Source organism: Streptomyces sp. TRM49041, assembly GCF_008271805.1.
In the GTDB taxonomy this organism is placed as follows: domain Bacteria; phylum Actinomycetota; class Actinomycetes; order Streptomycetales; family Streptomycetaceae; genus Streptomyces.
Map to the genome: position 1 here is coordinate 170,247 of NZ_VSRY01000147.1, position 56,061 is coordinate 226,307.

At 73.5% G+C, this 56,061-nt stretch carries 53 protein-coding genes (2 of these 53 running past the window's edge); 27 read left to right on the forward strand and 26 right to left on the reverse strand.

Features of this window, described 5'->3' with window-relative positions:
- The 4 genes from FVS66_RS21730 to FVS66_RS21745 form a co-directional block, all read left to right on the forward strand.
- Positions 1-214, forward strand: the 3' portion of a protein-coding gene (locus FVS66_RS21730) for a hypothetical protein (RefSeq protein ID WP_149182854.1). It extends 107 nt beyond the left edge of the window; the window shows 214 of its 321 coding nt (coding positions 108-321); the start codon falls outside the window, past its left edge; it ends in the stop codon at positions 212-214.
- Positions 215-389: 175 nt separating this feature from the next.
- Entirely contained in the window at positions 390-944 is a 555-nt protein-coding gene (locus FVS66_RS21735; RefSeq protein WP_399226063.1) for an ATP-binding protein, read from the forward strand.
- A 202-nt stretch (positions 945-1,146) separates the two neighbouring features.
- Positions 1,147-1,740, forward strand: coding sequence for a TetR/AcrR family transcriptional regulator (locus FVS66_RS21740; RefSeq protein WP_149182856.1), 594 nt, complete (start codon positions 1,147-1,149; stop codon positions 1,738-1,740).
- Positions 1,740-2,321, forward strand: a complete 582-nt coding sequence (locus FVS66_RS21745) for a DUF4865 family protein (protein ID WP_149182857.1) — start codon at positions 1,740-1,742, stop codon at positions 2,319-2,321. The genes FVS66_RS21740 and FVS66_RS21745 overlap by 1 nt, the downstream gene beginning before the upstream one ends.
- 7 nt (positions 2,322-2,328) lie before the next feature.
- Here FVS66_RS21745 and FVS66_RS21750 read toward each other — a convergent pair whose 3' ends face one another.
- Both FVS66_RS21750 and FVS66_RS21755 read right to left on the reverse strand, forming a co-directional pair.
- Positions 2,329-3,093, reverse strand: a complete 765-nt coding sequence (locus tag FVS66_RS21750; protein ID WP_149182858.1) for a class I SAM-dependent methyltransferase — start codon at positions 3,091-3,093, stop codon at positions 2,329-2,331.
- Between the two features lie 149 nt (positions 3,094-3,242).
- Positions 3,243-4,469, reverse strand: coding sequence for an ROK family protein (locus FVS66_RS21755; protein ID WP_149182859.1), 1,227 nt, complete (start codon positions 4,467-4,469; stop codon positions 3,243-3,245).
- A 179-nt stretch (positions 4,470-4,648) separates the two neighbouring features.
- Here FVS66_RS21755 and FVS66_RS21760 point away from each other — a divergent pair, with 179 nt between their 5' ends.
- The 4 genes from FVS66_RS21760 (at position 4,649) to FVS66_RS21775 (ending at position 7,864) form a co-directional block, all read left to right on the forward strand.
- Positions 4,649-5,317, forward strand: a complete 669-nt coding sequence (locus tag FVS66_RS21760) for an endonuclease (protein WP_149182860.1) — start codon at positions 4,649-4,651, stop codon at positions 5,315-5,317.
- A 37-nt stretch (positions 5,318-5,354) separates the two neighbouring features.
- The gene (locus FVS66_RS21765; protein WP_149182861.1) at positions 5,355-5,711 is read left to right on the forward strand and encodes a hypothetical protein; all 357 of its coding nucleotides are present in this window, start codon (positions 5,355-5,357) and stop codon (positions 5,709-5,711) included.
- Between the two features lie 62 nt (positions 5,712-5,773).
- Positions 5,774-7,006 carry an MFS transporter gene (locus tag FVS66_RS21770; RefSeq protein ID WP_149182862.1) on the forward strand — a complete coding sequence of 411 codons (1,233 nt, stop codon included), beginning with the start codon at positions 5,774-5,776 and terminating at the stop codon, positions 7,004-7,006.
- A gap of 105 nt (positions 7,007-7,111) precedes the next feature.
- A complete protein-coding gene (locus tag FVS66_RS21775) occupies positions 7,112-7,864 on the forward strand; it encodes a maleylpyruvate isomerase family mycothiol-dependent enzyme (RefSeq protein ID WP_149182863.1) in 753 nt (250 codons plus the stop codon).
- A gap of 256 nt (positions 7,865-8,120) precedes the next feature.
- Here FVS66_RS21775 and FVS66_RS21785 read toward each other — a convergent pair whose 3' ends face one another.
- On the reverse strand, positions 8,121-9,443 hold the full coding sequence (locus FVS66_RS21785; RefSeq protein WP_399226012.1) for a geranylgeranyl reductase family protein: 1,323 nt from the start codon (positions 9,441-9,443) through the stop codon (positions 8,121-8,123).
- 109 nt (positions 9,444-9,552) lie between these two features.
- Here FVS66_RS21785 and FVS66_RS21790 point away from each other — a divergent pair, with 109 nt between their 5' ends.
- Together FVS66_RS21790 and FVS66_RS21795 are read left to right on the forward strand one after the other, a co-directional pair.
- Positions 9,553-10,929, forward strand: coding sequence for a dipeptidase (locus FVS66_RS21790; protein WP_149182865.1), 1,377 nt, complete (start codon positions 9,553-9,555; stop codon positions 10,927-10,929).
- Positions 10,930-11,034: 105 nt separating this feature from the next.
- The gene (locus FVS66_RS21795) at positions 11,035-11,769 is read left to right on the forward strand and encodes an MBL fold metallo-hydrolase (protein WP_149183010.1); all 735 of its coding nucleotides are present in this window, start codon (positions 11,035-11,037) and stop codon (positions 11,767-11,769) included.
- A gap of 113 nt (positions 11,770-11,882) precedes the next feature.
- On the opposite strand, the gene FVS66_RS21800 is transcribed toward FVS66_RS21795, so the two are convergent.
- From FVS66_RS21800 to FVS66_RS21810, 3 genes are all read right to left on the reverse strand, one after another.
- Positions 11,883-12,923: an NUDIX domain-containing protein gene (locus tag FVS66_RS21800; RefSeq protein WP_149182866.1), complete on the reverse strand. Its 1,041-nt coding sequence runs from the start codon at positions 12,921-12,923 to the stop codon at positions 11,883-11,885.
- A 197-nt stretch (positions 12,924-13,120) separates the two neighbouring features.
- Positions 13,121-14,089, reverse strand: a complete 969-nt coding sequence (locus FVS66_RS21805) for a DUF3048 domain-containing protein (protein ID WP_149183011.1) — start codon at positions 14,087-14,089, stop codon at positions 13,121-13,123.
- A gap of 386 nt (positions 14,090-14,475) precedes the next feature.
- Positions 14,476-15,444: an ROK family protein gene (locus FVS66_RS21810; protein ID WP_149182867.1), complete on the reverse strand. Its 969-nt coding sequence runs from the start codon at positions 15,442-15,444 to the stop codon at positions 14,476-14,478.
- Positions 15,445-15,642: 198 nt separating this feature from the next.
- Between FVS66_RS21810 and FVS66_RS21815 the strand changes: the two genes are divergently transcribed.
- The gene (locus FVS66_RS21815; RefSeq protein ID WP_187645651.1) at positions 15,643-16,620 is read left to right on the forward strand and encodes a LacI family DNA-binding transcriptional regulator; all 978 of its coding nucleotides are present in this window, start codon (positions 15,643-15,645) and stop codon (positions 16,618-16,620) included.
- 478 nt (positions 16,621-17,098) lie between these two features.
- Here FVS66_RS21815 and FVS66_RS21820 read toward each other — a convergent pair whose 3' ends face one another.
- From FVS66_RS21820 to FVS66_RS21840, 6 genes are all read right to left on the reverse strand, one after another.
- A complete protein-coding gene (locus FVS66_RS21820) occupies positions 17,099-18,394 on the reverse strand; it encodes a DUF6986 family protein (protein WP_149182869.1) in 1,296 nt (431 codons plus the stop codon).
- 184 nt (positions 18,395-18,578) lie between these two features.
- A complete protein-coding gene (locus tag FVS66_RS21825; protein WP_149182870.1) occupies positions 18,579-19,553 on the reverse strand; it encodes an electron transfer flavoprotein subunit alpha/FixB family protein in 975 nt (324 codons plus the stop codon).
- Positions 19,554-19,642: 89 nt separating this feature from the next.
- Positions 19,643-20,428 (reverse strand): electron transfer flavoprotein subunit beta/FixA family protein, encoded by a 786-nt coding sequence (locus FVS66_RS21830; protein WP_149182871.1) that lies wholly within the window; start codon positions 20,426-20,428, stop codon positions 19,643-19,645.
- 191 nt (positions 20,429-20,619) lie between these two features.
- Positions 20,620-21,174 (reverse strand): flavin reductase family protein, encoded by a 555-nt coding sequence (locus FVS66_RS21835; protein ID WP_149182872.1) that lies wholly within the window; start codon positions 21,172-21,174, stop codon positions 20,620-20,622.
- Positions 21,175-21,226: 52 nt separating this feature from the next.
- Positions 21,227-21,307: a putative leader peptide gene (locus FVS66_RS36925; protein ID WP_399226066.1), complete on the reverse strand. Its 81-nt coding sequence runs from the start codon at positions 21,305-21,307 to the stop codon at positions 21,227-21,229.
- Between the two features lie 85 nt (positions 21,308-21,392).
- Positions 21,393-21,695 (reverse strand): thioredoxin family protein, encoded by a 303-nt coding sequence (locus FVS66_RS21840; protein ID WP_149183012.1) that lies wholly within the window; start codon positions 21,693-21,695, stop codon positions 21,393-21,395.
- Positions 21,696-21,926: 231 nt separating this feature from the next.
- Here FVS66_RS21840 and FVS66_RS21845 point away from each other — a divergent pair, with 231 nt between their 5' ends.
- Complete coding sequence (locus tag FVS66_RS21845) at positions 21,927-22,649, forward strand: lysophospholipid acyltransferase family protein (protein ID WP_149182873.1); 723 nt, start codon at positions 21,927-21,929, stop codon at positions 22,647-22,649.
- Positions 22,650-22,730: 81 nt separating this feature from the next.
- On the opposite strand, the gene FVS66_RS21850 is transcribed toward FVS66_RS21845, so the two are convergent.
- The 4 genes from FVS66_RS21850 to FVS66_RS21870 all read right to left on the reverse strand — a co-directional run bounded on the left by FVS66_RS21850 (position 22,731) and on the right by FVS66_RS21870 (position 27,103).
- On the reverse strand, positions 22,731-23,423 hold the full coding sequence (locus FVS66_RS21850) for a phenylalanine--tRNA ligase beta subunit-related protein (RefSeq protein WP_149182874.1): 693 nt from the start codon (positions 23,421-23,423) through the stop codon (positions 22,731-22,733).
- 388 nt (positions 23,424-23,811) lie between these two features.
- The gene (locus FVS66_RS21860) at positions 23,812-24,891 is read right to left on the reverse strand and encodes a low specificity L-threonine aldolase (RefSeq protein WP_149183013.1); all 1,080 of its coding nucleotides are present in this window, start codon (positions 24,889-24,891) and stop codon (positions 23,812-23,814) included.
- Positions 24,888-25,646, reverse strand: a complete 759-nt coding sequence (locus tag FVS66_RS21865; protein ID WP_149182875.1) for an SDR family NAD(P)-dependent oxidoreductase — start codon at positions 25,644-25,646, stop codon at positions 24,888-24,890. Before FVS66_RS21865 ends, FVS66_RS21860 begins: the two co-directional genes overlap by 4 nt.
- Before the next feature lie 59 nt (positions 25,647-25,705).
- Positions 25,706-27,103, reverse strand: coding sequence for a DUF6421 family protein (locus tag FVS66_RS21870; RefSeq protein ID WP_149182876.1), 1,398 nt, complete (start codon positions 27,101-27,103; stop codon positions 25,706-25,708).
- A 280-nt stretch (positions 27,104-27,383) separates the two neighbouring features.
- Between FVS66_RS21870 and FVS66_RS21875 the strand changes: the two genes are divergently transcribed.
- A complete protein-coding gene (locus FVS66_RS21875; RefSeq protein ID WP_149182877.1) occupies positions 27,384-28,067 on the forward strand; it encodes a glycerophosphodiester phosphodiesterase family protein in 684 nt (227 codons plus the stop codon).
- Between the two features lie 213 nt (positions 28,068-28,280).
- Positions 28,281-30,899, forward strand: a complete 2,619-nt coding sequence (locus FVS66_RS21880; protein WP_149182878.1) for an ATP-dependent Clp protease ATP-binding subunit — start codon at positions 28,281-28,283, stop codon at positions 30,897-30,899.
- On the opposite strand, the gene FVS66_RS21885 is transcribed toward FVS66_RS21880, so the two are convergent.
- A complete protein-coding gene (locus FVS66_RS21885; protein ID WP_149182879.1) occupies positions 30,883-31,431 on the reverse strand; it encodes a GNAT family N-acetyltransferase in 549 nt (182 codons plus the stop codon). The two genes, FVS66_RS21880 and FVS66_RS21885, sit on opposite strands and share 17 nt — an antisense overlap.
- A 157-nt stretch (positions 31,432-31,588) precedes the next feature.
- On the opposite strand from FVS66_RS21885, the gene FVS66_RS21890 reads away from it, so the two are divergent.
- The 9 genes from FVS66_RS21890 to FVS66_RS21930 all read left to right on the forward strand — a co-directional run bounded on the left by FVS66_RS21890 (position 31,589) and on the right by FVS66_RS21930 (position 40,510).
- Positions 31,589-32,167 (forward strand): DUF5134 domain-containing protein, encoded by a 579-nt coding sequence (locus FVS66_RS21890; protein ID WP_149182880.1) that lies wholly within the window; start codon positions 31,589-31,591, stop codon positions 32,165-32,167.
- Positions 32,168-32,278: 111 nt separating this feature from the next.
- Entirely contained in the window at positions 32,279-33,214 is a 936-nt protein-coding gene (locus tag FVS66_RS21895) for a M56 family metallopeptidase (protein ID WP_149182881.1), read from the forward strand.
- 139 nt (positions 33,215-33,353) lie between these two features.
- On the forward strand, positions 33,354-34,040 hold the full coding sequence (locus tag FVS66_RS21900) for a phosphatase PAP2 family protein (RefSeq protein ID WP_149182882.1): 687 nt from the start codon (positions 33,354-33,356) through the stop codon (positions 34,038-34,040).
- A 197-nt stretch (positions 34,041-34,237) separates the two neighbouring features.
- Positions 34,238-34,843, forward strand: a complete 606-nt coding sequence (locus FVS66_RS21905; RefSeq protein ID WP_149182883.1) for a TetR/AcrR family transcriptional regulator — start codon at positions 34,238-34,240, stop codon at positions 34,841-34,843.
- Positions 34,844-34,979: 136 nt separating this feature from the next.
- The gene (locus tag FVS66_RS21910) at positions 34,980-36,332 is read left to right on the forward strand and encodes an FAD-dependent oxidoreductase (protein WP_149182884.1); all 1,353 of its coding nucleotides are present in this window, start codon (positions 34,980-34,982) and stop codon (positions 36,330-36,332) included.
- Positions 36,333-36,524: 192 nt separating this feature from the next.
- Entirely contained in the window at positions 36,525-37,610 is a 1,086-nt protein-coding gene (locus FVS66_RS21915) for a sialidase family protein (RefSeq protein ID WP_149182885.1), read from the forward strand.
- 35 nt (positions 37,611-37,645) lie between these two features.
- Positions 37,646-38,323, forward strand: coding sequence for a uracil-DNA glycosylase (locus tag FVS66_RS21920; protein WP_149182886.1), 678 nt, complete (start codon positions 37,646-37,648; stop codon positions 38,321-38,323).
- Positions 38,320-39,504, forward strand: a complete 1,185-nt coding sequence (locus FVS66_RS21925) for a BadF/BadG/BcrA/BcrD ATPase family protein (protein WP_149182887.1) — start codon at positions 38,320-38,322, stop codon at positions 39,502-39,504. The genes FVS66_RS21920 and FVS66_RS21925 overlap by 4 nt, the downstream gene beginning before the upstream one ends.
- An 88-nt stretch (positions 39,505-39,592) precedes the next feature.
- Positions 39,593-40,510, forward strand: a complete 918-nt coding sequence (locus FVS66_RS21930; protein ID WP_149182888.1) for a hypothetical protein — start codon at positions 39,593-39,595, stop codon at positions 40,508-40,510.
- A 169-nt stretch (positions 40,511-40,679) separates the two neighbouring features.
- Here the strand turns inward: FVS66_RS21930 and FVS66_RS21935 are convergent, their stop codons facing one another.
- The 4 genes from FVS66_RS21935 to FVS66_RS21950 form a co-directional block, all read right to left on the reverse strand.
- Positions 40,680-41,693, reverse strand: coding sequence for a lactonase family protein (locus FVS66_RS21935; protein WP_262387148.1), 1,014 nt, complete (start codon positions 41,691-41,693; stop codon positions 40,680-40,682).
- Between the two features lie 220 nt (positions 41,694-41,913).
- Positions 41,914-43,461 (reverse strand): FUSC family protein, encoded by a 1,548-nt coding sequence (locus FVS66_RS21940; RefSeq protein WP_149182890.1) that lies wholly within the window; start codon positions 43,459-43,461, stop codon positions 41,914-41,916.
- A gap of 285 nt (positions 43,462-43,746) precedes the next feature.
- Entirely contained in the window at positions 43,747-44,844 is a 1,098-nt protein-coding gene (locus tag FVS66_RS21945) for an enolase C-terminal domain-like protein (protein ID WP_149182891.1), read from the reverse strand.
- Between the two features lie 44 nt (positions 44,845-44,888).
- Positions 44,889-46,115, reverse strand: a complete 1,227-nt coding sequence (locus FVS66_RS21950) for a hypothetical protein (protein ID WP_149182892.1) — start codon at positions 46,113-46,115, stop codon at positions 44,889-44,891.
- 211 nt (positions 46,116-46,326) lie between these two features.
- Here FVS66_RS21950 and FVS66_RS21955 point away from each other — a divergent pair, with 211 nt between their 5' ends.
- Positions 46,327-47,463 carry a DegT/DnrJ/EryC1/StrS family aminotransferase gene (locus tag FVS66_RS21955; RefSeq protein WP_187645645.1) on the forward strand — a complete coding sequence of 379 codons (1,137 nt, stop codon included), beginning with the start codon at positions 46,327-46,329 and terminating at the stop codon, positions 47,461-47,463.
- Between the two features lie 34 nt (positions 47,464-47,497).
- On the opposite strand, the gene FVS66_RS21960 is transcribed toward FVS66_RS21955, so the two are convergent.
- A complete protein-coding gene (locus tag FVS66_RS21960) occupies positions 47,498-48,475 on the reverse strand; it encodes a dihydrodipicolinate synthase family protein (protein ID WP_149182893.1) in 978 nt (325 codons plus the stop codon).
- A gap of 88 nt (positions 48,476-48,563) precedes the next feature.
- Here FVS66_RS21960 and FVS66_RS21965 point away from each other — a divergent pair, with 88 nt between their 5' ends.
- Complete coding sequence (locus tag FVS66_RS21965) at positions 48,564-49,580, forward strand: LLM class flavin-dependent oxidoreductase (protein WP_149182894.1); 1,017 nt, start codon at positions 48,564-48,566, stop codon at positions 49,578-49,580.
- Here the strand turns inward: FVS66_RS21965 and FVS66_RS21970 are convergent.
- The 4 genes from FVS66_RS21970 to FVS66_RS21985 form a co-directional block, all read right to left on the reverse strand.
- The gene (locus tag FVS66_RS21970) at positions 49,570-50,373 is read right to left on the reverse strand and encodes a carbohydrate ABC transporter permease (protein WP_149182895.1); all 804 of its coding nucleotides are present in this window, start codon (positions 50,371-50,373) and stop codon (positions 49,570-49,572) included. The two genes, FVS66_RS21965 and FVS66_RS21970, sit on opposite strands and share 11 nt — an antisense overlap.
- On the reverse strand, positions 50,373-51,275 hold the full coding sequence (locus FVS66_RS21975) for a carbohydrate ABC transporter permease (RefSeq protein WP_262387132.1): 903 nt from the start codon (positions 51,273-51,275) through the stop codon (positions 50,373-50,375). Before FVS66_RS21975 ends, FVS66_RS21970 begins: the two co-directional genes overlap by 1 nt.
- A gap of 50 nt (positions 51,276-51,325) precedes the next feature.
- Positions 51,326-52,588 (reverse strand): sugar ABC transporter substrate-binding protein, encoded by a 1,263-nt coding sequence (locus tag FVS66_RS21980; RefSeq protein ID WP_149182897.1) that lies wholly within the window; start codon positions 52,586-52,588, stop codon positions 51,326-51,328.
- A gap of 105 nt (positions 52,589-52,693) precedes the next feature.
- Positions 52,694-54,619 (reverse strand): hypothetical protein, encoded by a 1,926-nt coding sequence (locus tag FVS66_RS21985; protein WP_262387133.1) that lies wholly within the window; start codon positions 54,617-54,619, stop codon positions 52,694-52,696.
- A 513-nt stretch (positions 54,620-55,132) separates the two neighbouring features.
- On the opposite strand from FVS66_RS21985, the gene FVS66_RS21990 reads away from it, so the two are divergent.
- Together FVS66_RS21990 and FVS66_RS21995 are read left to right on the forward strand one after the other, a co-directional pair.
- Positions 55,133-55,639 (forward strand): Lrp/AsnC family transcriptional regulator, encoded by a 507-nt coding sequence (locus tag FVS66_RS21990; RefSeq protein ID WP_149182899.1) that lies wholly within the window; start codon positions 55,133-55,135, stop codon positions 55,637-55,639.
- Positions 55,636-56,061, forward strand: the 5' portion of a protein-coding gene (locus FVS66_RS21995) for an HAD family phosphatase (RefSeq protein WP_149182900.1). Its footprint extends 282 nt past the window's final position; the window shows 426 of its 708 coding nt (coding positions 1-426); its start codon is at positions 55,636-55,638; the stop codon falls past the right edge of the window. The genes FVS66_RS21990 and FVS66_RS21995 overlap by 4 nt, the downstream gene beginning before the upstream one ends.

A 56,061-nucleotide genomic window follows, 5' to 3' on the forward strand; every position in this document is an offset into this window, starting at 1 on the left:
GACAAGCAACGGCCGGGAGATCGACAGCGCACCGGTCGGCACGGTGCGGGCGGCCCGGCCCTGGTTCGCGGCACCGGGCTCCGCCGTCGCCAGGGTCAACGGAGCCCGCTACCGGCTGACCATGGGGCAGCGCGACCGGGGACCGGGCGCGGACCCCGCGCTGTCCCGCCGTTTCCTGGAGGCCGTCCGGAAGGCCGCTGGACAGCGGGGCTGACGGGTCATCGGTTGCCGCGAGTTGCGAAGTGGCCCCGACTGGTCCACGCTGGATTGACATCACTCAGGGTGAACCGACGGTGACGCTGCGATCCAGCCCGTCGGGCCAGAGCCAGCCACCTACCGGATCCGATCCTCGTCTTCTTCCGGACCTACTTCGGGGAGTCGCAGCCGTGATCAGCCAGGCAAGCAGCAGGCAGTGCACGGTAGAGCTCCAAGCCCTGCCGTCGCGGATCGGCCAGGTCCGCAGGATTGTGTCGGCGCAACTGCGCTACTGGAACCTCGATCCTCTGATCGAGAAGGCGGCGCTCGGTGTCACCGAGCTCCTGACGAACGTGCATCGGCACGCGCAGCCGGACAAGGTCTGCACGGTCGAGATCGAGCTGTTGCTCGACCGGCTGACGGTCTCCGTCCATGACCACGATCCCCGGCTCCCCACCGTCCAGTACGTGGCGGGCACGTCCGATCCGCTCGCCACCTCCGGGCGCGGTCTCGCACTGATAGAGGCGGTGAGCGAGAGTTGGGGCGCCCGACCGCAGGGCGAGTCGGGGAAGGTCGTGTGGTTCACGCTGCCGGCGCCTTCGGTCACACCGGTCGGCATCCCGGCGGTACCGGCGTACGGGGCGGTCGGCGGCGGCCCATTCACCGAGCCCGTGCCGTTCGGCGACGGCGCGGACGCGGCGGAGACGGTACGCGGACACGCCGCCGCACGGTCGGCCGTGGCGGGCTGACCGGACGGAGGGTCGGACGGGCGGGCGGGCTCGTCGGTCGGCCGGTTCAGGGCGCCGGGCGACCGCTCGGCGCCGGGCACGGTGCAGCGGACCCCGGCGGACCCTTCCTTCGCCTTCGGGACCGGCCCGGCGGGGCCGACCCCGTCGTCGTCAGCGACATCGCGCCTGCCCCGACGGGAGTACGACTTCTGTACCTACTGGTATGTACAGTGGCTCCATGACCACTACCCCCGAACGACTGATCGAGGCCACGCGCGGCCTGCTGTGGGAGCGTGGGTACGTGGGGACGAGTCCGAAGGCGATCCAGCAGCGGGCCGGGGCGGGCCAGGGCAGCATGTACCACCACTTCTCGGGGAAGCCCGGTCTCGCCCTGGCCGCCATCCGCCGCACCGCGGACGACATGCGCGCGACGGCCGAGCGCGTGCTGGCCGGGGAGGGCACGGACGGGACGGCGTACGGGCGCGTCGCGGCGTATCTGCGGCGGGAGCGGGACGTACTGCGCGGCTGCCCGGTCGGGCGGCTGTCGATGGACCCGGAGGTCATCGCCGACGACGAGCTGCGGGCGCCGGTGGACGAGACGCTGGGCTGGCTGCGGGGACGCCTCGCCGAGGTCTTCCAGGAGGGAATGGACGACGGCGAGTTCGACCCGTCGCTGGACCCGGGCCGTACGGCGGCGGCGGTCGTCGCGACCGTGCAGGGCGGGTACGTGCTGGCCCGATCGTCGGGTTCCACGGCCGCGTTCGAGTCGGCGGTCGAGGGGCTCCTGGGCCTGCTGGACGGGTGGAGGAGGGCCTGATGCACGCGATGCAGTACGAGATCACCCTGCCCGCGGACTACGACATGGGGGTCATCCGCCACCGCGTGGCCACCCGCGGCCACCTGCTGGACGACTTCCCCGGCCTCGGTCTCAAGGCGTACCTGATACGGGAGCGGGCCGACGGCGCGCCGGTCGGCCAGTACGCGCCGTTCTACCTGTGGGCGGCGCCCGAGGGCATGAACGCCTTCCTGTGGGGCGCCGGTTTCCAGGGGATCGTCGACGACTTCGGGCGGCCGGAGGTGCGGCACTGGAGCGGCGCCGCCTACGACGACGGGCCGGCGGCCGGGGCGGTGCCCCGTTACGCGGCGCGGCGCCGGGACCGTATCGGCGAGGGCGAGCGCCCCGCGAACGCGGTCGGACGGGCGGTCGCCGCCCATGCGCGGCTCGTGCGCGAGGACGGGGTGGTGGCGGCCGCCGTCGCGGTCGACCCGCGCCACTGGGAACTGGTCACCTTCAGCCTGTGGGCCGACGCGGCGCCGGAGGGGGCGGGGGACGTGTTCCAGGTGCTCCGTGTGTCACAGCCGCGCCGCGCGGCACTGCGGCGGGGCAGACACTGGTGAAGGAACGTCAGCCCACCGGGACCAGCGTCAGGTACGCCATGCCGAGGATGTCGCGGTAGCCGTTCAGCCAGGTGGCGCGCTGCCGGTCGACGCGGGCGCGGGTCTCGGGCGCGGCGGGGTGGTCGGGGTGGCTCGCGAGCCAGAGTTCGACGTCGTGGCGGTAGCCGGACTCGAACTCCTCCCACTCGTCCGCGTCCGCCGTCTCGATCCACGCGGGACGGAAGCCCGCCTCCACGGCCTCGTCCACGAGGGCGCCGAGGAGCAGGTGGTCGCCCTCGTGGGCGCCCGGCCACATGCCGGCCAGCTCCTCCGGCGTGGGCATCCGCTGCCAGAAGCCCTCGCCGAGCAGCACCCGGCCGCCCGGCGCCACCAGGCGCCGCAGCTCGCGGAGGACGGCGCCGACGTCGTGGGGCGCCTCCGGGTCGCAGAGCGCCTGGCTGGAGCCCATGCACAGGACGACGTCGGTGGGGTCGTGCGCGGTCCCGAGGGCGGACTCCTCGACGAACTCGGCGCGTTCGGCGAGGCCCCGCTCCTTCGCCAGGACCCGGCCGCGGGCCAGGTCCTCGGACTGGATGTCCAGCCCGGTGCCGGTCGCGCGGGGTGCGGCGTCGAGGACCCGCAGCAGGAACTCGCCCCAGCCGCAGCCTATGTCCAGGACCGTCGAGGGCCCGGTCGCGGCGAGCCGCGCCACGAGCCGCTCGGCCCGGGCCTCGGACAGCGGTCCGTGAAAGGTGAGCTGGGTGAGACGAGGAGGAAGATCGGTTCCGGTCATGGGCCCGAACCCTACTTCCGGCGGTGCTGGTTGGGGCGCGAATGACGCAGGAGGACGCACGCGCCGGGTCGGGCGACGCCGCCGGTGGCGCCAAGGCGCCCGAGCGGGCCGGCGCGCCCGCGCTGGGCCTACGGAGCCCGGCGGGCGTCCTACGCCGCCGGTCTGCCGAGGGCTGCCAGGGGGTCGTCGAGAACCGGCTGCCAGGCCAGTTCGGCGGCGCCCGCGAGGCTGTTGTGGTCGAGGGCGCAGCCGAGGATCGGGACGCCGCCGCTCCGGCCCCACAGGCTGCGGTCGGCGACGACGGCGCGGAGGCGCTCGGGGTCGGCGGCGAGGAGCTCACGGTGGAGGCCGCCCAGGATGATCCGGTCCGGGTTCAGGATGTTCACCAGACCCGCGAGGCCCAGGCCCAGCCGGTCGATGAGCTCCTCGGTGGCCGCCCGCACACCGCGCTCCCGGGCCTCGGTACGGAGCAGGTCGCGGGACTGCTGGAGCAGCGACACCTCGGGCCCCGGTGCGCGGCCGGCGGCGGTGAGGAAGGCCAGCGGGTCGGTCTCGACGTCCAGGCAGCCGCGGCTGCCGCAGTGGCAGGGGCGCCCCTCCGGGTTGACGGTGAGGTGGCCCACCTCCAGGGCGAGGCCGGAGCTGCCGGTGTGCAGCCGCCCGTCGAGGACGAGGGCGCCGCCGACGCCGCGGTGGCCGGTGGCCACGCACAGCAGATGCTGGGCGCCCCGGCCGGCGCCGTGCCGGTGCTCGGCGAGCGCGGCGAGGTTGACGTCGTTGCCGGTGAAGGCGGCTCCTTCGATACCGGCGGCGCGCACAAGGTCGGCGAAGATCGCACGGACGGGTGCCCCGGCGGGCCAGGCGAGGTGGAGCGGGTTGAGGGCGGTGCCCTCGGGCTCGGCGACGGCGGACGGTACGGCGAGGCCCGCGCCGACGCAGCGCCGCCCGCTCGCGCGCAGCAGCTCCGCGCCCGCCTCGACGACGGCCGCCAGCACCTGCGCCGGGTCGGCGGTGACCTCCACGCAGCCGGGCGCGGTCGCCACGATGCGCCCGCCGAGGCCGACGAGCGCGGCGCGGAAGCCGTCGGCGTGCACCTGGGCGGCGAGGGCGACGGGCCCGTGCTCGTCGACGGTGAGCCGGTGCGAGGGGCGGCCCTGGGAGCCGGCGCCGGCGCCGGGGCGCGCATCGACCCGGATGAGCCCGAGTGCCTCCAGCTCCGCCGCGACGGCGCCCGCGGTGGCGCGGGTGACGCCGAGCTCGGCGGTGAGGACGGCACGGGTGGGCGCCCGGCCGGTGTGCACCAGTTCCAGGGCCGGGCCGAGGGCGCTGCGGCCCCTGTCAAGCCGTGTCCGGGTCGTCGTCGCCTTGCCGTTCATGGTGGCGAGTGTCCCATGATCCGGCCCGTCGGCCGCTGCCGTGTGCTGTTTCGGCCGTCCCTCGGCGGGTACTGCGGGCAGCGGTGGCGAGAACGCGCGCGCAGGGCGCAGGAAGGCCCGCGTGAGTGCGGAGGCGTCAGGGAAGCGAGAGCGTCACGGAAGCGGGGTGCGGAGGCGTCATGTCACCCTCGGACGACGACCGGACGACGGTACGGGATCTGCTGGCCGAGCACGGCGGGACGTACGCCGACGACGCGGGGATCCGGCTCAAGGACACCCCGCAGCCGCTGTACCAGTTGCTGGTGCTGGCCCATCTGCTGAGCGCGCGGATCCGGGCGGACGTCGCGGTGGCGGCGGCGCGGGCGCTGTTCGACGCGGGCATGCGGGACCCCCGGCACATGAAGGACGCCACGTGGCAGCAGCGGGTGGACGCGCTCGGCGAGGGCGGCTACCGGCGCTACGACGAGCGGACGTCCACGCAGCTGGGCCGGGCCGCCGAGCTCCTGCTCGACGCGTACGGCGGCGATCTGCGGCGGATGCACAAGGAGGCCGGGGACGACCCCGGCCGGCTGCGGCAGCTGCTCCAGGAGGTGCCGGGCATCGGCCCGGCGGGCGCGGACATCTTCCTGCGCGAGGTGCAGGGGGTGTGGCGCGAGTGCGCGCCGTATCTGGACGACAAGACGCTCCAGGGGGCACGGCGGCTGGGGCTGCCGGCCGACGGCGAGAAGCTGGCCGGCCTGGTGAAGAGGGAGGAACTGCCGTCGCTGGCGGCCGCTCTGGTGCGCGCCGCGCTCGACCGCCACGTCGTGGAAGACGTCCAGGAGGCCCATGGCCGTCACGCCGCCTGAGCGGTGGGCGGCCAGTCACGTTCCAGGGAGGATCCGGATGACCCCCTCCGACCGCGGCGGACTTCCGCTGCCCGACTTCGACCATCTGCCCGTCGGCACGCTGGAGCACCGCATCCGGTCCTTGCGGTCCGACGAGCTCGACCGGCTGCTGCGGTACGAGCACGAGCACGCCGACCGCGCCCATGTCGTCCAGCTGCTGGCGTCCCGGAAGCGGCAGCTCGACGAGGGCGCCACGCCGTCCGGCGGCGACCCGTCGGCGTTCCGGCCGGAGCAGGCGGAGCGGACCAGGGGCGGCTCGCCGGTGTCGCCGGCGACGTCACCCGAGCCGTCGAGCCCGCCGCCGCACGGCACTCCGGACCAGCGGGGCAAGCCCAAGGGCGACCGGACGATCTGACACCGCGGCCCCGGGCGGGGGCGGGTTTGTGGACAGCGGCCGCGTGACCCTATTCTGAATTTGTGCCGCTACTAAACAAACTCGCGCCCGCCCCCCGGGGAGCAGTCGGCGGAGACCCCGCCGTCCCCTCCCTGTCCCGTCTCCGCACCGCCGTCACGCTCTTCTTCGCCCTCGACGGATTCCTCTTCGCCGGCTGGGTCGTCCGCATCCCCGCGATCAAGCAGCAGACCGGCTCGTCGGCGAGCGACCTCGGCCTGGCCCTCCTCGGCGTCTCGGCCGGCGCCGTCGTCACCATGACGCTGACCGGCCGCCTGTGCCGGCGCTACGGCAGCCACGCGGTCACGGTCGCCTCGGCCGTCCTGCTCTCGCTGAGCATCGCGCTCCCCGCGCTCACCCGCTCGACGCTCGCGCTCGGCCTCGTACTGCTCGTCTTCGGCACCGCGTACGGCGCCATCAACGTGGCGATGAACAGCGCCGCCGTCGATCTGGTCGCGGCGCTGCGGCGACCGGTGATGCCCGGCTTCCACGCCGCGTTCAGCCTCGGCGGCATGCTGGGCGCCGGGCTCGGCGGCCTGGTCGCGAGCGGCCTCTCCCCCGCCGCGCACCTGCTCGGTCTCACCGTCGTCGGTCTGCTCCTGACGGCCGCGGCCGGTCCCGTACTCCTGCGCCACCCCTCCCCGGCGCCGCCGGAGGCCCTGCCCGCCACCCCCCGGTCCGGCGGGCGGCGACGCCTGGACCGCCGGTCGCGGCGGCTGGTCACCGTCTTCGGCGTGATCGCCCTGTGCACCGCGTACGGGGAGGGCGCCCTCGCCGACTGGGGCGCCCTGCACCTGGCGCAGGACCTGCACGCGCACCCCGGCGTCGCGGCCGCCGGGTACTCCCTGTTCGCACTGACCATGACCGCCGGGCGCCTCTCCGGTACGGCGCTGCTGGAACGCCTCGGCCAGACCAGGACGCTCGTGGCGGGCGGCGCGACGGCCGCCGTCGGCATGCTGCTGGGCGCGCTCGCGCCGAGCGTGTGGCTCGCGCTGCTCGGCTTCGCGGTCACGGGCCTCGGGCTGGCGAACATCTTCCCGGTGGCGGTGGCCAGGGCGGGCGCGCTGGCGGGGCCCGCCGGGGTGGCGGCCGCGTCCACGCTCGGCTACGGCGGCATGCTGCTGGGCCCGCCCGTGATCGGCTTCCTCGCGGACTGGTTCTCGCTGCCGGTCGCGCTGACGACGGTCGCGGCGCTCGCCGCGGGCGCCGCGGTGATCGCCCACCGCGCTCGGAACGCGGCGGCGCCCAGGGCGGTCTGAGTCCCCGGCGATAGGCGCACCGGCCCCACCGGTGACCGGCACGACGCGCGACGATCCACGCACGCGCAGCGGTTGATACGCGGGGCGCAATGGCAGAATTCCGGCATGGAGACTGCCGAGCACATCAAGTACCTCGTCCGCGAGGGCCAGTTGCTGGCCGACGCCGCCGACCAGGCGGGCCCCGACGCCGAGGTCCCCACCTGCCCCGGCTGGCGGGTGCGGGACCTGCTGCGTCACACCGGCATGGTGCACCGCTGGGCGACCGCGTTCGTCGCGGAGGGCCACACCTCGTACCGTCGCGGCGCAGGCGAGCCCGACCTCGACGGCGACGCGCTGCTGGACTGGTACCGGGAGGGGCACGGTCTGCTGGTCACCGCGCTGACCGAGGCCCCCGAGTCCCTGGAGTGCTGGGCGTTCCTGCCGGCGCCGTCCCCGCTGGCCTTCTGGGCGCGCCGCCAGGCCCACGAGACGACCGTGCACCGCGTCGACGCGGAGTCCGCGCTGGGCCTGGTGGCCGGCCGGTCGCCGGTCGAGCCCGAACTGGCCGCCGACGGCATCGACGAGCTGCTGTGCGGATTCCACGGCAGGGAGAAGAGCCGCGTGCGTACGGACCGGCCGGGCACCCTGCGCGTACGGGCCAAGGACACCGACGACGTGTGGACCGTACGGATGTCCACGGAAGCGCCATGCACCACGCGCGCGGCGGAAAGGCCGGCGGACTGCGAGCTGAGCGGTCCGGCGGAGGCCCTCTACCTCACCCTGTGGAACCGGATCCCGGCCGGCTCCCCCGCCGTCGCGCTGTCCGGCGAGGAGCGGCTGGCGCGGCTGTGGCGCGAGACGTCGGCGGTGACATGGTGAGCCGGGGGCAGGTAGCGGTACAGCCGGTGCGCCACGAGCAGCAGGCCGAACGCCCACCATGCGGCGCGGCGGTGCCCGGAGAACACCGCCGCGAACACCGCGACGACGACGGGGAGCAGCGCGGGACCGCACGTGCCTGACGGCGTCGGGCACGAATGTGCCCATGAGGAGCTGCGGGCCGACGCGCCGTGGCACCCGGTGTTCCGCCTGCCGCCGACGTGACGCCGAAGCGGCACGGACCGCGGGCACCACACGGCTACGGCCGCTCCGGCTCCTCCCGCTCGTCCCGCGCCCGCGGCTCCTGCGGCTCCTGCTGCCGCTGCTCGCCCGCCTCCGCCGCCGCCTGCCTGCGGTCCAGCGCCTCCAGCGCGCGGCGCGCGAGGGTGTTCGTCCGTACGATCCCGGCGAGCGTCGTCGCCCCACGCGTTATGTCCGTGAACACCCGCCAGGCCGGCCGCAGTCCGGTGACCGCCGCGTGCAGCAGCGCCGGGCGCCGCGCGAACACGGTGAGCATCCGCCGCCCGACCGCCATCTCGGCACCCAGCCCGGACTTGATCGCGAACGCGTAGTTCAGCGCCTGTCTGCGCGCTTCCACCGCGTCGTGCGCCTCGGCGATCCGCGCCGCCCACTCCCCCGCGAGCCGTCCCGAGCGCAGCGCGAACGAGATGCCCTCGCGGGTCCACGGCTCCAGCAGCCCGGCCGCGTCCCCGCAGACGATGACGCGGCCGCGCGACAGCGGCGAGTCGTCGCTGCGGCACCGGGTCAGATGCCCGGAGGAGATGGCCGGTTCGAAACCGGCGAGGCCGAGCCGGGCGACGAAGTCCTCCAGGTACCGCTTGGTGGCCGCGCCCTCGCCGCGCGCCGAGATGACTCCGACGGTGAGCGTGTCGCCCTTCGGGAACACCCAGCCGTAACTTCCCGGCATCGGGCCCCAGTCGATGAGGACCCGTCCCGCCCAGTCCTCCGCCACGGTCGGCGGGACCGGGATCTCCGCCTCAAGACCGAGGTCCACCTGGTCCAGCTTGACCCCGACGTGGGCTCCTATCCGGCTGGCGCTGCCGTCCGCGCCGACCACCGCCCGTGCCAGGACCGTCTCGCCGTCGGCCAGGACTACGGCGACGGTGCGCCGGTCCGGCACCGCGGCGCCGTGCTGCTCGACCCGGGCCACCGCCACGCCCGTACGCAGTTCGGCGCCGGCCTTCTGCGCGTGCTCCACCAGCTGGGCGTCGAACTCGGGCCGGTTGATCAGCCCGAACAGCATGCGCCGGGAGCGGCGCGTACGGGCGAACCTGCCGTTCATCGAGAACGTGACGGCGTGCACCCGGTCCCGCAGCGGGAGTTCGAAGCCCGGCGGCAGCGCGTCCCGCGACGGGCCGATGATGCCGCCACCGCATGTCTTGTAGCGGGGCAGCGCGGCCTTCTCGAGGAGCAGCACCCGACGGCCCTCGACTGCCGCGGCGTAGGCCGCGGACGCTCCCGCCGGCCCCGCGCCGACCACGACGACATCCCACACGTTCTCGCTGCTCACGATGTGCTTCTGCTCCCGGTTCCGACCCGTGATCCAAGCTCTCCACCGCATCCTACGGGGCGGGCGCCGGACGGCCCTGTGCGAGGATCGGACCGGCGTTCGCCGCACACAGCGCCGCGGCGCCCCGCAGACCGCTGTCGCACCCACCAGGAGCGTGCCCATGACCGCCCAGCCGACCCCCGGGCCGATCGCCGCCAGTGTCGCCTCCCTGATGCCCCGCGCCCGGGCGGAGCTCACGGAGCTGGTGGCGTTCCAGTCGGTGGCGGACCCGGCCCAGTTCCCGAGGAGCGAGTGCGAGGCCGCCGCCACCTGGGTGGCCGACGCGCTGCGTGCCGAGGACTTCACGGACGTGGCGGTCCTGGACACCCCGGACGGCTCGCAGGCCGTGTACGGCCTGCTGCCCGGCCCGGCCGGCGCGCCGACCGTGCTGCTGTACGCCCACTACGACGTGCAGCCTCCGCTGGACCTGGCGGGCTGGGACTCGCCGCCGTTCGAGCTGACCGAGCGCGACGGCCGCTGGTACGGGCGTGGCGCGGCGGACTGCAAGGGCGGGTTCATCATGCACCTGCTCGCGCTGCGCGCCCTGAAGGCGAACGGCGGCATACCGGTCGGCGTCAAGATGATCGTCGAGGGCTCCGAGGAGCAGGGCACCGGCGGTCTGGAGCGGTACGCCGAGGAGCACCCCGGGCTGCTGGCCGCCGACGCGATCGTGATCGGCGACACCGGCAACTTCCGGGTCGGCCTGCCGACCGTCACCGCGTCGCTGCGCGGCATGACGATGCTGCGGGTCCAGGTGGACACGCTGTCGGGCAATCTGCACTCGGGCGTGTTCGGCGGCGCCGCGCCGGACGCGCTGGCCGCCCTCATCCGCGTACTGGACTCGCTGCGCGCGGAGGACGGTTCGACGACGGTCGACGGGCTGGCGGCGGACGCCGAGTGGCGGGGCCTGCAGTACACGGAGGAGGACTTCCGGCGGGACGCGAAGGTGCTGGACGGTGTGGAGCTGATCGGAGCGGGGACGGTCGCCGAGCGGCTGTGGGCCCGCCCGGCTGTCACGGTGATCGGCATCGACTGCCCGCCGGTCGTCGGGGCGACCCCGTCGGTGCAGTCCACCGCGCGTGCCCAGATCAGCCTGCGCGTGCCGCCCGGGCAGGACGCCTCGGAGGCGACGAAGCTGCTCACCGCGCATCTCCAGGCGCACACCCCGTGGGGCGCGCGGGTGGTGGTCGAACAGGTGGGGCAGGGACAGCCGTTCCAGGCGGACGTGGCCAGCCCGGCGTACACATCGATGGCGGAGGCCCTGGCGGCGGCGTACCCGGGCGAGCGGATGCAGGCCGCCGGCATGGGCGGGTCGATCCCGCTCTGCAACACGCTGGGCGCGCTGTATCCGGACGCGGAGATCCTGCTGATCGGGCTGAGCGAGCCGGAGGCCAAGATCCACGCGGTGAACGAGAGCGTATCGCCGGAGGAGCTGGAGCGGATGTCCGTCGCGGAGGCGCTGTTCCTGCGGAACTACGCGCGGTCGAAGCGGGGTTGAGCTCAGGGCGGAACTCGCCCTGAGCGTAGCGGGGGCTGCCCGGCGGGGCCGCCCCCTTAGCGTCATGGCATGGACGCGAAACCACGCACGGACATGAACGTGGACATGGCTGTCGTAGAGGTGCTCCCGCGGCTGCATCTCCTGCGCTTCCCCGTGGGCCAGGCGTATCTGTGGCGGGACGACGGGCACGACGGCGACCACGGCGGCGAGCTGACGCTCATCGACGCGGGGTGGGCGGGAGCCGCGGGCTCCCTCGGCCGGGCCCTCCGGGAGGCGGGTGGCGCCGGTGCCCGGCTCCGCCGGATCGTGCTCACGCACTGCCACCGCGACCACGTGGGCGCGGCGGAGGCGCTCGCGGAGCGGTACGGCGCCGAGGTCCTCGCCCACCGGCTGGACGCGGCGGTGATCCGGGGCGAGGCCCCGGTCCCCGAACCGGACCTGCTGGACTGGGAGATACCCCTGTACGAGCACGGCCTCACCGTGCCCGTGGCACCGCCCACGCGTGTGGACCTCGAGCTGGAGGACGGGGACACCCTGGACTTCGGCGGCGGCGCCCAGATCCTGCACACTCCCGGCCACACCCCCGGCTCCGTCGCGGTCCACCTGCCGCAGCACGGCGTGCTGTTCACCGGCGACACGGTGGCTTCGGTGGGCCGGGTGGGCCTGGGCGTCTTCCATATGGACCGCCCTCGGGCCATGGCGTCCATGCGCCGCCTGGCCACGCTCCCCGTCCGCGCGGTCTGCTTCGGCCACGGCGACCCCCTGACGACGGACGCGGCGTCGGTACTGCGGGCGGCGGCCCAGGCGACGGCGGGCCCGCCGCGGGAGACGGCGCCGTAGGGCGGGCGGGGTGACGGCGCCGTCGCGGGGTGACAGCGCCGCCGTGGCGGGGTGACGGCGCCCGCCGTCGTGGGGTGACGGCGCCCGCCGTCGTGGGGACGGGCGCTCTCGTGTCAGCCGACCGGGACGCCGGCCTCCAGGTTCAGGACTGTGCCGCGTTCGCGGGCGCGGAGGGCCCAGCGGAGGCGCTCGTAGCGGACCGGGGGCAGCATGTCCGCGGCCTCCGCCTCGGTCGCGAAGCGCCAGCCGCGCAGTTCGGAGCCGGGCAGCAGGACACGGTCGGCCTGGGCGGCGGTGAGCCGGCCGCCGTCGAAGAGCAGCCGCAGGCCACCGTAGCCGGGCGGGCTGGGCGGCTCCCAGTCGACGACCAACAGCCCGGGTACGGCCGCCAGCTCCAGCCCCGTCTCCTCGGCCACCTCCCGCATCGCCGCCCGCGCCGGTGCCTCGCCCCGCTCCACCACCCCGCCGGGGAACTCCCAGCCCGGCTTGTACGTCGGATCCACGAGAAGCACCCGGTCCTGCTCGTCGAAGAGCAGCACCCCCGCCGCCAGCGTCTCCCCCGTCGGCTCCGGTGTCTGCACGATCCCGCAGACTCCCGCCTCGCCGGTCCGTACCGCGTCGGCGATCGCCTTCGCGGTGGCCTCCGGGGTGAGGGAGCCGTTGTCGACGGCGTACGCGTCGGCCGCGAGCCACCCGTCGAGCGCGGCACGGTACGGCTCTATGTGGTCCAGGGCCCACTTCCTGACCCGTTCATTTCCGGCCGGGTCGTCGGCGCACTCGTCCCGCGCCGCGATCCGCTCGCGCAGGATCGTTTCATCTTGCGTCAGAACGATATGGCGAACGGTGATACGACGGGACGCGAGACCGCCGAAGATCTCGTCGCGGTACTCCTGCCGGAGCAGGGTCATCGGCACGACGAGCACCCCTCCCACCTCGGCGAACAGCGCGGCCGCCGTGTCCACGACGAGGCGCCGCCAGATGGTCAGGTCCTGGTGGTCGCCGGTGCCCGCCGGCCGTTCCGGCGGCAGCAGGAGCGGGAGCGCCCTGCCGATCAGCTCAGGGTCGTACAAGGTGCTGTTCGGGATCAGATCGATCAGTTCGCGCGCGGCACTGGTCTTGCCGGCGCCGAACGCACCGTTGATCCAGACGATCACGGTTCCCCCTCTTCCGTAGGCCCCCAGTGGCTTGCCCGCAACACCCTGCCACGGAAACCCGTGTCCACCGGGCGCGTGGCCGTAACGCTCCGGGGCCCGTGGGGGTTCCTGCCGGAGGCGCACACAGGCACAGCCCGTGAAAGGCACGTGAGTTGGCCGAATCCGGTGGTATACGGGCAGGTCCGCCGCGCTCCGTGTCAGCGGGGCGCCAGCACCACCCACACCTGTCCGGGGGCGAACGCCAGGGGCGCGCCGGCCGGGGTCGTGAAGGTGGTGCCGTCGGTGGCCGCCGGACGGCTCCACCGGGCTTCGTGGGCCTTCCCGTCCCGCAGGACGAGCGCCGTGCCGGAGCCGACCGTCTCGGTGTACGGGGTGACGTTGCCCCCACTGTCCTTGAACTCGGACGGGCGGACCGTGACGTTCTGGACCACGAGGGTCTTCGGGCCGAGGCGCTTGCCGTCCGTGGTGCTCGCCGCGGTGCCGTCCATGGACACGAGCCAGCGCTTCTCGGGCGCGGACCAGGTGAAGCTGTAGCGCGCGGCGGGGAACCGGACGGTCTGCTCGTCCACCTGCCGGCCGCCCTCCGGTGCGGCTCCGAAGCGGAACCCGATGTCCCGCGCCTTGTCGGCGTCCGGGGCGGCGGCGAGGGCGCGTTCGGGCCGGAGGTAGAGGTTGTGCGGGGCGGGGCGGCCGGGGTCGCGGACGTACGCCGCGGGGGCCCGCTCGGGCGGCAGCGGGTAGAGCGGAGCGTCCTGGATGAGGCCCTTCAGCGCGCTCTGCACCCCGGAGTAGGCGAGCGCCGGACGCCCGAACTGGCGCAGCAGTTCCACGTCCGACTCCCGCGCGCTGCGCACGGGGCCGACCCTTGGCGGCTCCTGCGACGAGTACACGGCGAGCAGCCGGGTCAGGCCGGCTTCGACCTGCTCGACGTACACGATGTCGGCGGCCCCGAGCCCGGTGTGCGGCCGTGCCGCCCGCACGTTGTCGATCTTCACGGCGAGGACGGGGCCGACGCGGCCGGGGAGGCCGGTGAAGGGCGAGACGGACGCGGGGGTCGGTGTCACCGCGGGCGAGGCGGGCGGACTGGTCACGGAGGACCCCCCTCCCGACTGGGGCGAGGAGCACTGGCCCAGCAAGAGCGCGAGCGCGAGCCCGACGGCCGCCATCACGGCGATGGCGATACCGACCGGTCGTCGCGAACGCAGCGCATCCAAGTCAGCTCCCTGCCTTCCTCAAGTGCACCACGAAAGCCACCCGGACGACAGCCGCCACAGAAGACGCCCCACGCCACCGCCGGGTGGATCACCCGGCACATCCGGACACCTCTCCCGGGGCGCGAGGCACACGGGGCCGGCGGGTGGGCGCCCCAGGCGGGGCCGGAGCGAGCAGGGCGAGGCCCGAGCAGGGCGAGGCCCGAGCGGTCGAGCACGAGAAGGCGGCGCCCGAGCGGTCGAGCACGAGAAGGCGGCGCCCGAGGCGGCGGCCGAGGAAGGTGGAGCCCGAGAAGGACGTGGCTCCAGGGCGGGGCACGACTGGACCCCGTTCTCCACGACTATCTCGGTACCGCCTGCAGCGCCAGCGTTGCCGCCGCCGCGCCCAGCAGACCCGCGTCCGTGCCCGTCAGGGCGGGGGTGACCGTCAGGTCGCGCACGAACGACAGCGTCGCGTAGTCCCGGAGGGCGCGCCGCAGCGGTGCGAAGAGGACCTCCCCCGCACCGGCCACGCCGCCCCCGATCACCGCGATCCGCACCTCCATCAGCGTCGCCGTCGCAGCGATCCCCGCCGCCAGCGCCTGCGCGGCGCGCTCGAAGGAGGCACGGGCCACCGGGTCACCGGCGCGCGCCGCCGCAGCCACGGCGGCCGCCGTGGAGTCCCCGTCCGGGCCCGGGCGCCAGCCCTCGGCCAGGGCGCGGCGGGCGATGTTGGGCCCGCTGGCGATGCGTTCCACACAGCCGCGGCCTCCGCAGGGGCACGGATCGCCGTCCAGGTCGACACTGATGTGCCCGATGTGACCGGCGTTGCCCGTGGGCCCGGAGTGCAGTCGCCCGTCCAGGACGAGGCCGCCGCCCACGCCGGTGGAGACGACCAGGCACAGCGCGTTGTCGTAGCCACGGGCGGCGCCCTGCCAGTGCTCCGCGGCGGTCATGGCGACCCCGTCGCCGACCAGCTCGACAGGCCGCCCACCGGTCACCGCGCGGACGCGCTCCACCAGCGGGTAGTCGCGCCACCCGGGCACGTTGACCGGGCTGACGGTGCCCGCCGACGCGTCCACCGGCCCCGCGCTCCCGATGCCCACCGCCCCGGCCCGCTCCCACAGCGGCGACGCCGCCAGCTCCGCGAGCACGGACTCGACCGCGCGCATCACGGTGTCGCCGTCCTCCCGCGCGGGCGTCGGCCGCTGCGCCCGGACGACGATCCGGCCGCCCCCGTCGACCAGCGCGCCCGCGATCTTCGTACCGCCGATGTCCAGCGCGGCGACGACGAGGTCGGTGGACGGATCGTGCCCCCGGTCGGTGTACATCTCTGTCGGTTCCCCCGTCACTACTGTCGGACCTGCGGATTCAGATGCGTCCGGTCAGTCTTCCGGGTTCTGACAACGTTGTCCAGGCCCTATGCTCGACGCCACAGCCTTCCACATTCGGACAACGACGGACAGGAACCGCACACAGTGGCCGAGACCGCCCGCCGCCCCGACCACCGCTACGGCAACCGGCCCACCATGAAGGACGTCGCCGCCCGAGCCGGTGTCGGCCTCAAGACAGTCTCCCGGGTCGTCAACGGCGAGGCGGGGGTCACCCCCGACACCGAGCGCCGCGTCCAGGAAGCCATCCAGGCCCTCGGCTTCCGCCGCAACGACAGCGCCCGGGTGCTGCGCAAGGGCCGTACGGCCTCCGTCGGCCTGGTGCTGGAGGACCTCGCCGACCCGTTCTACGGACCGTTGAGCCGCGCCGTCGAGGAGGTCGCCCGCGCCCATGGGGCGCTGCTCATCAACGGGTCCAGTGCCGAGGACCCGGACCGGGAGCAGGAGCTGGCCCTGGCGCTGTGCGCACGCCGCGTGGACGGGCTCATCGTGATCCCGGCGGGCACCGACCACCGCTATCTCGAGCCCGAGATCAGAGCCGGGATCGCCACCGTCTTCGTGGACCGCCCGCCCGGGCGGATCAAGGCGGACACGGTCCTGTCCGACAGCTTCGGCGGGGCGCGGGAGGGCGTCGCCCACCTCATCGCGCACGGTCACCGCCGGATCGGGTTCATCGGCGACCAGCCGCGCATCCACACCGCCGTGGAGCGGCTGCGCGGCTACCGGGCGGCGATGGAGGACGCGGGGCTGCCCGTCGAGGAGTCGTGGGTGTCGCTGGGCTCGACGGAGCCCGGGCGGGTGCGGGAGGCGGTCACCGCGATGCTGGGCGGGCCGGAACCGGTGACCGCGCTGTTCGCCGGGAACAATCGGGTGACCGTGACCGCCGTACGGGAGCTCGCCGCTCACGGGCGGCCGGTCGCCCTGGTCGGCTTCGACGACATCGAGCTGGCCGACCTGCTGGGCATCACGGTCATCGCCCAGGACTCCGCCGCGCTGGGACGTACGGCGGCGGAGCGGCTGTTCCGCCGCCTCGACGGCGTCAACGAGGCGCCCGCGAGCGTGGAGCTGGCGACGACGCTCATCCCGCGCGGCTCGGGCGAGATCCCACCCGCGTAGCGCGCCGGCCGACCACTCTCTCAGCGAACGGGCAGGCAGGGCACCGGGGCGTCGTTCCGTTGCCGCGCCGCCCGGGCCCGCCACAGGCGCGGCTCTCGTCCTCGACGGGGAGACCGCCCCGTAGGCAGAGTGGCGGGCGCGCCGACCCGTAGGCCGGGGCGGGCCTTCGGGGCCTCGCCTCGCGAGGTGATCGATCCTGTGTGGTTCCGCGTCCGGCGGACATGGGCACATGTCGCTCCCCGGCCGTCCGCCGCGCCGCGCGAGGCGCAGCACGCGCAGGACGGACGCGGGGGCGAGCGGTCGTTCCGCACGACGGGCCCCCGGCTCACAGCGGCGACCGGCGACGGCCGCTGCGGCGGCGCCTGCCGGTATCGCCGCAGCGGTCTGGACGGCGAGCCGGTCCCAGCCCCGCGACGGTGCACGCGGACAAGGCACGGGGCAGGCGTGACAGTCCCGGCGGGCGCCCGCCGGCAAGCGCTCACTGCGCGGCCGTCAGGTCTCCGCGCCGCGGGGCGGAGAAGCGGTCCAGATCGGCGCGGGTGAGGCCGGTGAGGCGGTCCACCTCGGCGGTGTCGAGGGCGCCGCAGTCGATGCCGCGCAGCAGGTACGAGCTGAGAGCCTTGGCCGTGGCGGGCTCGTCCATGACGTCGCCACCGGCCTGGTTGGCGTAAGCGGCGAGGCGGGCGGCGGCCTGCTCGTACCCCTCGCGGTAGAAGGCGAACACTGCGGCGTACCGGGTGGGGAGGTGGCCGGGGTGCATGTCCCAGCCCTGGTAGTAGGCGCGGGCGAGGGCGCGGCGGGTGAGCCCGTAGTGGAGCCGCCAGGCGTCGTGGACCTTCTCGGTGGGGCCGACGGGGAGGACGTTCGTCGAGCCGTCGGAGACCCGCACGCCGGTGCCGGCCGCGGCGACCTGCATGACGGCCTTGGCGTGGTCGGCGGCGGGGTGGTCGCCGGCCTGGTAGGCGGCGGAGACGCCGAGGCAGGCGCTGTAGTCGAAGGTGCCGTAGTGGAGTCCGGTGGCGCGGCCCTCGGCGGCGTCGATCATGCGGGCGACGGTGGCGGTGCCGTCGGCGGCGAGGATGGACTGGCTGGTCTCGATCTGGATCTCGAAGCCGATCCGGCCGGGCTCCAGGCCACGCGCCTTCTCGAACTCCTCCAGCAGCCGCACCATCGCGGTGACCTGCTCGGGATAGGTGACCTTGGGGAGAGTGAGGACGAGCCCTCCGGGCAGGCCGCCGGCCTCCATCAGGCCGGTGAGGAAGATGTCGAGCGTACGGATGCCGCGGTCTCGTACGGCGGCCTCCATGCACTTCATGCGGATGCCCGTGTACGGAGCGGCCGTGCCGTTCCGGTACGCCTCGGCGACGAGGCGGGCGGCGCGGGCGGCGTCGCGGTCCTCGTCGGCGTCGGTGCGGCCGCCGTAGCCGTCCTCGAAGTCGACACGCAGGTCCTCGACGGGTTCGCGCTCCAGCTTGGCCCGCACGCGCGCGTGGACCGGTTCGGCGAGCTCGCCCGACAGGCCGAGGACGGCGGCGAGGGAGGCGGCGTCCGGGGCGTGCTCGTCGAGGGCTGCGAGGGCCTGGTCGCCCCAGGAGCGGATGGTGTCGGCGGCGAAGGCGTCAGCGGGTACGTAGACGGTGTGGACGGGCTGGCGGGTGCCGGGGTCGCCCGGGTAGCGGCGGGCGAGCTCCGCGTCCACCGAGGCGAGGGAGGCGCTGATGCCCTCGCTGACCGCGCCGGCGAGGCTGGTCGCCACCTGCTCCTGCTGACCCATGACCCGTAGCCCTCCACTCTGAGCGATTTCCGCTTCCCGGAATCAACAATCCGTATAGTGAAGTTATCCGCGGCGGCTGAGCTGCGTCAATGCCGTCGCACCACCGCCCCGATGATCTGCCGGAACGGCGCGGGGCCGCGCGGTGAGTGCACCGCGCGGCCCCGGGCCGTGAAGATGTCGCAGATCAGCCCTTGCGGGTCTTGATCTCCTCGGTGAGCTGCGGGACGACCTCGAAGAGGTCGCCGACCACGCCGTAGTCGACCAGGTCGAAGATCGGGGCCTCGGGGTCCTTGTTGATGGCCACGATGGTCTTCGAGGTCTGCATACCGGCGCGGTGCTGGATCGCGCCGGAGATACCGGTGGCGATGTACAGCTGCGGCGAGACGGACTTTCCGGTCTGGCCGACCTGGCTGGTGTGCGGGTACCAGCCGGCGTCGACGGCGGCACGCGAGGCGCCCACGGCCGCGCCGAGCGTGTCGGCCAGGCCCTCGATGAGCGAGAAGTTCTCGGCGCCGCTGAGGCCACGGCCGCCGGAGACCACGATCGCGGCCTCGGTCAGCTCGGGGCGGCCGGTCGACTCGCGCGGGGTACGGGAGACGACCTTGGTGCCGGTGGCCTTCTCGGAGAAGGAGACCGTGAGGGCCTCGACGGCGCCCGCGGCCGGAGCGGCCTCGACGGCGGCCGAGTTCGGCTTGACCGTGATGACCGGGGTGCCCTTGGAGACGCGGGACTTGGTGGTGAACGCGGCGGCGAACACGGACTGCGTCGCGACCGGGCCCTCGTCGCCGGACTCGAGGTCGATGGCGTCCGTGATGATGCCGGAGCCGATACGGACCGCGAGGCGGGCGGCGATCTCCTTGCCCTCGGCGGAGGACGGGACGAGCACGGCGGCCAGGGAGCCGCCGGCGGACGCCGCCTCGTACGCGGCCTGGAGCGCGTCGACCTTGGGGACGACGAGGTAGTCGGCGAACTCGGGGGCGTCGGCGGTCAGGACACGGGCCGCGCCGTGCTCGGCGAGCGTGGCGGCGGTGGCCTCGGCGCCGGAGCCGAGGGCGACGGCGACCGGCTCGCCGATGCGGCGGGCCAGCGTCAGCAGCTCCAGGGTGGGCTTGCGGACGGCGCCGTCCACGTGGTCGACGTAGACGAGAACTTCAGCCATGGGATTGCTCTCCTGCGAATGCGAAGTCTGAGGGGCTGTCGATAGCTCGGGCTCTGCGCTCTGCGCTCTGCGCTCTGCGCTCGCGAGCCTTAGATGAACTTCTGGCTCGCGAGGAACTCGGCCAGCTGCTTGCCGCCCTCGCCCTCGTCCTTGACGATCGTGCCTGCCGTACGGGCCGGACGCTCCGCCGCGGAGTCGACCTTGGTCCAGGCGCCCTCGAGGCCGACCTCGTCGGCGTCGATGTCGAGGTCGTCCAGGTCCAGGGACTCCACCGGCTTCTTCTTGGCGGCCATGATGCCCTTGAAGGACGGGTAGCGGGCCTCGCCCGACTGGTCCGTCACGGACACGACGGCCGGCAGGGACGCCTCGAGCTGCTCGGTCGCGGCGTCGCCGTCGCGGCGGCCCTTGACGGTGCCGTCCTCGACGGAGACATCGGAGAGCAGGGTGACCTGCGGGACGCCCAGACGCTCGGCGAGAAGCGCCGGCAGGACACCCATGGTGCCGTCGGTGGACGCCATACCGCAGATGACCAGGTCGTAGCCGGTCTTCTCGATGGCCTTGGCGAGGACGAGCGAGGTGCCCATGACGTCGGTGCCGTGCAGGTCGTCGTCCTCCACGTGGACGGCCTTGTCGGCACCCATGGACAGCGCCTTGCGCAGGGCGTCCTTGGCGTCCTCGGGACCGACGGTCAGCACGGTGATCTCCGCGTCGTCGGCCTCGTCGGCGATCTGCAGCGCCTGCTCGACCGCGTACTCGTCCAGCTCCGACAGCAGGCCGTCGACGTCGTCGCGGTCGACGGTCAGGTCATCGGCGAAGTGCCGGTCGCCGGTGGCGTCGGGCACGTACTTCACACAGACAACGATCCTCAAGCTCACGCCGGCTCTCCTACTGCATCGTCATTACTGGGCTGCCTTGTTGCACGCAGCATAGGCGCCTGATGGGGCGGTTTCCGCTCGGGGCGACAGGCGCCCCGCAACGAAATATTACTCATCAGTACACCGGGTGCCTTCCCGCTAAGCAAGCGCTTTGAACTGTGACCTTGCCAACGCTGAGTAACCGGGATCTGTCAGTCCCGCAGAGCGTTGAAGCGACCGTGGTGGTAGAGCAGCGGCCGGCCCGCCTCGGCCGCCGGGTCACCCGCCACGACCTCCGCGACGACGATGCGATGGTCTCCGGCGGGGACGCGGCCGACGACCCGGCACACCAGCCAGGCGAGGACGCCGTCGAGTACCGGGACGCCTCCGGGACCGGGGGTCCAGCGGGTCGGGGCGGCGAAGCGGTCGGCACCGCTGCGCGCGAAGGTGGCGGCCAGGTCCCGCTGGTCCTCACCGAGTACGTGGACGCCGACGTGGGTGGCCGTGGAGACGGCGGGCCAGCTGGACGACGACGTGCCGATGCCGAACGAGACGAGCGGCGGCTCGGCGGAGACGGAGGTCAGGGAGCTGGCGGTGAATCCGACGGGCCGGCCTCCATGGGCCGGATCCCCGGGTGCCGTGATCACCGCGACACCGGAGGCGTGCCGGCGGAAGGCGGAGCGGAGAAGTTCGGGGCCGGCGATGACCGGGTCGGCGATGACCGGGTCGGCGAGGGGTGCGGTGCCGAGGTCGGGCGTGACCGTCATGGAATTGTCCTTCTGCGTGGGGCGCGTGCGTGAGTCGGTGGTCCGTGGCTTCTCAGACACCCGGACAGAGCGCGCTCGCGTTGCGGGCCAGATCCACATGGGCCCGCCCGTGGAGAAGGATTTCGTAGGGCACGGGCGTCAGCCTGGCGACGTGCGACCGGCCCCGTCAAGGGCGTACCGGAAGATGGGACGCGCATCACGGCCGGTCAGCGGGGGGTTCAGAGGGCGCGGCCGAGGGCGGCGATGACGTCCGCCCTGCGTGGCAGGCCGACGGCCCGCCGGACGACGCGGCCGGCCGCGTCGAGGACGAGAACGGTGGGCGTGGCGGTGATGCCGAGGTCCCGCACGAGGGCGAGGTGCTCCTCGGCGTCGATCTCGACGTGGGCGACGCCGTCGACCATGGCCGTCACATCGGCGAGGGTGCGGCGGGTGGCGCGGCAGGGCTGACAGAAGGCGGTGGAGAACTGTACGAGCGTGGCGCGCTCGCCGAGTTCGGCGCCCAGTCGGTCCGGGCCGAGCATCCGCCCGTGCCCGTGCGTACCCTCTCGCACCTCTGCCACCTTCCGTCCATCCGTCCACCCAGGCGCCGGCCTGACGTGACGAGTATCTCGCCCCTATCTCGGCCGGTGAACGCCCCTGGGGTGGCCTGTGCGCGGTACATGGGGCAGCATCTGCCCCATGCCGAAAACCTACGGCTGCGTAACTTCCGCCGGGAGAACCCTCCCCAGGCATAGAAGAAGGGTGTTCTCCTGATGGCAGAACTCGTCTATCGGCCGGTCATCGGCGCCGCTCTCGGGATGTTCAAGGCGCTCGACCTCAAGATCGACACTCAGGGTTCGGAGAACATCCCGCGCAGCGGCGGGGCGGTCCTGGTCAGCAACCACATCAGCTATCTCGACTTCATCTTCAGCGGTCTCGCGGCGCTGCCGCAGAAGCGTCTGGTGCGCTTCATGGCCAAGGAGGCCGTGTTCCGGCACAAGATCTCCGGGCCGCTGATGCGGGGCATGAAGCACATCCCCGTGGACCGCGAACAGGGTGAGGCGGCGTACCGGCACGCGCTGGACTCGCTGCGCTCCGGTGAGATCGTGGGTGTGTTTCCGGAGGCGACGATCTCCCAGTCCTTCACGCTCAAGAGCTTCAAGTCGGGTGCGGCGCGGCTGGCCCAGGAGGCGGGCGTGCCGCTGATCCCGATGGCACTGTGGGGTACGCAGCGGCTGTGGACCAAGGGCCGGCCGCGCAACTTCAAGCGCAGCCACATCCCGGTGACGATCCGGGTGGGCGAGCCGATGGAGGCGCCGACCGACCAGTACGCGGGTGCGATCACGCGGCGCCTGCGCGAGCGGGTCCAGGAGCTCCTGGAGTCAGCCCAGCGCGCCTACCCGGTGCGCCCGAAGGACGCGGACGACACCTGGTGGATTCCGGCCCACCTGGGCGGCACCGCGCCGTCGCCGGCGCAGCTGCGCGAGGCCAAGTAGCGCACCGCGGGGGCCGGGCGGGGCCGGGCACGCCACGGGCCGGGCGGGGCCGCGCGCCTCGCTGCTCACGCGGGCCCGGGTTCACACCGGCGCGTGGACCGTGACGCGGGCGCCGGGGCTGAGCTTCTCCAGGGACTCGGCGAGTTCCGCCCCTGCCGCCGCCAGCTCGGCAGGGGTCATCGGCGCGAGGCCCTCCAGCAGGAACAGGGCGTTCACGGACTCCTCGGTGAGCCGTGTGCGGACACCCTGGCGCCAGTTCCAGCGGCGGCAGGTGACGCCCTCGTCATCGCGCCAGACGATCTCGCCGGGCTCCGGGTGCTCGACGACCTCGGCGCCGGCCGCGGCGGTGGCGAACGGCTCGTCGCCGGTGGCGCGGACGAGGTGCATGCCGCCGCGGACGCGGTCGGCGTCCTCGCCGCCGACGGGGACGAGGTGGGCGACGCTGACCGCGTTGTACGCGTCGACGAGCCGGTTGATGCGCGGCAGCCCGCCGTCGACGAGGGCCCGCCGCGCCAGCGCCTCGGCGGAGTTGCGGGTACGGGAAGGCTTGGCGCCGAACGCGGTGTAGGCGGCCCGCCAGGCGGCCATGCTCGGGTCCTCGTGCGGGGCACGGCCGTCGAGGCGGTCGGCGAGGCGGCGGGCCGCGTCTTCGAGCAGGGCGGAACTGGCCGGATCGCTGGGGCCGTTTACCAGACCGTGCGCCTCGACGGCGAGGTGGGTGAAGCCGGGGACGAGGGTGCGGACCTCGTCGTGGACGGTGAGCGTGATGGTCATGGTCCGCCGTTCAGAGTTCCGTGGGCCGGATCTTCCACAGGTGTGACCGGTCGGTGGCGGCCCGCAGGGCCCTCAGCACCACCGGACAAGGTGCAGCATACAATACTTCACAGTTCAGTCCATTGAACTTCGATCGCCCAGGGAACGCCAGCCGCTCCTCGTCGGGCGCAGCCACGCGCCCACCGACGGCGACCGGCCCGAGAATCGCCCCGAACCGCCAGCGGCACAGGGTGGCGGACTCCGGCCCGCCGCAGGACGGGGGGATCGGCCCCATATCCGCGGAGCGTACGGACACGGCCGACCGGACGTCAATCGACTTCCGGTCGGCCGCATACTCATACAAGCATCAGGCGTGTATCGGGTGTGTATCGGGTGTGTACGGAGAGCCCTAGCGGGACATCTCCTCCTTCAGCGCCAGGACGAACGCGTCCACGTCGTCCTCCATCGTGTCGAAGGAGCACATCCAGCGCACGTCGCCGGCGGCCTCGTCCCAGAAGTAGAACCTGAACCGCTTCTGCAGCCGCACACTCACGTCGTGCGGCAGCCGCGCGAACACGGCGTTGGCCTGCACCGGATAGAGGATCTCCACGCCGTCGACCGCGCGGACACCCTCGGCGAGCCGCTGCGCCATCGCGTTGGCGTGCCGGGCGTTGCGCAGCCACAGGTCCTTCGCGAGCAGCGCCTCGAACTGCACGGACACGAACCGCATCTTGGAGGCGAGCTGCATGGACATCTTGCGCAGATGCTTCATGTGGTGGCCCACGTCCGGATTGAGGACGACGAGCGCCTCGCCGAAGACCAGCCCGTTCTTGGTGCCGCCGTACGACAGGACGTCGACGCCCACCGCGTTGGTGAACGCGCGCATCGGCACGTTCAGCGACGCGGCCGCGTTGGCCAGCCGGGCGCCGTCGACGTGCACCTTCATGCCCAGGCCGTGGGCGTGCTCGACGATCGCGCGGATCTCGTCCGGCGTGTAGACGGTGCCCAGTTCGGTGTTCTGCGCTATGGAGACGACCTGCGGCATGGCCCGGTGCTCGTCGTCCCAGCCGAACGCCTGCCGGTCGATCAGCTCGGGGGTGAGCTTGCCGTCCGGCGTGGGCACCGTGAGCAGCTTGAGGCCGGCCATGCGCTCGGGCGCGCCGCCCTCGTCCACGTTGATGTGCGCGGACTCGGCGCAGATCACCGCGCCCCAGCGGTCGGTGAGCGCCTGGAGGGCGGTGACGTTGGCGCCGGTGCCGTTGAACACCGGGAACACCTCGGCCGTAGGACCGAAATGGCTGTGCATCACGCGCTGGAGGTGATCGGTGTACTCGTCCTCGCCGTAGGCCACCTGGTGGCCGCCGTTGGCGAGGGCGAGGGCCGCGAGGATCTCCGGGTGGGCTCCCGCGTAGTTGTCGCTGGCGAAGCCCCGGACCGACGGGTCGTGGTGACGACGTGCGTCGGTACGGGTGGGGAACGCCGGGGTCACGGCTTGGGGGTCAGCCACAGACGCTGTCCATTCACATCCTGGGCGGGCCGGTCCCAGACGCCGGCGATGGCGTCGGCCAGGTCCTTGGCGTCGGTGAAGCCCGCGAACTTCGCATTCGGGCGCTCGGCGCGCATGGCGTCGTGCACCAGTGCCTTGATCACCAGGATCGCAGCAGCCGCCTTGGGGCCGTCCTCACCCCCCGCCTTGCGGAAGGAGTCGCCGAGCGCGAGTGTCCACGCCTCCGCGGCGGCCTTGGCCGCCGCGTACGCGGCGTTGCCCTCGGTCGGGCTGCTGGCGCCGGACTGGCTGACGAGGAGGAACCGGCCCCGGTCGCTGCGCTTGAGCGCCTCGTGGAAGGCGAGGGAGGTGTGCTGGACGGTGCGGATGAGAAGCCTCTCCAGCACGTCCCAGTCGGCGAGGTCGGTGTCGCCGAAGGTGGCGCTGCCGCGCCAGCCGCCGACGAGGTGGACCAGGCCGTCGACGCGCCCGAACTCCTTCTCGGTCTTGTCGGCCCACTCGCGGGTCGCGGCGGGGTCGAGCAGGTCGACCGTGTCACCGGTGACGGTCGCGCCGCCGTGCGCGTACCGGGCGGCGTCGACCGCTCCGGCGAGCCGCTCCGGGTCGGCGTCGGCGCCGACGACGGTCGCGCCGGCCTCCGCGAGCCGCAGCAGCGCGGCACGGCCCGCCGGGCCCGCCGCTCCGGCGACCGCGATCACGGCACCGTCCAGCGGCCCGCCGTTCCCGTTGCTCGTCATGGTCCTCGCCTCCTGCGTCTGCGTACCGGATGTACCGGTCCTACCCTGCGTGTGCGCGCTCACGCGGCTGCCCGCTCGACGTCGGCGGGGGTGATGCCCTTGGTGGAGGCGATCACGGACTTCAGCTTCTTGGAGAGGGCCTCGTAGAACATGCTGAGCGGAAACTCGTCCGGAAGCACGTCGTCGACGAGCTTGCGCGGCGGCTTCGACAGGTCCAGGGCATCGGGGCCCTTGGCCCAGTGGGAGCCGGGGTGCGGGGCGAGGTAGGTGGAGACCAGGTCGTACGCGGCGAACCAGTGGACCAGCTTGGGGCGGTCGATGCCGTCGCGGTACAGCTTCTCGATCTCGGCGCAGAGCTGGTTGGTGACCTCGGGGGCACGGTCCCAGTCGATGTGCAGCGTGTTGTCGGTCCAGCGCACCACGTCGTGCTTGTGGAGGTACGCGAAGAGCAGCTGGCCGCCCAGGCCGTCGTAGTTGCGGACGCGGTCGCCGGTGACCGGGAAGCGGAACATCCGGTCGAACAGGACGGCGTACTGGACGTCCCGGCCGTGCCGGTTGCCCTCGGCCTCCAGCTTCACGGCCTCCTTGAAGGCGGTGAGGTCGCAGCGCAGCTCCTCCAGGCCGTACATCCAGAACGGCTGGCGCTGCTTGATCATGAAGGGGTCGAACGGCAGGTCGCCGTGGCTGTGGGTGCGGTCGTGGACCATGTCCCACAGGACGAACGCCTGCTGGCAGCGCTGCTGGTCGCCGAGCATCTCCTTGATGTCCTCGGGCAGTTCGACGCCCAGGACGTCCACGGCGGCCTCGGTGACGCGACGGAAGCGCGCGGCCTCGCGGTCGCAGAAGATGCCGCCCCAGGTGAACCGCTCGGGGGCCTCGCGGACGGCGACGGTCTCGGGGAAGAGGACGGCCGAGTTGGTGTCGTAGCCCGAGGTGAAGTCCTCGAAGGTGATGCCGCAGAAGAGCGGGTTGTCGTAGCGGGTGGCCTCCAGCTCGGAGAGCCACTCCGGCCACACCATGCGCAGCACCACGGCTTCGAGATTGCGGTCCGGGTTGCCGTTCTGCGTGTACATCGGGAACACGACGAGGTACTGGCGGCCGTCGACCCGCTCGGCGGCGGGGTGGAACTCCATCAGGGAGTCCAGGAAGTCCGGGACGCCGTAGCCGCCGTCGGCCCACTTGCGCAGGTCGGCGACGAGGGCACGGTGATACGCGGCGGCGTGCGGGAGGAGCGGGGAGAGCCGCTCGACGGCCGTCGCGATCCGGTCGAGCGCGGTGTCGGCGTCCGCGCGGGCCGGGGCGTTCTCGGTCTCGAAGTCGATGGAGCCGTCCGCCGACTGCCAGACGCGGATCTCCTCCACGGCATTCTTGAGCTCGGGCCATGCAGGGTGGTCGACCACGCGCGTGTCGATGGACACACCTCCGGCGGCAACGTCATGCACAAGAATTTCCGTCATCTCACTTCCTCCACGGGAGAACCTCGCGTTAAAGCACCGTATCCATCTGAGGTTCTTCACCACAAGGGGCCCCGATGGAAATTATCCTGTCGAGCCCCGTGATCGCCGACATTTTTCCCGTCAGACAGGGGTCGGGGCGCTCGCATCGACCGCGGGAGACATACGCCTCACCGTTCCGCGCACGATGGGTTCCGCTCCGGAGCCGGACGGTTACGCTGCGGTTGGTCCGCGTGGGCAGCCGTGCCGCGCGGGATCCGCCGTCGACGGAAGCGAGAAGACCTTGAGTTTCGTCACCATCGGTCATCGCGGAGTCATGGGTGTCGAACCCGAGAACACCCTGCGCTCCTTCGTCCGCGCCGAGCAGGCGGGGATGGACGCCATCGAACTGGATCTGCACCTGAGCAAGGACGGCGCGCTCGTCGTCATGCACGACGCCGATGTGGACCGGACCACGGACGGGACCGGTCCGATCGCCGACAAGACGCTCGCCGAGCTGCGCGAGCTGGACGCCGGGATGGGCGAGCGGGTCCCGGTCTTCGACGAGGTGCTGGAGACGGTGGCCTCCCCGCTCCAGGCGGAGATCAAGGACGTGGCGGCCGCGCGGGCGCTGGCCGAGGTGATGCACCGGCGCGACCTGATCGGCCGGGTCGAGGTGTCGTCGTTCCACGACGCGGCCGTCGCGGAGATCACCCGGCTGGTCCCCGGGGTACGTACGGTGCTGATCGCCAGCCGCTGGGGGCCGGACATCGTGGAGCGCGCCCTCACGGTCGGCGCGGACGGGGTGGCGCTGAACATGCGCCGCCTGACCCTGGAGACCGCCGAGCGGTCCCGCGCCGCCGGCCTGCGCGTCATCGGCTGGGTGGTCAACACCCCGCAGCACCTGCGTCTGGCCCGCGCCCTGGAGCTCGACGGCGCCACGACCGACTACCCGGAGATCCGGCGCACGTGCCGGTTCATCGCCTGACCCCGCGCCTCTCCCGCACGGGGCCCCTCCCCCACCGCGCGCCCCGCGCCCGCTGCCGCCGTGTGCGGTGCCGCGTGGGGCGTGCGGCACGGAGTCGGCCGTGTCCCATGTGTAGCCGGTGCCTCTCGGGGAACCCGCGTGGCTGGATTTTGCCGTGTTCGGCATGAATCCTGGACGGACAGGCACGGACTGGGATATCTGGGACGGTCACATATGAGCAGCGGCTTCGTCGGACCCGAGGGCTTCGGCCCCGACCCGTTCAGTGAGTTTCTGGCCCGCCTGTTCGGGGGCACCCCGGCCTCCTCGGCGGCACGCCGGGGTCCCCGGTACAGCGACATCGCCCGCATGATGAGCGAACCCGCCCGCCGCATGGTGGACGACGCCGCCTCGTACGCGGCGGAGCACGGCAGCGCGGACCTGGAGACCGAGCACCTGCTGCGCGCCGCACTCGACACCGAGCCGACACGGGACCTGGTGTTCCGCGCCGGCGCCGACCCCGACGAGCTGATCGCGGAGATCGACCGGACGGCCGGCGAGGGACCTCCGCAGTCCCGGATCGCCGTCACGCCCGCGGTCAAACGCGCCCTCCTGGACGCCCACGACCTGGCGCGGCACATCGGCGCCTCCTACATCGGCCCGGAGCATGTGCTGGCCGCGCTGGCCGCCAACCCGGACTCGGCGGCGGGCCGCATCCTGCGCGCGGCCAGGTTCGACCCGGGCTCCGTCCCGGGCCCGCCGTCGGGGCCGTCCGGACAGCGCGGCGCCCCGTCCGGCGGCTGGGAGAACACCGCCGCCGACCAGCGCCCGGCACCGCAGCGGGGCACACCCACCCTCGACAAGTACGGGCGCGACCTCACCGACCTGGCCCGCGCGGGCCGTGTCGACCCGGTCATCGGCCGGGAGCTGGAGATCGAGCAGACCATCGAGGTGCTCTCCCGGCGGGGCAAGAACAACCCCGTCCTGATCGGTGACGCCGGTGTCGGCAAGACCGCCGTCGTCGAGGGCCTCGCCCAGCGCATCGCCGACGGCGACGTACCCGACACCCTCTCCGGCCGCCGCGTCGTCGCCCTCGACATGACGGGCGTCGTCGCCGGCACCCGCTACCGCGGCGACTTCGAGGAGCGCATGACCGCCATCATCGACGAGGTGCGGGCGCACTCCGGCGAACTCGTCGTCTTCATCGACGAGCTGCACACGGTCGTCGGGGCCGGCGGCGGTGGCGGCGGTGGCGAGGGCGGCTCGATGGACGCGGGCAACATCCTCAAGCCCGCGCTCGCCCGGGGCGAGATGCATGTCATCGGAGCGACCACGCTGGAGGAGTACCGCCGCCACGTCGAGAAGGACGCGGCGCTCGCCCGCCGCTTCCAGCCCATCCTGGTCCCCGAGCCGAGCCCCGAGGACGCGCTGGAGATCCTCCGAGGCCTGGGCGACCGGTACGAGGCCCACCACCAGGTCCGCTACACCGAGGACGCGCTGCGCGCCGCCGTCGAGCTGTCCGACCGCTATCTCACCGAGCGGTTCCTGCCAGACAAGGCCATCGACCTGATCGACCAGGCCGGGGCCCGGGTGCGGCTGCGCTCCCGGACACAGGACACCGACGTACGCGCCATGGAGCGGGAGGCGGAGCAGCTGACCCGCGACAAGGACCAGGCCGTCGCCGCCGAGCAGTACGAGCGGGCCACCGAGCTGCGTGACCGCATCCAGGAGCTCGAGGCCCGTATCAAGGCCGGCCGCGGCGAACCCCTGATGCGGGACGACCGTGTCCTGGAGGTCACCGCGGAGGACATCGCCCAGGTCGTGAGCCGCCAGACCGGCATCCCCGTCAGCCGGCTCACGCAGGAGGAGAAGGAACGGCTCCTCGGCCTGGAGGCCCATCTGCGGGAGCGGGTCATCGGCCAGGACGAGGCGGTCGCCGCGGTCTCCGAGGCGGTGCTGCGCTCCCGGGCCGGCCTCGCGGACCCCCGCCGCCCCATCGGCAGCTTCCTGTTCCTCGGGCCGACCGGCGTCGGCAAGACCGAGCTGGCCCGCGCCCTCTCGGACGCGCTGTTCGGCAGCGAGGAGCGCATGGTGCGGCTCGACATGAGCGAGTTCCAGGAGCGGCACACCGTCAGCAGGCTGGTCGGCGCCCCGCCCGGATACGTGGGTCACGAGGAGGCCGGACAGCTCACCGAGGCGGTGCGCCGCCACCCGTACTCGCTGCTCCTCCTCGACGAGGTGGAGAAGGCCCACCCGGACGTGTTCAACATCCTGCTCCAGGTGCTGGACGACGGGCGGCTGACCGACTCGCAGGGCCGCACCGTCGACTTCAAGAACACCGTCATCGTCATGACCAGCAACCTCGGCTCCGAGGCCATCGGCTCGGGCCGGGGCGTGCTCGGGTTCGGAGCGGACGCGGCGGCCGACGAGTCCGCGACCCGGGACCGGGTGCTGCGCCCGCTGCGCGAGCACTTCCGTCCCGAGTTCCTCAACCGCATCGATGAGATCGTCATCTTCCGCCGCCTGGAGGAGACGCAGCTGCGGCAGATCACCGACCTGCTGCTGGAGGAGACCCGGCGCAGGCTGCGGGCCCAGGAGGTGACGGTGGACTTCGCACCGGAGGCCGTCGACTGGCTGGCCCGACAGGGCTACGAGCCGGAGTACGGCGCCCGTCCGCTGCGCCGCACGATCCAGCGGGAGGTAGACAACGAGCTCTCCCGGCTGCTCCTCGACGGGCGGCTCCCGGTCGGCGGCCGGGTCCGCGTGGACGTCACGGACGGCAAGCTGGACTTCCGTACGGAACCGGAGGCCGGTGCGGAGCCGGAGGCCGCGGGCGGTGTCAGCCCAGCTCCTTGACCAGCAGCTCGAACCGGAGGTCGGCGCGGCGCGGCACTCCGAAGCGCTCGTCGCCGTACGGGAACGGGGTCATCCGTCCCGTACGGCGGTAGCCGCGCCGCTCGTACCAGGCGATCAGCTCGTCGCGGACCGAGATCACCGTCATGTGCATCTGGCGCACGCCCCACTCCGCGCGCGCGAGCCGCTCGGCCTCCGCGAGCACGCGCCGGCCGAGCCCGCCGCCCTGCATCCCGGGGCGGACCGCGAACATGCCGAAGTAGGCGGCGTCACCGCGGTGTTCCAGCTGGCAGCAGGCGACCAGCTCGCCCGCCCGCTCGACGGCCAGGAGGCGGGACCCGGGCGCGGTGATGACCTCGCGGACCCCCTCCGGATCGGTGCGCTGCCCTTCCAGGATGTCGGCCTCCGTGGTCCAGCCGGTCCGGCTGGTGTCACCGCGGTACGCCGACTCGACGAGGGCGACGAGCGCGGACACGTCCGCCTCGACGGCGTCGCGGTAGGTCTCCCCGGCGTCCTGGAGCGGTGCGGTGTCCATCGTCAGCGGTCTCCCATCGGCGTGCGGTTCGCCCACCGAGCCTAACGCGCCCCCTCCGTACGCCCTTGCGCTCGCGTGCGCCCGACGGTGGCGGGCATCGTCCTACGGCCGGATCCGTTCCGTCCCGTCGAAGGGTCGAGGGCCGAGGGGGGTGACCGTGCGGGGACCTGCCGTGGCCGGGTGGCTGCTGGTGGCGCTGTGCGGGGTGACGGGCCTGTACTGCCTGCTGCGGATGCGGCGGTGCGCGGGCGGGCGGCGCCGGGAGGCCGGGAGCGAGGCCGTGATGGGCCTCGGCATGGCCGTGATGGGGGTGCCGGCGGTCGTCGTCGCGCCGCCGGAGTGGTCGTGGGCCGTGTACGCGACGGTGTTCGGCGCGGCGTCGGTGCGGGCCGCGTGGGCGCTGCGGGGCAGCGGTCCGGGGGGCCACCATCTGCACCATCTGGTGGGGTCGCTGGCCATGGTGTACATGGCGGTGCCGGCGGCCGGGTCGGCCGCGGGTGGCGTGCACGCCGGGCACATCGGCCATGTGGGGCACGCGGGGGGCGGGGTTCCGCTCGTCACGGGCGCGCTGCTCGCGTACTACGCGGTGTGGGTGCTGCGCGCGGGGACGCGGCTTGTTCCCCTGGCGGCCACGGCGTCGGGCCCGGCCGCGGCCGGTGAGGGGGAGCCGGAGCTGGCGGACGCCTGCAGGCTGGTCATGGCGGTCGCCATGCTCGCGATGCTGTGCACGGTATGAGCAGAACTCATGGCGGGCGGTGAAGTTCAGAGCGGCGCTCGAAACCGTGGCGTACGTCACTTCCTCCTCGGCGCGTGCCTATGAGCGCCGTCCCGCTCATAGGCTGACGGTATGTGGGTCTCCCTCGCGCTGCTCGCGCTCGGTGTCCTGGCCGGCGCCGTGGCCCCGCGTCTGCTGGCGCGGGCGGACTGGCCGGAGCGTGAGCCGATCGTCGCACTGTGGGTGTGGCAGTGCGTGGTCGCGGCGGTGCTGCTGAGCTTCGCCCTGTCGATGACCTTCAGCGCGGCGGCCGCCTGGCAGGCGGTACGCGGCCAGATGTTCGCCACGGCGCCGGCCGCGGTGGTCGATGCGTACGCGCTCGGCGCGCTCGGCCCCTGGTCGGCGGCGCTCGCGGTGGCCCTGGCGTGCGGCGGGCTGTGGACCGGCGCGATGCTCACCCGCGAGGTGGGCAGGGCCCGGGCACGGCGGAGGCGGCAGCGGGCCGAACTCCTGGTGCGCGCCCCCCTCTTGCCGGACGAGGAGGCCGGTTCCAGGCCGCTGGTGCTGCTGGAGGGCGACCGCCCCGGCGCCTGGTGGATGCCCGGCACGGCGCCCCAACTGATCATCACCACTGCCGCGTTGCGCCGTCTGAAGGGCCGCCAGCTGGACGCGGTGCTGGCCCATGAGCAGGGGCACGCCCGGGCCCGGCACGACTGGCTGCTGCACTGCGCGTCGGCGCTGGCCGAGGGGTTCCCGCGCATTCCCGTGTTCGCGGCGTTCCGGGCCGAGATGCACCGGCTGGTGGAGCTGGCCGCCGACGACTCGGCCTCCAAGCGGTACGGGCGGCTGACGATCGCGCTGGCGCTGGTCGGGCTCAATGAGGACCGGGGCGTGTTCGGGCCGTGCCCCACGCCCCACGCCCATGTGCCGCAGCGTGTGAACCGGCTGCTGACGGCCGAGCCGCGGCTCACTCCCGGGCGGCGGCTGCGCCTGACAGCGGCGGCCGCGCTCGTACCGGCCGTTCCCCTGGCCGTGGCCCTGGCACCGGGGCTGAGCGCGCTGGCCTAGTAGCCAGGGAGTGTCCGGCGGATCATGCCGACATCCGAGCCGGGTGCCCTTGTCCCGCGGCCCAGGCATGATCCGCCGGACACGACCTCGACGGCGCTGTCGCGGCGATGCCGCGACGCTCGGCGGGCAGGATGCCTCCATGCCCTCACCCACGTACACACCCGTCACTCCCGTCCCACTCGCCCGCGCCGTCGTGGGGGCGGTGGGGAGCGGGGCCGCGGCGGTGGCTCTCACTCTGCTCGTGGTCGTCGAGTGGGGTCCGCTGATCGCGTTCGACCGGACGGTGGCCGAGGAGTTACACGCGTCCGCGGTACGCCGTCCCGTTCTCACCCGGGGCACGCGGGTGCTGTCCGACTGGGTGTGGGATCCGTGGACGCTGCGCGCCCTGCTGGCGGTCGCGGCGATCGCGCTGTGGCGGCGCGGGGAGCGGGGGCTCGTCTGGCTGTCGGCGGTGGCGGGCGTGGTGGCGGCGGTCGTGGTGCAGGGGCTGAAGGCGGTGGCGGGGCGGGCGCGGCCGTGGTGGCCGGACCCGGTGGACTCGGCGGACTTCGGGGCGTTCCCGTCCGGTCACGCGATGACGGCGGCGGTGGTGTGCGGGCTGCTGTGGTGGCTGGCCGCTCGAGTGGCGCACCGGAATGTGGTGCGGTTGGTGGCCTGGGCAGGGGCGGTGTCGGTGCTGGGCGTGGGGCTGACCCGGCTGTACCTGGGGGTGCACTGGGCGTCGGACGTGGTGGGCGGCTGGCTGCTGGGCGGCTGTGTGGTGGCCGCGGCGGTGGTCGCGTACGAGCGGCGGAGAACGGCCGTGGAGGGCGCCCTCGCGCGGTGATGGACCGCCGCCCGGCGATGGGCCGGAGGCGAGAGCCGGGGGCTGCGGCTTGTGTGGATGTGTGCCACCGCGGACCAGGCGATCCCCCGCGTCGCCCGGTCCGGATGACACACAGCCCCCTCACCGACGACGCGGTGCGTGTCGGCGAGGACGCTCTGAGTATATTGGCTGGGAGCCAGTCAACGCAGGAGATAAGCATGTGCCCGCGGAGCGCATCGGTCAATGAAGAGCTCCGGCGGCGCTCCCGGGAGCGACTCCTCCAGGCGACGGTCGAACTGGTGGCCGAGCGTGGGTACGAGGCCACGACGCTCGCGGACATCGCCGACCGGGCCGGTTCGGCGCGCGGTCTGGTCTCGTACTACTTCCCCGGCAAGCGGCAGCTCCTCCAGTCGGCCGTCCACCGGCTGATGCACCGGACGCTGGCGGCGGCCCTGGAACGGGAGCCGCGTACCGACGACGGCCGGGAGCGGCTGGCCCGGGCCGTCGACGCGATCCTCGGCCTGGCGGTGGAGCAGCCGATGCTGATGCGGACGCACATGGCGGGGATCCTCCAGGCGGAGGGGTTCGTACGGTGTCCGGAGCAGCAGCGGCTCGCGGGGCTGTTGCGGGACACGGTGGAGCGGTACGGGTCGCGGGACGTGGACACGGACTACCCGCTGCTGCGGGCGCTGTTGATGGGCGCGGTCTTCGCGATACTGCTGCCGGGCGCGCCGATGCCGCACGCACGGCTCCGGGCGGAGCTGTTCCAGCGGTACGGGCTCGACTGGGAGCTGGGCGTTCCACCGGACGGAGGACAGCCGTGAGCCGTTGACCGAGGCGCCGCGGGCACGGCGGTGACGGCCGTGTGGGCCCGTCCGGCCGCGGTGGGGCTCGTACGGACCCTCCCGTCCGTCGGGTCCCGGTGGGATGCTGGAAGCCTCCGCGGGAAGGAGCGCGGCCGTGCTTCGTGTCGCCGTGGTCGGTTCGGGCCCCAGCGGGGTCTACACCGCCCAGTCACTGGTCGAGCAGACCCTGGTGCCCGACATACAGGTCCATGTGCTCGACCGGCTGCCGTGTCCGTACGGGCTCGTGCGCTACGGCGTGGCGCCCGACCACGAGAAGATCAAGTCCCTGCAGAGGAACCTCCGTACGATCCTGGAGCACGAGCGGATCGGGTTCGTCGGCAATGTCGGCGTCGGCACGGCCGAGCTCACGCCGGGGCGGCTGCTGGAGCTGTACCACGCGGTCGTGTACTGCGTGGGCGCCGCGCGGGACCGTCGGCTCGGCGTGCCCGGGGAGGACCTGGCGGGCAGCTGCTCGGCGACCGACTTCGTGTCCTGGTACAGCGCGCACCCGGACGCGTCCGCGTTCGGCTTCGCCCTGGACGGCCGGTCGGCGGTGGTGATCGGCGTCGGCAACGTGGCCGTCGACGTGACCCGGGTCCTGGCCCGGGGGCCGGACGAGCTGCGTCCCACGGATGTGCCGCAGGGCGCCCTGGGCGCGCTGTCGGCGAGCGGGGTCCGCGAGGTGCACATGGTGGGCCGGCGCGGCCCGTCCCAGGCCCGGTTCACCACCAAGGAGCTCCGCGAACTGGGCGCACTGCCCACCGCGCGCGTGGGGGTGGAACCGGCCGACCTGGCGCTCGACCCGGCGTACGCGGACCCGTCCGGGCTGCCGGCCGTGAACCGGCGGAACGTCGAGGTCGTCCGTGGCTGGGCGACGGCACAGCGCGCCGTGGAGCCCGCCGAGCGGTTCATCAGGCTGCGCTTCTTCCTGCGGCCGGTGGAGATCCTGGGCGAGGGCGCCCGGGTGGCCGCGGTGCGGTTCGAGCGCACGGTGCCGGACGGTACGGGCGGCGTGCGGGGCACGGGTGCGTACGAGGACATCGAGGCGCAGCTGGTGCTGCGGGCGGTCGGCTACCGGGGCGCGCCGCCGGAGGGACTGCCGTTCGACCCGACGCGCGGGACGGTCCCGCACGCCGCGGGGCGGGTGCTGCGGGACGGGACTCCGTCGCTGGGCGAGTACGTGGCCGGATGGATCAAGCGGGGCCCGAGCGGGGTGATCGGCACGAACCGCCCCTGCGCCAAGGAGACCGCCGCCTCGGTGCTCCACGACGCCTCGCTGCTGGCCCGGCGCACGGTGGCCGACGACCCGCTCGCGGCCCTCCGGGCCTGGGGTCAGAGTCCGGTCGAGTGGCCGGGCTGGCTCTCCATCGAGGAGGCGGAAGAGGCCCTGGGCCGCACGCTCGGCCGGGGCTCCGTGAAGATCCCGGACTGGCCGGGGCTGCTCTCCGCGGCGACGGACGGCCACTGACGCGACCGGGCACCTGACGCGGCCGGGCACCTGGCGCGGCCGGGGCCGAGCCCGGCGAGGGCGAGCCGGACCGGCCTGAGCCAGCCGGGTGTACCCCGCTGACCTGCGGCGGGGGTGTTCCGGCGGCCGTTGTCAGTGGGCGGGTGCAGACTGGCCCGTATCCGCGACAACGGCGTCCTGGAGGTGTCGGCCATGACCGATGTACTGCTGACCGTAGGCACCCGCAAGGGACTCTTCGTCGGCCGTCGCCGAAAAGGCGACTGGGAGTTCGAGGGGCCCCACTTCAACGCGCAGGCCGTGTACTCGATCGGTATCGACCTGCGGCGGAGCACGCCCAGGCTGCTGGTCGGCGGGGACAGTCTGCACTGGGGCCCGTCCGTGTTCCACTCCGACGACCTGGGTGTCACCTGGACGGAACCGCCGGCGCCCGCCGTGAAGTTCCCGCAGGACACGGGCGCCTCGCTGGAGCGCGTCTGGCAGCTGCACCCGGCGGGCCCGGCGGCGCCCGGCGTGGTGTACGCGGGGACGGAGCCTGCCGCGCTGTTCCGGTCGACGGACGAGGGCGAGACGTTCGAGCTGGTGCGGCCCCTGTGGGAGCACCCGACGCGGTCGCGGTGGCAGCCGGGCGGAGGCGGCGAGGCGCTGCACACGGTCGTCACGGACCCGCGCGACCCGGACGCGGTGACGGTCGCGGTGTCGACGGCCGGGGTGTTCCGCACCCTGGACGGGGGCAGGACGTGGTCGCCGTCGAACGACGGGGTGTCCGCGGTGTTCCTGCCCGACCCGCACCCGAAGTTCGGCCAGTGCGTGCACAAGATCGCGCAGGACGCGGGCGACCCGGACCGGCTGTATCTGCAGAACCACTGGGGTGTGTACCGCAGCGACGACTCGGGCGTCTCGTGGACCGACATCGGCGCCGGCCTGCCCTCCGACTTCGGCTTCGCCACCGTCGCGCACCCGCGCCACGCCGACATCGCCTACGTCTTCCCGATCAACGCGGACTCCGACCGGGTGCCGGCGGAGCGGCGGTGCCGTGTCTACCGTACGAGTGACGCGGGCGGCAGCTGGGAGGCGCTGTCGGCGGGGCTGCCCGAGGGCGACCATTACGGCACGGTGCTGCGGGACGCGATGTGCACGGACGGCGCGGACCCGGCGGGCGTCTACTTCGGCAACCGTAACGGCGAGCTGTACGCCAGCGCCGACGACGGCGACAGCTGGCGGCTGCTGGCCTCACATCTGCCCGATGTGCTCTGCGTACGGGCGGCGGTAGTCGAGTGACGGGAGGGGGCGGTTGCGCCAGTAGAGTGACGGCCGTGGCAGCACGACCGTTGAAAGAAATCGTCGAGCCGGGCTGGGCCGACGCCCTCGCCCCCGTGGCCGAACGCATCGCCGCCATGGGGGACTTCCTCCGTGCGGAGATCGCCGCGGGGCGCACCTATCTCCCGGCCGGGCCGAATGTCCTGCGCGCGTTCCAGCAGCCGTTCGACGAGGTGAAAGTCCTGATCGTCGGCCAGGACCCGTATCCGACACCGGGGCACGCGGTGGGGCTCAGCTTCTCGGTGGCGCCGGATGTACGGCCGCTACCGGGGAGCCTGGAGAACATCTTCCGCGAACTCCACAACGACCTGGGCCTGCAGCGCCCGTCCAACGGCGATCTGACGCCGTGGACCGGGCAGGGGGTGCTGCTGCTCAACAGGGCGCTGACGACGGCGCCCCGCAAGCCGGGCGCGCACCGCGGCAAGGGCTGGGAGGAGGTCACCGAACAGGCCATCAGGGCCCTTGTGGCACGCGGCAAGCCCTTGGTGTCCGTGCTGTGGGGGCGGGACGCCCGGAACCTGCGGCCGCTGCTCGGCGACCTCCCGGCCATCGAGTCGGCACACCCCTCCCCCATGTCCGCGGACCGCGGTTTCTTCGGCTCCCGGCCGTTCAGCCGCACGAACGAGCTGCTGGTACGTCAGGGGGCGCAGCCGGTCGACTGGCGCCTGCCATGACGGCAACCCGCCTGTGGGTGCTCGGCGTCGACTCGGGCGGGTCGGGGCTGCGGGTCGCCCTGGGGCGGGGTGCGCGGGGCGGCGGTGCCGTGGAGACGGTGGCGACCCGGGCCTTCGAGGAACCGGTGCCGACGGGCCCTGCGGGAATCGACGCGGCACGGCTGCTGAAGCGACTGGTCCCCGCCGCCGAGAGCCTGCTCGCGGCGGCGGGCGCGGCCGGGGGCGCCGGTGCGGCGACCTTGGGTGCCGGAGCGGCGACCTTGGGTGCCGGAGCGGACGGTAACGGTCCCGGGCGGGGGTTGCGGGATGGACGACTGGGGTCCCCCCTGTCGAGTGAGGCCGTGCCCCGGAGAGAGGCCGGCACAGCACGAAGTGCGCCCTCACCCGGGGATGCCGGTGCGGTCGGCGGCCCGCCGGTCCTCGCTGCCGTGGCCGTGGGCGCCGCCGGTATGGCCGGGCTAGGTGACGAGTTGCGCGCCGTGGTGCCCGGTGCACTGCGGGATGCGCTGAGGGTCGGGCGCGTCGCGCTGGCCTCCGACGCCGTCACCGCGTACGCGGGGGCGCTCGGGCAGCGGCCGGGGACGATGGTCGCCGCGGGGACCGGGGTTGTCGCGCTCGGCACGGATCTGACGTGCTGGCGCCGCGCGGACGGCTGGGGGCACCTGCTGGGCGACAGCGGCAGCGGCGCCTGGATCGGCCGCGCGGGTCTCGAGGCGGCCCTGCGCGCCCACGACGGGCGACGCGGCGGCTCCCCCGCGCTTCTGGGCCGAGCCGAGGCCGTGTTCGGGCCCGTGGCCGGCCTTCCGGGCCTGCTGTACCCGCGCCAGGACCGGGCCGCCGTGCTGGCGTCGTTCGCGCCGGAGGTGGCGCGGTGCGCGGCGGACGACGCGGTGGCGGCCGGCATCCTGGCGCGGGCGGCGCGGCACATCGCGGAGGCGGCGGCCGCCGTGCACCCGCCGGGCGGCGCGGGCGACGTGGCCCTGACGGGTGGTCTGTTCCGAGTCGGCGAGCCCCTTCTCGTACCCCTGCGCGCGGAGTTGGCGGAGCAACTGCCGGGCGCCCGGCCGGTGCCGTCGGCCGGGGACCCGCTCACCGGCGCGCTCGCGGTCGCGGCCGCGCTCGCCACCGGCGCGCTGGCGCTCCCCAGGGAGCCTGGATTGCTGGACACTTTCGGCGGCTGACCGGCGCATCGGACAAACCTGCGCATAGGGAGCGGGAATGCCCCCTCCCCGAACAGCGGGGCGGACAAAACCAGTAGCATGCGGCGCCATGAGCTCCCCCACTGGGCCCGCTGGCCTGCCTGTACGAATGCCACGCCCCCGCCAGTCCGGGCGGCACCGTCGCCCCGAACCCCTGGCGGCGCCCGAGGGCGCGCCCGCACTCGTCCTCGCCGTCCCCGGCGAGCCTTCCGCCGCTGTGCGCAGCCTGGCGGAAGAGCTCGTGAGCATCGCGCGCTCCGAGCTGCCCGGCCTGGAGGCCGGCATCGGTTTCCTGGACGGGGACGACACCGAATACGCCTCGCTGGCGGGTGTCCTGAGGGAGGCCGCGGCGCTCCGCGTGCAGCGGTACGAGCTGGCCAGGGCGGCGGGCCGCGAGGTCGCCGAGCCCGAGGGCCCGGCCGCCGTCGTGGTGCCGCTGCTGGTCGGCCCCGACGCCGCCCTGATGGGCCGCATACAGCAGGCGGTGGCCGACAGCGGCGCCCCCGCCGAGCTGACCGATGTGCTGGGCCCGCACCCGCTGCTCGCCGAGGCGCTCCATGTGCGCCTCTCGGAGGCCGGCCTGGCCCGCGCCGACCGTGCGCGGCTGTTCACCGTCGCGACGGCGGCGGACGGCATCGTGCTGGCGACGACGGGTGGCGCCGAGGCCGTCCAGGCGGCCGGTATCACCGGCATGCTGCTGGCGGCGCGGCTCGCCGTGCCCGTGATCGCGGCCGCGCTGGACCAGGACGGCTCGGTGGCGGCGGTCGCCGAGCAGCTGCGCGGCTCCGGCTCGGTACAGCTGGCCCTCGCCCCTTACCTGGTCGGCCCGGAGGCGCCCGCCGGACTGCTGGAGGACGCGGCCAAGGAGGCGGACTGCTCGGTGGCCGAGTCGCTGGGCGCCTATCCGGCGGTCGGCAAGCTGGTGCTGTCGCAGTACATGACGCTGCTCGGCATCTCGCCGCAGCAGCCGGGGACTCCGGTCCGCTGACGGCCCCGGAGGCCGGGAGACCCGTCGGAAGACCTGTCGGGACACCTGTCGGGACACCTGTCGGGACACCTGTCGGGACACCTGTCGGGACACCTGTCGGGACACCTGTCGGGATACCTGTACGGAGGGCCCGCACCGCGCGTGAGCGGCGGTGCGGGCCCTCCGTGTGTCAGCCGAGGACCACGCAGGAAGCCGCAGGTGCCGCCACCGCGCCCGCACGGGACGGCACCCCGGTCCCCGGGTCGATGTCGAACCCGGTGACGTCGCCCGAGCGCTCGTTGGCCACGTACAGGCGCCGCCCATCGGGGTCCAGGGCGAGGTCCCTGGGCCAGTGGCCGCCGCACGGCACCGTGGCGGCCAGTCGAGGCCGCTCGTGGCTCCCGTCGAGCTCCAGGACGGCGATGGTGTCGTCGCCGCGCACGGCGGCCCACACGTGCCGCCCGTCGGGGCTCACGGCGACGCCGGACGGATAGCCCACGCCCTGGGCGCCCGGCGGCCGCACCGGGACGTCGCGCACCGGCACGAGGGTGCCCGTGCGGGCGTCCCAGCGGCACACGGTGAGCGTCGGCGCCAGCTCGGCGAGGACGTAGACGTGGCCGCCGTCCGGATGGAACGCGAGGTGCCGGGGGCCGCTGCCCGGGCGCAACGCGCTCTCGCCGTGGACGGCGAGGGTGCCGGCGGTCTCGTCGAGGACGCAGACCCGTACGGAGTCGGTGCCGAGGTCCACGGTGAGCAGCCATGCTCCGTCGGGCGTGGGCAGCACCTGGTGGGCGTGCGGGGCGGCCTGCCGGTCCGGGTCGGGGCCGGAGCCCCGGTGGCGCACGAGGCCGGTGAGCGGGCCGGGCGCGCCGTCCGGGCCGACGGGGTGCGCGCTGACGCCGCCGGAGCCGTAGTGCGCGGTCACCACATGGCCGGCGGCGTATGCGAGGTGCGTCGGCCCGGAGCCGTGTACGGGCTCGGGGGCGCCGATGAGCCGGGGCACGGGGCCGGAGACGTCGAACGCGGCGACGGCGCCCTCATCGGCCTCGGAGACGGCGTACAGGACCGCGCCGTCGGGCCCTGGCGCCAGGTACGACGGGTCGGCGACCGCGTCCGTCGAGCCCGTCGGCGTCAGGGCGCCGGTCGCGGGGTCGACGGTGGCGGCGGTGACGCCCAGGCCCCCCGCGGAGGTGAAGGAGCCGATGAAGGCCCGCCGCCCCGCGCGCCCCGCTCCACCGGTTCCGCTCGGCGCCTCGTCGGCTCCGCGCCGCTCACCCCGACGCCCTTGTCGCTCCACCGCGCTGCCCCTCCCGGTCGGCCGGTCCCGCCATGAGGCCATGAGGCCATGACGGGGCCGACGCTAGCAGCTGCGGTCTAGACCAAAGCTGCGGATGTGTGGATCGGAAGGCCGGGAGCTCAGGAGGTCAGGAGCGGACCAGTGGCGAGCGGGGCGCGGTACGGAGCGGTCCGTCGAGCTGGACGAGCAGCCGCTCCAGGCCCTGCAGATGGGCAAGCGCCGGTGCGGCGCCCACCGGCTCGGCGGACGGGCCGTAAGCGGGCCGGTCCGGAGCCTCCGTCTCCTTGGCAGCGCCCGCGGTGTCCAGGCCCTCCAGCGCCCGCTCGCGCCGCATCAGCGCCTCCACCGCGGCCTCGACCCGCCAGCAGGCCGCCGCGAGCCGGGCGTCGTGGCTCGCGTCCGGGTCGGCGGCCACGGCGGCGAGACCGCGCACCTCGCGGGCGCAGTCGTCCAGCAGGGCGAGGACCTGCAGCGCGCGGGCCTTGCGGGCGCGCAACGGGCTCAGCGGGTGGACGAGCGGCCCCAGGGAGAGCCGTACACGTCCGAGGAGCAGTTCCAGCTCGGCGGCGTGCGGGGTCGGGTCGGCGGTGGCGGAGCCCGCGAGCCGCTCGGCAGCCTCGGCGGTGCACCGGCGCACGGCGTCCAGCGCGCGCTGGATCCAGGCGTCGTTGTTGGCGTGCGTGGTGACGGGCAGCACGAACGTCACGGCGAGGCCCGCGAACAGCGCCCCGACGCCGGTCTCGGCGAGGCGCAGGACGAGCAGGCCGGGCGTGAGCACGCCGAGCAGGCCGTAGAGGAGGCCCGCCATCAGCGTCACGGCGAGCATCATCCAGCTGTACGAGACGGGCGCCGTGTAGAAGATCGCGAAGACACACAGGGCGACGAGGAGGGCGGTCGGCGCGGCCGAGCCGTGCAGCGGCAGCGCGACGAGCAGCCCCACGCCGATGCCGACGACCGTGCCGAGGACACGGCGGAACCCGCGGACCAGGGTCTCGCCGCGCGACGCGGTGTTGACGAAGATCCACCAGGCGGTGCCGACGGCCCAGTACCAGCGGTCCTCGGAGAGGACCTGGCCCACGGCCAGCGCGAAGGCGCAGGCGACGGTCACCTGGAAGGCCTGGCGGGTGGTCGGCCGGGCGAGGCCGCTGCCCGGCAGCGGCGCGGGCGCGGCGGCGGGCGGGGTACGGCGCTCGATGGGCCACAGGACGTACCGCACGAGCCCGGCGGCGGCCAGGCCGAGGCCCACGGCGACGTACAGCTCGGGCAGCTGGGCCGGGGTGGCGTGCAGGAACTGGACCACGAAGTACTGCATGAACGCGAAGATGCCGAGCGCGTGGCCGCGCGGGCCCCAGCGGCGGGCGTACACGCCGCAGAAGACCACGGCCAGGAAGGCGGCGTCGCGGCCGAGCGGCAGACCGTGCAGGGTGGTGGCGAGGGCCAGGGCGGGGAACCCGGCGGCGGGCAGCAGTGCGGTGGTCACCCGCTGCGCGCGGACGGTCGCGTCGATGACGGTGAAGAGCGCGAGCAGCGCGGCGAGGCCGCCGGTGATGGACGCGGTCAGGGAGAGACCGGCCAGCTCGGCGACGGTGACGGCGAGCGCGACGCCGATGACTGCGCGGGTCGCGTTCCTCAGCCTGAGGTGCCCCGGATCCGGAGCTACGAAGATCCTCTTCACGACGGCGTGACCGCCCCCCTGTCTTGCTCACGTCGGGCCGTGGAGGCGCCCGGGGGTGGTGGGCGTCCACAGGCACGACGAAGGCGCCGCGGTCCGGATCCGGCCTCGTTGCCGTCCGGCGCTGCGCGGCGCCGCTGGTGCGTGGATACGGCAAGGAAAGCATCCCGTGGGGCAGTGGCTCAACACATGAGCGGATTACTGGGCCATTGGCCCAGTGCCTCGCGCACCACTACGGCCGGCGGGAGGCCAACGGACCAGACCACGGCGCGGCCGGTCCGCGAGGCGTCACGGGCGGTCCGCTGCGGCCGACACCTCGTGCCCCAGGCCGGAGGCGGTCGGCAGGGTGACCCGGCCGGTGTCCGCCGTACCGGCGAAGGCCCTCGGGGCGAGGGGTTCGGCGGTCACGAGCAGGGGTCCCACGAGATCGGCGGGGACCGTGGCGTGGGGCAGGGCGGCGGCGAGGTGGGCGGCGGCGAGGGTGGCGATGCCCAGCTCCGGCATGCTGCCGATCTTCACGGCGAGTCCGGCGGCCTCCGCGAGGGCGGCGATCTGGCGGGCGCGGTGGAGTCCACCGACCTTGAGGATCTTGATGTTGAGGACGTCGGCGGCGCCGCGCCGGACGATCTCCATGGCGTCGTGCAGCGACTGCATGGACTCGTCCGCCATCACCCGTGGCCCGCCCCGGCCGCGCAGCGCGGTCATACCGGCGAGGTCCCAATGGGGCAGCGGCTGTTCGACGAGGTCGAGCCCGGCGTCCCCGAGCCGCCCCACGGTGCGGGCGGCGGTGGACGGGTCGTACCCCTCGTTGGCGTCCAGCGACAGCTCCACGTCGTCCGGCAGGGCGGCCCGCAGCGCGCGGACCAGTTCGACGTCCCGGTCGGGTTCCTCGCCGCCCTTGACCTTGATGTGGGTGAAGCCGCGGGCCGCGTACTCGGCGGCCTCCTTGGTCATCTCCTCCGGAGTACCGAGGCCGACCACCCAGGTGGTGGGCACCTCGGTCCGCAGCCGTCCGCCGAGCAGCAGGTGCACGGGCCAGCCGGCCGAGCGGCCCGCCAGGTCGTGCAGGGCGAGGTCGAGGGCGGCCTTGGCGAGGTGCTGGCCGCGGATCGCCGCGTCCATGGCAGCGTGGGCGCCGGCGAGGTCACGTGGGTCGCGGCCGACGAGGGCGGGGGCGACATGGCCGGTGAGCGCGGCGCGCAGACCGTCCAGGGTCTCCCCGGTGTACGCGGTCATGGGGGATGCCTCGCCGAATCCGGTCGTGCCGTCGTCGGCGCGGACCTCGACGACGAGGCTGACGAGTTCGGGGCTGGCCCCGCTGCTGATGGCGAAGGGGCGTCGGTAGGGGGCCCTGACGACATGGCTGCGAATCGAGTCGATCTTCATACGGCTCCTCCGGGTCAGGGCCCCGGCCGCAAGAGCGTGGGGCCCTAGAGACGAACTCGGTAGACGGTGGGCGGCCGGCCGGTCCTTCCCTCCTGCCGGCTGCCGGTGGGAACCGCCACCCCGGCCCGCTCCAGGCGCTTGAGGATGCGCCGGGCGGTGCGCTGCTGGACGGCGAGGTGATCGGCGACGTGCTGCGCGGTGATGCCCGGCTCGGTCCCGTCGCCGACGAGCTCCCGCAGCCGGTCGAGGGTCTGGGGGTTGAGGCCTGCGCGCCGGGCGAGCAGGCCGGTGCTCTCCGGTGCGACGGGCGCGGCACCGCCGTCGTCCTGGGCGATGACGATGTCCACGTCGTCCTTCATGCAGACGACCCCGGCGACCGGGCCGACCGACCGGGCCCGGTTGACGGCCCGGCGGGCCAGCGCCTCCGCCTCGGCGGCGGTACGGCCGAGGCCGAAGCCGACGTGGGCGGTGCCGTGCCGGGCGGCGAGGCCGTCGAGGAACGGCAGCCGGGTGAACTGGTCGGTGGCCTTCTCCAGGGCGCCACGCGTGGTCACCGCGAGGCGCTTCCCGTCCGGCAGGCCGGCCAGGCTGCAGCCCAGGACGGCCAGGTCGGCGGCGAGTTCCTCGTCGGCGGCCGGCGGGTCGACGATGCCCAGCGCGACCTGGGCGTCGCCGCTGTGCGCGCCCGCGGTGGCGAGGACCAGCGCCTGGAGCGTGGCGCGTATGGAGTGCCGGGACGGGGCGAGGCGTACCGCGTGGGTGCGGTGCTCCAGCTGCTGGTGGGCGGAGCCCAGACAGGTGAGGGCGACCGTGGAGCGGTGCAGGTCGTGCGCCGCGAGGTGGAAGTCGACCAGGTCCTGGGAGGTGAGGCCGGGCCGGTACGGCAGGACCCGGACGTGCTCGGTGGGGAGTTTGGCCTCGATGAGGGTCTCCATGACGTCGGCGCGGCTGAGCGTGTCGATGGAGATCCGGGACACGTCGTGGCCGAGCCTGAGCAGTTCGACGAGGGCCCGCAGCAGGGTCGCGCCGCTGTAAGGGACGTACATGGCGGGCCGGTCGACGAGACCCGCTCCGGTGGCGAGCGTGTGCGGGACGACGCCGGTGAACAGGAGGGCGTCCACCCGGGAGCCCGCCTCCCGGACCACGTCGGGGGTCTCGTCCTCGTGCCGGTACGGGAGGGGGCGCAGCCGGGCGGCGCCGCTCCCCTCGGCCACCGCGACGACCCGGTCCACCAGGTCCTCGGGGCCTATCACGCCGACCGTGAGTGCCATCGGCCGGTCTCCGTTCGTCTTCCGGAGTGTTCCGGAGTGTTCCGGAGTGTTCCGGAGTGTTCCGGAGTGGTCCGGAGTGGTCCGGAGTGCTCCGGGGTGCTCCGGGGTGCTTCCGTGCGGCTTTCCGTGGGGCTGGTTGACGCCGGCCCACGGGGGTCCTAATTTCGGCCCAGGCCATAACCGCTCGTCCTGGCGGAAGGATAGTAACCCGATGCCCGAACGGGAAATCCCCTTGCCCACGGTGCTCGATCCGCGTGGCAGGACCATCGGCGAGGAGGAGCGGGCGGCGGTGCTGCGGGTCCTCGACTCGGCGGTGCTGTGCAGCGCGTTCGGGGACGAGGCGCGGTCGCTGGAGGCGGAGATGGCCCGGCTGTACGGGCGCGCGCATGCCGTGGCGTCGAGTTCCGGGACGGCGGCGCTGCATCTGGCGGTGGTGGCGTGCGGGGTCGGTCCGGGCGACGAGGTGGTCACGACGCCGATCTCCGACTTCGGCACCGTGGCGCCCGTCCTGGCGCAGGGCGCGCGGCCGGTGTTCGCGGACGTACGCGCGGAGGACGGCAATCTGGACCCGGACGCCGTCGAGGCCGCGATGACGCCCCGCACGAAGGCGGTGATCGCCGTCCATCTCTTCGGCGGGGCGGCGGACACCGGGCGGCTGCGGGCGGTCTGCGACCGGCACGGCGTCCCGCTCGTGGAGGACTGCGCGCAGGCGTGGCTGGCCGAGGACGGGGCGGGGCGGCTGCTCGGCACGGCAGGTGACATCGCCTGCTTCAGCCTGCAGCAGTTCAAGCACATCACCGCGGGCGACGGTGGCCTGTCCCTCACGGACGACCCCGCGCTGGCGCGTCGTATGCGGCTGTTCATGGACAAGGGCTGGGACCGCTCGGAGGGCCGCATCCACCGCGAGACGGGCCTCAACTACCGGATGCCCGAGCTGGTCGCGGCGGTGGCCCGGGCCCAGCTCGCCAAGGTCGAGGGCGTCGTACGGGCCCGTCGCGAGCGAGCGGGCCGCCTGATCGCCGCATTGGGCGGCCTGGAGGGGGTGGCGGTCGCCGGTGAGCCGGACGGGCACGCGTGGTGGATGTTCCCGCTGCTGGTCGCGGACAACGCCCGCTGGGCGAGGGAACTCGCCGCCGAGGGCGTGCCGGCGCTGCCCGGCTATCTGGAGCGCCCCCTGTACGCCAATCCCGCCGTGCCCGGCGACCGGCCGGGCCTCTGCCCGAACGCGGAGCGCCTGATCGGCCGCACCCTGCTCGCCCTCCCCTGGAACGAGGCGTACAGCGAGAGCGACGTGGACCGCCTCGCCCGGGCCCTGCACCGGGTCCACCGGCGGTCGGGGACGCGTTGAGCGGCGGGACGGAGGGCCCGTACGGCTGCGGCGGTCAGGCCCCGGTGTCGCCTTCCTTGGACAGTTGCTCCAGGCAGGTGACGACCGCGCGCCGCTCCGCGCCCGCCAACGGGGGTCCGTACGGGTCGAAGGCGGCCTCCTCCGGCAGGAGGCCCTCCCATACGGCCGCCCACAGCATGCGCTGCACATAGCCCTCGACGGGGGCGAGGAACGTCACCTCGGCGAACCGGTCGAGGCGGCCCGAGGCCCGTACGAAGGCGGCCGTGTCGCCCGCCGTCCAGGCGTCGAGCACCGCACCGGTCAGTCCCACCCGGGCGGCGGCGATACCGACCAGGGCGGTGTCGGCGCCCCACATCAGGGACGGCCCGAACATCCGGTCCTCGCCCGTCACGACCAGCGCGCCGCTCCCCCCGGCCGCGCGGATCGCGTCCTGGCAGTCGACCGCCCGGTCCAGCGTGGCGATCTTGATCCCGGCAGCGTCTGGCAGCGCCAGCAGACGGTGAATCAGCTCCGGCGGGTACGGGTAGCCGCCGGCCTCGGCGTGCAGGAAGAAGCCGAGCACGGGCAGCCCGCTCGCCACCGCGACCCGCTCGTGCAGCCGCACGGCCCGCTCGACCGCGTCGGGCAGCCCGTGGTAGCGGGCCATCGGGTACACCATCACGGCGTCCGCGCCGAGTTCGGCCGCGTCGGCGGCCATCGCGACCGTGGCGTCCTCGGCGGCCTTCAGGGTCGCGCCCTGCACCGAGCGGGGCACGCCCGCCCCGGCCACCACGGGCACGTCGACGGTGTCGCGCCACAGCGCCAGGACCCGGCGGCGGTCGGTCGCGGTCAGATACAGCCCGCGCCCGGTGTGCGCCCATACGGCGACACCGCCGATCCGCTCGGCGGCGATCCGCTCGGCGTAGCCGCGCAGCGCGGGCAGCCGGACGGCTCCGGTGGCGTCCATGGGGGTGACCACGGCGGGTACGACGGTGCCCCGCAGCCGGCCGGCGAGGTCCTCGGTCGCGGACATGAACGGCCCCCTGTCTGACGGTCTGTCGCCATGGTGCGCGTTCACGCTAGCCTTTACGGCCCGGACCGTAAAGGAAGGAAGCCGCGCCATGCGCCTCGGCCTCTACGTCAACCTGTACGCGGACAAGGCCGACCGGCCCCGGCTCGCCGACGCGGTGGAGCAGGTGCGCCTCGCCGAACAGGCCGGGTTCGCCTGGGTGGTGCTCGGCGAGCGGCATCTGTACCGCCCGGGCTACCACGAGGCGGTCACCTCACTGGCGTACCTCGCGGCGCACACCGAGCGGATCGGCCTCGCCACGGCCGGGCTGATCGCCCCCGTCCACCACCCGGTCCAGCTCGCGGAGAGCCTCGCGCACATCGACGTGCTGTCGGGCGGGCGGCTCACGGCCGGTTTCGTCCTGGGCTACCGGCCGGAGGAGTTCGCCCTGTACGGCACCGACGCGCGGGAGCGGGTGCCGCGGTTCGAGGAGTGCCTGGAGCTGCTGACCCGGCTGTGGACCGAGGAGGAGGTGAGCCACGACGGCCGCTTCACGTCCCTGGACCAGGCGTTCCTGTCGCCGCGCCCGGTGCAGGCCCCGCGGCCCCGGATCTGGAACGGCGGCCGGGTGTCGGCCGCCCTGGAGCGCACGGCCCGGATGTGCGACGGGTGGACGACGTCCTTCAACGAGCTGGACGCGGAGCTGCCGGAGAAGATCGCCGAGTATCTGGCGTACCCGAGGGGCGCGGCCGCTCTGGGCGCCGAGGTCATCGTCTGCCGCGAGGGCTACTGCGCGCCCACCACCCGGCTGGCCCGGGCCGCGTTGGAGGACCCGCTGCGGTCGCTGTACGACGCGTACGGCGACTGGAAGCGCACCTCGGCGGACGCGGAGCGGTACGCGCAGGAGTGGGACGCCATCGCGGCCCGCTCGGTGATCGGCTCGCCCGAGGAGTGCGCCGACCGGCTCGGGCGGTACGAGGCGATGGGCGCGGACGGGGTGGTGCTGCGGATCCAGCCGCCCGGCATGCCGCAGGCGGACGCGCTGCGCGCCATCGAGGCGTACGGCACCGATGTGCTGCCACGGCTGCGGACCGCCGTCCGGCCCGCCGGTCCGGCGGTCAGCTCTTGAGGCCGCTGGTCGCGATGGAATCGGTCAGATAGCGCTGGAGCAGGCCGAAGACGAGCAGGCACGGCACGACCGTGATGGTGGCCCCGGCCATGATCTGGTTGACCGCGACGTTCTCGCCCTCCAGCGTGGCGAGTCCGACCGTGAGGGTCCGCATGCTCGACGACTGGCCGATGACCAGCGGCCACAGGAAGTCGTTCCAGTGCCAGAGGAAGACGAACACGCCGAGCGTCGCCAGAATGGGCGTGATCAGCGGGATGACGACGGTCGTGTAGATCCGCCACTCCGACGCCCCGTCGATCTTCGCGGCCTCGAACAGCTCGTCCGGCAGCTGCCGGATGAACTGCCGCATCAGGAACACCGCCTGCGAATTGGCGAGGGTGGGCACGATCAGACCCCAGTACGTGTCCACGCCGCCGAGCTCGGACACGAGGATGAAGTACGGGATGAGCGTGGCCTGGAACGGCACCATCAGCGTCGCCAGGAACGACCAGAACATCAGCTCACGCCCCGGGAAGCGCTTCTTGGCGAAGGCGTATCCGGCCATGGACGAGAAGAGCAGGATCAGGACGACCGAGACCAGCGAGTAGACCAGCGAGTTGACCGCCCACCGTGGGATGTCGGCGCCCGACAGCACGGCGGAGAAGTTCTCCCAGGTGGCACGGGTGAGATCGAAGGCTCCGGGCAGGGTCTGCCCGCCGGGCGGGGCGAACGCGACCAGCAGCATCACCACGAACGGTGTCATCGTCACCAGCGCCACCAGCACCAGCAGAACGGGCAGCCGCAGTCTCGCCATCACTCGTCCCGTCCGATCAGCCGGCGCTGGATCAGCGAGAACACCAGGACCACCAGGAAGAGGACCAGCCCGAGCGCGCTCGCGTAGCCGAAGTCGAAGAACTTGAAGCCGGTGTCGTACAGGAAGTAGACGAGTGAGTAACTGGCGCGCACCGGCCCGCCCGCCGTCATCACGTACATCGCGTCGAACACCTGGAACGCGCCGATCGCCTCGATGACGAGGACGAAGAAGAGCACGGGGCGCAGCAGCGGCAGGGTGACCCAGCGCAGCCGCTGCCAGCCGGTGGCGCCGTCGATCACGGCCGCCTCGGTGACCTCGCGGGGGATGGACTGGAGTCCGGCGAGCAGGATCAGCATCGAGTAGCCGAAGCCCTTCCAGGCGGAGGTGGCCGCGATGGACGGCAGCACCAGGTGCTCGTCGCCGAGGAAGTCGACGGGGCCGAGGGAGAGGGCGCCGAGAGCGGCGTTGAGGAGGCCGTCCTCGATGTCGTAGATCCACTTCCAGATGACGGCGGCGAGCACGATGCTGGTGACGTACGGCAGGAAGAACAGGCCGCGGAAGAAGCCGCGCAGCCAGACCGTGCGGTGCAGCAGCAGGGCCGTGGCCAGCGAGACGCACACCGTCAGCGGGACGAAGAACAGGGCGTACAGGGCGGTGACGCCGAGGCTGGACCAGAAGAGGTCGTCGTGGAGGAGCCGGGTGTAGTTCTCGGCGCCGATGAAACGCCACTCGCCGCTGAGCCGGTAGTCGGTGAGCGACAGGAACGCCGCGCCGATCGTCGGGCCGAAGCGGAAGACGAGGAAGAGCAGCAGCATCGGGGCCACGAAGAGCAGCCCGATGCGTGCCTCCCGGCGCCGGACGGGCCGCGCCGGCCCGCCCGGCTTGCGGGCCGGGCCGGGCACGGGGACCGGTTCCGGTGTCGGAGCGGTCCTCTCGCCGGCCGCGCTGGCCGTCAACGCTGCCGCGCCAGCAGGTCGTCGGCCTGTGCGGCCGCCGAGTCCAGAGCCTCCTCAGGGCTCTTCCGGCCGGTGAGGGCGGCCTGGATCTCGGGGGCGATCAGCGACATCAGCTGACGCGCGACGGGGCTGGGCTCACCGGGGAAGGCGTACGCGAGGGCGTCCTGGAACTCCTTGGCGTGCGGGGCGTCGCTGGGCACCGTGACGTCGGTGCGCGGGGAGAGGAAGCCGCTCGCCTTGCCCAGGCTCTCGATCTGGGCCGGTTCGGTCATGAAGGCGAGGAACCTCTCGGCGCCCTGGACGTTGCGGGACCTGGCGCTGACGCCGAGGCCGCCGGGGACGCCGAAGGTGACCTGTTTGGCGTTGCTCAGGGGCTTGCCGACGAGGACGTTCTCCGCGCCCCAGGTCTTCCGGGCCAGATCGGCGTCGGCGAGGGTGCCGGCGAAGCCCATGGCGACCTGCTGCTTGCCCAGGGGGTGGTCGGCGAAGGCGTTGGAGTTGGTGAGCGCGGACTTGGGGATCGCGCCGGCCTTGTAGAGGTCGGTGAGGAAGGTGAGGGCGGCGACGCCCTCCGGGCCGTTGAAGGCGGCCTTCTTGCCGTCGTCGGAGAAGACCTTGCCGCCCGCCTGCCACAGCAGCGGGTAGAAGTTCATGTTGAGCGTCGCCTCGTTGCTCGCCGAGTAGTCGAGGGTGGCGACGCCGGCCTGCTTCAGCCTGGGTGCGGCGGCCTTGATCTCTTCCCAGGTGGCCGGGGGTTTGTCGATGCCCGCCTGGGCGAGGAGTCTCTTGTTGTACAGCGTGCTGGTGACGGTGTGGTAGATCGGCACCGCGTACAGCCTGCCGTCGTGGGTGAGGGCGGTCAGCGCGTTGGGCAGGAACGTGTCCTTGGTGTCCTTGACCGCGGCGTCGACCGGGCGGATGGCGCCGTTGCTCAGGTACTGCGGGATCTGGTCCGGGTTGAGCAGCACCACGTCCGGGCCCTTGCCGCTGCCGAGCGCGGTGGCGAGCTTCTCGTCGCGGTTCTCCCAGGGCTGCTGTTCGATGGTGAGCGTGGTGCCGGGCGTCGCCGCTTCGAAGTCCTTCTCGATCCGCTCCCAGTACGCGGAGTTGGCCTGCGGGTCGGAGATCACCGGGTACATCCAGACGGTGACGTTCCTCGATCCGGAACCGCCGTCGCCGCTTCCGCCGCAGCCGGCCAGCACGGAGGCCGCGGCGAGCAGGGCGAGGGGTCTGATGGCGCGCTTGAAGCCTGTGGTCATAGGGGCCTCCGGAAGGGCCTGAAGGAGGATGCGCGAAACCCGGCTGCTTTCGGCCCGGGCTGAAAGCAGCCGGGCTCGATTCGGGCTGTCAATGGGCTCGGCGGTTCAGCGGCGTACGTCGACCGTGTACAGCTGCGGGCCACGGCTGAGGTACAACCGCCCTTCGTGGGCGGTCAGTCGGCGGTGCGGGAAGTTCACCACCAGCTGCGGGTCGCGGGCCGGGAAGCGCGGGTCGACCCGGAAGATCAGCGCGCCGTCGACGGAGACGTACAGTTTGCGGCGGCTGATCGCTATCGAGCCGTCGTTGCTGCGGGTGCCCAGCTCGATGCGCCGTACGATCCGGGGGGTCTTCGGATCGATGGAGAACAGCGAGTGCCCGGCGAGCGCCCAGACCAGGCCCTCGGCGACGACGACGGCGCTTACCGAACCGATCCCCTGGACGAGTTCGAGTTCCCAGAGCTTCTCGGCCCGTTGGACATGCCAGGCGAAGACCGCGCCGGCGGTCCGGGTGGGCGGTGTGGTGCCGAGTCCGCCGAAGATGGACGCGCCGCCGTAGACCACGCCCTCGTCCGCGGTGAGCGCGATGACGGACATGTCCCGGACGACATTGCGGGTGAACGTCGACTCGCCGGTGGCCTTGTCGTAGAGGGCGAGCCCGCCGCCCAGGCGGTTGCCGTACGGGACGGTCCCCACGGCGATCTTCCCGTCCACCTCGGCCAGGGAGCGGGCGCGCGCCTGGAGCTCGGGCTTGAGGGTGAGGCTCACCTCCGGGTTGGCGGGGGTGCCAGGCGGCCCCTCCGGGGAGTACTCCGGGCTGTTCCAGGGCAGGTCGGGGCGGTAGCGGAAGAGCCTCGCGTCGGGGTACTGGCCGATCCAGACCGTGCCCTCCGAGTCGCGCAGGATCGCCTCGATCTGGCCGAAGCGGTGGAAGGTCGGCGTGCCGGTCCCGGTGTCGACCGACGAGAGGCCGCCGTTGAGGAACCCGCCGGCGTACACCGTGCGGCGGCCGCCGCACCCGAGTGCCTGGATGTCGATGGGCTCCTTACGGACCTTGGTCTCCAGGATGGCATGCGCGCCGGTGGCCGGGTTGTAGCGGAACATGTCGCCGCGCCACAGCGTGCCGACGACGCTCGGGCCGGGGTATTCGGGCAGTCCCAGTTCGGCCCAGCCGAAGGAACGGGAGTTCTGCACCTTGCCGGTGAGCAGGAGTCCGGTGCCGGTGTTCGCTCCGGTGGCCGGGTCGTAGCGGCGCAGTTCGCTGCGCTGGATGAAGTAGACGGCGCCGTCCGTGCCGGGCGGGCAGACGCTCAGGCCGTGGACCTCCGGGATGGGGTCCGACCAGGTGCGGGTGGCGAGGTCGAAGACGTAGAGGGGGCTGGGGGCGTCGGAGCCGATGCGCGCGTAGAGCCGGCTGTCGTAGGCGTTGAGGTCGTAGACGGGCTTGCCGGTGACGGAGCCGAGGCCGGGCGGCGTCGGGAGCTCCGTGAAGGTCCCGGTGGCCGGATCGAGTTCGGCGATGTGCGCGGCGGCGTACGAACCGCTGTAGACCCTGCCTCCGGCGCAGGCGATGCTCCGGACGTATGTCTGCCCGGGCACGGCCTGGCCGAAGTCGGTGGTGGCGCGGGTGGCCGGGTCGAAGCGGAAGACGTTGCCGCCGGGGAAGGTGCCGCCCCAGACCTTGCCGTCGGCGTCGGCGTCGAGGCACCAGATGAACGTCTGCCCGGTGACCGGGCGCCCCAGGTCCTCGGCGGCGTCGCCGCCGCCCGGCGTCCAGCGGTACAGATGCCCCCTTCCGTATGTGCCCGCGTACACCCCGCTGGGTGCGGCGGTCACCGCCCAGGCGCCGTCGGCACTCGTGAGGGGTGCGCTGACCAGCAGGTCACCGCTGGCGGGGTCGACGGCGTTGAGGCGGGCGGGCTTGCCCGTCGAGGCGTTCCAGAGGGCCTGCGCGCCGGAGGGGCCGGGGGCGACCGCGCCACCGAGCAGCAGGACGTCGGCGAGGGGCACTCCGGTCAGCTGGGGATCACGCATGAGCTGGCTCCCGGCGGCTTCGGCATGTGCTACGGGAGTGGGGGGCAGGAGAGTCGCGGAGACTACTGCGGTCGAGCCGGCGAGAAACGCGCGTCGCGTCGCCACAGACGGAACACCTCCCTGGAAGGAGAGAGTTACGGCACTAGCCGAAAGTGATACGCCGCAGCTCATGGGCCGTCAACGGTACCGGCCACCCTTCCGGTGTTTTGATCCGACACACGGTCACCTCCGTTGGGTCAGCCGGAGGGGCGACACCGTGGTCACGGGGTGTGCGGAGAACTCCTGGAGCGGGTTATGGCGCTTTTCGGTCAACTCCTCGGCCATACGGGAAGAGACGTTCCAGGCGATGGCCGCCCCGCGCACGGAATCGTTGCTTCCCTATCCCACCGCTTCGGGTCCGGCGGAAACACTCCGAGGCGGCAGGCGGGCCGCTGGCCCAGCCGGGAAGCCGAAGGAAATGCCATTGGTACAGTCGGGAGGTGGACCGCCCGGCCAGAAGGAGGGCGACGGACCATGCCCGTCGACGAACTCGACACCCGGATCCTCCGGCTGCTGATCGAGCAGCCACGCACCAGCGTGCGGGAGTACGCACGGATCCTCGGCATCGCACGCGGCACCCTCCAGGCGCGGCTCGACCGGCTGGAACGGGACGGCGTGATCACCGGCACCGGCCCGTTCCTCTCCCCCGCCGCGCTCGGCCACCCCGTCCTGGCCTTCGTCCACGTCGAGGTCACCCAGGGCCGTCTGGACGAGGTGGGCGACGCGCTCGCCGCCGTACCCGAGATCGTCGAGGCGTTCTCGATCACCGGCGGCGGGGATCTGCTGACCCGGGTGGTGGCCCGGGACAACGGTCACCTGGAGGACGTCGTCCAGCAGCTGATCCGGCTGCCGGGCGTGGTGCGGACCCGGACCGAGATGGCGCTGCGCGAGCGGGTGCCGTACCGGCTGCTGCCGCTGGTGGAGGCGGTCGGACGACGGGCCTCCCGCACACCGCGGACGGCCGGCGGTGAGGCGCGGTGACCGCGGTCGTCTTCGACCTCGACGGCACGCTGGTCGACAGCGAGCCGAACTACTACGAGGCGGGGCGCAGGGTCCTGGCCGACTACGGCGTCACCGACTTCGACTGGGACCGTCACACGGACTTCATCGGCATCGCGACGCGCGAGACCCTGGAGATCCTCAGGGCGGAGTACGGCCTCGGCGCGCCGGTCGACGAACTGCTGGCCGACACGAACCGGCACTACCTGGAGCTGGCACGGACCGGCACCGGGGTGTTCCCCGAGATGCGGGCCTTCGTGGAACGGCTGTACGCCGACGGAGTCCCGCTGGCGGTCGCGTCCGGATCGTCTCCGGCGGCCATCGAGACCGTCCTCGGGGGCACCGGCCTCGCCGGGTACTTCCGGGTGCTGGTGTCGGCCGAGGAGGTGCCGCGCGGCAAGCCG

Bases quoted from the DNA above. Each gene is read 5' to 3' on its own strand.
- FVS66_RS21905 (WP_149182883.1), top strand. From the start codon at position 34,238: ATGTGCCCGCGGAGCGCATCGGTCAATGAAGAGCTCCGGCGGCGCTCC.
- FVS66_RS21845 (WP_149182873.1), top strand. From the start codon at position 21,927: ATGGCAGAACTCGTCTATCGGCCGGTCATCGGCGCCGCTCTCGGGATG.
- FVS66_RS21930 (WP_149182888.1), top strand. From the start codon at position 39,593: ATGAGCTCCCCCACTGGGCCCGCTGGCCTGCCTGTACGAATGCCACGC.
- FVS66_RS21865 (WP_149182875.1), bottom strand. From the start codon at position 25,646: ATGACGAGCAACGGGAACGGCGGGCCGCTGGACGGTGCCGTGATCGCG.
- FVS66_RS21950 (WP_149182892.1), bottom strand. From the start codon at position 46,115: ATGGCACTCACGGTCGGCGTGATAGGCCCCGAGGACCTGGTGGACCGG.
- FVS66_RS21765 (WP_149182861.1), top strand. From the start codon at position 5,355: ATGACCCCCTCCGACCGCGGCGGACTTCCGCTGCCCGACTTCGACCAT.
- FVS66_RS21990 (WP_149182899.1), top strand. From the start codon at position 55,133: ATGCCCGTCGACGAACTCGACACCCGGATCCTCCGGCTGCTGATCGAG.
- FVS66_RS21895 (WP_149182881.1), top strand. From the start codon at position 32,279: ATGTGGGTCTCCCTCGCGCTGCTCGCGCTCGGTGTCCTGGCCGGCGCC.
- FVS66_RS21755 (WP_149182859.1), bottom strand. From the start codon at position 4,469: ATGAACGGCAAGGCGACGACGACCCGGACACGGCTTGACAGGGGCCGC.
- FVS66_RS21955 (WP_187645645.1), top strand. From the start codon at position 46,327: ATGCCCGAACGGGAAATCCCCTTGCCCACGGTGCTCGATCCGCGTGGC.
- FVS66_RS21740 (WP_149182856.1), top strand. From the start codon at position 1,147: ATGTACAGTGGCTCCATGACCACTACCCCCGAACGACTGATCGAGGCC.
- FVS66_RS21885 (WP_149182879.1), bottom strand. From the start codon at position 31,431: ATGGACACCGCACCGCTCCAGGACGCCGGGGAGACCTACCGCGACGCC.
- FVS66_RS21820 (WP_149182869.1), bottom strand. From the start codon at position 18,394: ATGGGTCAGCAGGAGCAGGTGGCGACCAGCCTCGCCGGCGCGGTCAGC.
- FVS66_RS21900 (WP_149182882.1), top strand. From the start codon at position 33,354: ATGCCCTCACCCACGTACACACCCGTCACTCCCGTCCCACTCGCCCGC.
- FVS66_RS21760 (WP_149182860.1), top strand. From the start codon at position 4,649: ATGTCACCCTCGGACGACGACCGGACGACGGTACGGGATCTGCTGGCC.
- FVS66_RS21870 (WP_149182876.1), bottom strand. From the start codon at position 27,103: ATGACGGAAATTCTTGTGCATGACGTTGCCGCCGGAGGTGTGTCCATC.
- FVS66_RS21850 (WP_149182874.1), bottom strand. From the start codon at position 23,423: ATGACCATCACGCTCACCGTCCACGACGAGGTCCGCACCCTCGTCCCC.
- FVS66_RS21785 (WP_399226012.1), bottom strand. From the start codon at position 9,443: ATGCGGTGGAGAGCTTGGATCACGGGTCGGAACCGGGAGCAGAAGCAC.
- FVS66_RS21980 (WP_149182897.1), bottom strand. From the start codon at position 52,588: ATGACCACAGGCTTCAAGCGCGCCATCAGACCCCTCGCCCTGCTCGCC.
- FVS66_RS21750 (WP_149182858.1), bottom strand. From the start codon at position 3,093: ATGACCGGAACCGATCTTCCTCCTCGTCTCACCCAGCTCACCTTTCAC.
- FVS66_RS21915 (WP_149182885.1), top strand. From the start codon at position 36,525: ATGACCGATGTACTGCTGACCGTAGGCACCCGCAAGGGACTCTTCGTC.
- FVS66_RS21815 (WP_187645651.1), top strand. From the start codon at position 15,643: ATGAAGGACGTCGCCGCCCGAGCCGGTGTCGGCCTCAAGACAGTCTCC.
- FVS66_RS21825 (WP_149182870.1), bottom strand. From the start codon at position 19,553: ATGGCTGAAGTTCTCGTCTACGTCGACCACGTGGACGGCGCCGTCCGC.
- FVS66_RS21795 (WP_149183010.1), top strand. From the start codon at position 11,035: ATGGCTGTCGTAGAGGTGCTCCCGCGGCTGCATCTCCTGCGCTTCCCC.
- FVS66_RS21775 (WP_149182863.1), top strand. From the start codon at position 7,112: ATGGAGACTGCCGAGCACATCAAGTACCTCGTCCGCGAGGGCCAGTTG.
- FVS66_RS21835 (WP_149182872.1), bottom strand. From the start codon at position 21,174: ATGACGGTCACGCCCGACCTCGGCACCGCACCCCTCGCCGACCCGGTC.
- FVS66_RS21745 (WP_149182857.1), top strand. From the start codon at position 1,740: ATGCACGCGATGCAGTACGAGATCACCCTGCCCGCGGACTACGACATG.
- FVS66_RS21925 (WP_149182887.1), top strand. From the start codon at position 38,320: ATGACGGCAACCCGCCTGTGGGTGCTCGGCGTCGACTCGGGCGGGTCG.
- FVS66_RS21790 (WP_149182865.1), top strand. From the start codon at position 9,553: ATGACCGCCCAGCCGACCCCCGGGCCGATCGCCGCCAGTGTCGCCTCC.
- FVS66_RS21945 (WP_149182891.1), bottom strand. From the start codon at position 44,844: ATGAAGATCGACTCGATTCGCAGCCATGTCGTCAGGGCCCCCTACCGA.
- FVS66_RS21960 (WP_149182893.1), bottom strand. From the start codon at position 48,475: ATGTCCGCGACCGAGGACCTCGCCGGCCGGCTGCGGGGCACCGTCGTA.
- FVS66_RS21970 (WP_149182895.1), bottom strand. From the start codon at position 50,373: ATGGCGAGACTGCGGCTGCCCGTTCTGCTGGTGCTGGTGGCGCTGGTG.
- FVS66_RS21805 (WP_149183011.1), bottom strand. From the start codon at position 14,089: ATGGCGGCCGTCGGGCTCGCGCTCGCGCTCTTGCTGGGCCAGTGCTCC.
- FVS66_RS21840 (WP_149183012.1), bottom strand. From the start codon at position 21,695: ATGCTCGGCCCGGACCGACTGGGCGCCGAACTCGGCGAGCGCGCCACG.
- FVS66_RS21985 (WP_262387133.1), bottom strand. From the start codon at position 54,619: ATGCGTGATCCCCAGCTGACCGGAGTGCCCCTCGCCGACGTCCTGCTG.
- FVS66_RS21880 (WP_149182878.1), top strand. From the start codon at position 28,281: ATGAGCAGCGGCTTCGTCGGACCCGAGGGCTTCGGCCCCGACCCGTTC.
- FVS66_RS21965 (WP_149182894.1), top strand. From the start codon at position 48,564: ATGCGCCTCGGCCTCTACGTCAACCTGTACGCGGACAAGGCCGACCGG.
- FVS66_RS21810 (WP_149182867.1), bottom strand. From the start codon at position 15,444: ATGTACACCGACCGGGGGCACGATCCGTCCACCGACCTCGTCGTCGCC.